Here is a 56,002-nt window from a genome sequence, read left to right on the forward strand (position 1 = left end):
AAGGTGCCCCCGCCTATTCCACTACGAAACACGCAGTCAACGGCATGATCAAATCACTGGCCGCCGATTACGCCAACAAACCCATCACCTTTAATTCGATCTGCCCCGCCTATGTGGAAACCCCAATCATCGACCAAAACATCGAGAGCATCATGGCCCGCACCGGCTGCAGCGAGGAAGAAGCCCGCCACATGATGGTGGGCGTCAATCCCCATGGCCGTCTCATCACCCCAGAGGAGGTCGCCCATTCCGCACTCTACCTCTGCTCTGATATGGCTGACTCGATCCGCGGTCAGATGATTCAGGTCTCCGGCGGAGAGCTGTAGCGCGCCTTTGGCTCGCTGCATAAAACCGCACTGCGGCTGAGTCGCGCCCCTGAAGTCTCTAAATTCGTCACATTTGCGAGCGTAAGCCCGCCGATGTGACCACTCAGCCTGTGGGCGGTGGCGTGTCAAATCCACAAACAGCAAGCCCCCGCTCACAATCAGCTTCAAACTGCCCAAGCCCCTGACGGCCCGCGACCCAGCGCAACCCCGTTAAATCTCTGGCCGGGGCAGTGCCACTGCGCGCCGCTGTGTCAGGTTCGGCAGGGTTTCGCCACTGCGCCCCAGCAAGAGCCCGCCATCGGCAAAATCTCGCAAGCCATTGATATTGATAATATTTCACCTCTGATGAAGTTTTATAGCACACGGCGAGACAGTCCCGCTGTGCTTACATCAAGGAGAACACCCATGCGTCGCTTCGCACTCACCACATCATTTGCCGCCCTGATCGCAGCGCCTTCTTTTGCCCTGACCGTCGCAGAGGTCGATCAAAACGGCGACAGCCTGATCTCATTTGACGAAATGGCAACGGTCTATCCGTCGCTCACCCCAGAGGCTTTCAACGCGGTTGATACCAGCGGCGACAGCGCGGTTGATGAGGACGAGCTCACTGCAGCTTTGGAAAGCGGATTGATCGTCGCCCCGGCCGAATAAGCCGTGCTGATCCCGCCATCCCCCAATGGCGCTCTGTCGGCACCTGCACTGCGGGTGTTGACCTTCCCAAAAACTTCACCAGCTTGGCGCATCACCAATGCCCATATCTTTCAGGAGACGCCTATGTCCACCGGATCCAAATCAAGGCGCGGCACCATCCTCAGCTTCTTTGCCATTGCGGCGGTTGCGGTCGCGATGCTCTTCATCGTTCTGTCGATCAGCGTCTCGTTGCCAGATGTCGAAAACGTTGAGCTTCCCTCCATCGAAGCTGCACCCACCACACCTGTCGAAGAATGAGGCCAGCACTGCGCATCCTGCCTGACTGACGGGTTCGGACCCCGCGTTTCCGTTTAAGACCGTCGCCACCTTAACCAATACGCGGTCGGAAAAACGCACCGTCGCGATACCGCTGCAATACAGACGCAATACCGACGTGCGAAATCAACGTTTTCTGGCGTTAACCTTTAGGCGGATTTCAGAACCGGCCGCGCTTCTTTGTTGGCAGACCAGGCCCGCACCGCCTCGCCAAAGGCTTCAAAAAGCGGGCGGCTCACAGGGTCCACCCCCGCCTGCCATTCCGGATGCCACTGCACCGACATGGTAAAGCCCGGCGCGTCTTTGATGTAGATTGCCTCTGGCGTCCCATCAGGCGCGTAACCATCTATAATCACACGGCTTCCCGGTCGTTTGATGCCCTGCCCGTGCAAAGTGTTGGTCAGAACTTCGCGCGCGCCCATAAGCTTGTGAAAGGGCCCATCCTCGCTAAAGGTCACGATATGGCGCAGCTCAAATTTCTCTTCCAGCGTGCCATCTGGCGGCATGCGGTGGTTGTCCCGCCCCGGCAGATCGCGAATTTCGGGGTAAAGACTGCCGCCCATGGCAACATTAACCTCTTGAAATCCCCGACAAATCCCAAAGAACGGCTGCCCAGATTCCACACAGGCCCGCACAAGCGGGAGCACAATCGAATCCCGCGCCCGATCAAACGCGCCATGCGCCTCCGTGGCCGCTTCCCCATATTCCTCTGGATGGACATTTGGCCGCCCGCCCGTCAGCAGAAAGCCATCACAGGTTGCCAGCAGTTCCTCAACGGACAGATAGCGCGGGTCCGCAGGAACAAGCAGCGGCATACAACCAGAAACCATTGAAACCGCTTCGGAATTCATGGCTCCCCCAGCATGTGCTGGATACTCGTCATTAATAAGGTGGTGGTTTCCGATAATCCCGACGACTGGTCGCGTCATGAAAGCCTCTTTGTCTTGCTGCGCAGCTCAACATAGGCGCTGCGCAGCTTAAGAGAAAGCCCCGATCAGATTTCGCCGGTCAATCCAACCGCATCAATGCCCGCCATTGCGGCAATTGCATCATTATCAGACGTGTCCCCAGTCACGCCCACGGCGCCAATCACAGCGCCTTTCTTGTCGCGCAGCAGCACACCGCCCGGCACGGGCACAACCTGCCCGCCGTAAACCCCGTTTACCGCCGCCATGAAATAGGCCTGCTGCTCGGCTCGCGCCATCTGTGCGCTGCCCGCCATGCCCAGCATCACCGCGCCGTAAGCCTTGCCATGGGCAATGGCAAAACGCCCGGGTGCCGCGCCATCTTCACGCTCAAACGCCTGCACGTGGCCACCTGCGTCCAAAACCACAACCGACAGGGGCTTCAGCTCCATTTCACGGCCTTTTTCCAATGCCTTACGGATGATAGTACGCGCGCGGCGCAACGAAATTGTCATGGTGTTTCCTTCCCATAAAGGAAGGTCAGGGCATGGCCCTGACCTTGAATATTATGCCTGTGCCTTCAGTTCGAGGCGTCGCGCATGCAAGACTGGCTCGGTATAGCCAGACGGTTGCACCCGCCCCTTAAAGACCAGATCACAGGCCGCTTGGAATGCGACCCCGTCAAAATTCGGCGCCATCGGCACATACAGCGGATCGCTGGCATTCTGGCCATCAACCACGACAGCCATCTTCTGCATCGCGGCCATCACCTGCTCTTGCGTAACAACGCCCTGATGCAGCCAATTCGCCAGACCTTGGCTGGAAATCCGGCAGGTCGCACGGTCTTCCATCAAACCAACATTGTTGATGTCTGGCACTTTAGAACAACCAATGCCCTGATCAATCCAGCGCACCACATAGCCCAGAATACCCTGAGCATTGTTTTCAACTTCTGCTGCAATCTCTTCTGGCGAAAGGTTCTGCCCATCCAGCACGGGAATGGTCAGCAGGTCATCCAATGTCCCGCGCAGACCACCTGCTTTGATCTCATCCTGGCGCGCCAGCACATCAACCTCATGATAATGTGTCGCGTGCAATGTCGCCGCAGTGGGGGACGGTACCCAGGCACAGTTTGCGCCGGATTTCGGATGGCCGATCTTCTGCTCCAGCATCGCGCCCATCAGATCCGGCATGGCCCACATGCCCTTACCAATCTGCGCCTTGCCCTGCAGGCCACAGGCCAGTCCAATATCCACATTGCGATCCTCATAGGACGCAATCCATGGGGTTGCCTTCATCTCACCTTTGCGCAGGAAGGCCCCAGCTTCCATAGAGCTGTGAATCTCATCGCCAGTGCGATCAAGGAAGCCGGTGTTGATGAAGGCGACGCGGGACTTCGCTGCGCGGATACATTCCTTGAGGTTGGCCGAGGTGCGGCGTTCCTCATCCATGATCCCCATTTTCACCGTGTTGCGCGGCAGACCAAGCACATCTTCAACCTTAGCAAAGATACGATCAGAGAAGGCCACTTCTTCCGGCCCGTGCATCTTCGGCTTTACAACGTAAACCGATCCATGCACCGAGTTGCCACTTTCTTGCTGCAGGTCATGCATCGCGATCATCACCGTGACCAGCGCATCCATCAGCCCTTCGCCAATCTCATTGCCGTCTCGATCCAGAACCGCAGGATTGGTCATCAGGTGGCCAACGTTGCGCACCAACATCAAGGAGCGGCCTTTCAAAACGGTTTCATCACCGTTCGCTGCCGTAAAGGTTACATCATCGTTCAAAACGCGGGTGAAGGTCTTGCCACCTTTGGAAACCTCTTCTGCGAGGTCGCGCTTCATCAAACCCAGCCAGTTGCTATAGGCAACAACCTTGTCTTCGGCATCCACACAGGCCACGGAATCTTCGCAATCCATGATCGTGGACAGCGCACTTTCCAGGGTGATGTCATTGATATTGGCCGCATCGCTCGCGCCAATATTGCCTGCCGCATCAATCTCAATGACCACATGCAGGCTATTGTTCTTCAAAACGATACGGGACGGATCTTCAGCATCTCCCACATGACCGGCAAAAGCGCTGACGTTCTTAAGCGCGGGCTTCAAAGCGCCATCAACAACGCTCAAAGAAGACACATCGCTCCAGGAGCCTTCCGCCAGAGGGACTGCGCGGTCAAGGAAATCCCGCCCCCAGGCAATCACGCGCGCGCCGCGCGCCGCGTCATACCCACCACCTGCAGGCAAATCGCCCATAGCATCGGTGCCATAGAGCGCATCATAAAGGCTGCCCCAACGGGCATTGGCGGCGTTCAGGGCGAAACGGGCATTGGTGATCGGCACAACCAACTGAGGGCCAGGAATGGCCGCGATCTCAGGGTCTACATTGGCAGTTTCAACCGCAAAATCCTCACCTTCGGGCACCAGATAGCCGATCTCTTTCAAGAAGGCTTGATAGGCCTCGGCATCATGCACATTGCCTTTGTTCCCCAAATGCCAGCCATCCAGCTTCTGCTGAATTTCTTCGCGCTTTTCCAGCAACGCGCGGTTTTCCGGACCAAAATCATGCGCCAATGCGCTCAGCCCCGCCCAGAATGCATCTTCCGCGACGCCCGTTCCCGGCAACGCTTGATCTACAATGAAATCATAGAGTTCCTGAGCAATTTGCAGCCCGTGCTTCTCCACCCGATCGGTCATCGCGGCTCTCCCATTTGGCTTGTGTCGTTTCCCAATTAAGGCATGAGTTTCCGATAGGCAACAAAATTGGTTATCTTTTTTTACCAAAGATATTTTCAAACAAAACCGAATAGTCCCTGCAGCCTTTAGGCTTGCGCAGAGAATGGCGCATCTCCTCTTGCAGGCAGCGATGGATGAATTACACCGATGGCACACACTGTATGGAGAGTTCGATGAAAGACGCAGCGCCACAGACGTTCTACCTCAAAGATTACACGCCATTTGGCTTCATCGTGGACAGCGTCGCGCTCACTTTTCAGCTGCATCCAACGGCCACACGCGTTCTTTCCAGAATTCAGTTTCGGCCAAACCCAGACGCGCCGGACAACCGTTTTTTCCTTCATGGTGAAGACCTTAAATTGATTTCGGCAAAGATTGACGGCGCAGAAATTACGCCGCGCTTTGTGGATGGCGGGCTGGAAGCAGATGTGCCAAACGCCCCCTTCACCTGGGAAGCAGAAGTCGAAATCAACCCACAAGCCAACACAGCCCTAGAGGGGCTTTACATGTCAAACGGCATGTACTGCACCCAATGTGAGGCCGAAGGCTTTCGCAAGATCACCTACTACCCCGACCGCCCTGATGTGATGTCCACGTTTGATGTACGCATTGAGGCCGATGGCGACAACACGCCCATCATGCTGTCAAATGGCAACGGCGGAGAAAGCGGCGCGGGCTTTGCCAATTGGACAGACCCATGGCCCAAACCGGCCTACCTCTTTGCCCTGGTGGCGGGCGACCTGATCGCCCACGAGGACAGCTTCACCACCATGTCGGGCAAGCCCGTCAAACTCGCCATCTGGGTGCGCCCCGGCGATGAGCACAAATGCGCCTTCGGCATGGAAGCCCTCAAAAAGTCCATGAAATGGGACGAAGAGGTCTATGGCCGGGAATATGACCTCGATGAGTTCAACATCGTCGCCGTGGATGACTTCAACATGGGCGCGATGGAGAACAAAGGGCTGAACATCTTCAACAGCTCCTGTGTCTTGGCCTCGCCAGAAACGGCGACTGACGGCAACTTTGAACGCATCGAAGCGATCATTGCCCACGAGTACTTCCACAATTGGACAGGCAACCGCATCACCTGCCGTGATTGGTTTCAGCTGTGCTTGAAAGAAGGCCTCACCGTCTTCCGCGATGCCCAGTTCACCGCCGATATGCGCTCTGAACCGGTGAAACGCATCGATGATGTTATCGCTTTGCGCGCGCGCCAGTTCCCGGAGGATCAGGGCCCGCTGTCCCACCCCGTGCGCCCAGAAAGCTTTCAGGAAATCAACAACTTCTACACAGCGACCGTATATGAAAAAGGCGCTGAAGTTATTGGCATGCTCAAAACCCTTGTTGGGGATGACGCCTACGCCAAAGCGCTGGACCTCTATTTTGACCGCCACGACGGGCAAGCCTGCACCATCGAGGATTGGATCAAAGTGTTTGAGGACAGCACCGGCCGTGATCTAAGCCAATTCAAACTCTGGTATTCCCAATCCGGCACGCCCGAAGTCACCGTGCGTGAGGAATATGAGGGAGACACCTTTACGCTTCACCTCAGCCAGAAAAGCGCACCAACCCCGGGGCAGGACAAAAAGGCGCCACAGGTCATTCCCGTGGCTGTTGGACTTCTAAATGGCAATGGCGATGAAGTGCTGCCGACCCAGATTCTGGAACTGACGGAGGCAGCGCAGAGCTTCAGCTTCACCGGCCAAGCAACGCGCCCGGTGCCCTCCATCCTGCGCGGCTTCTCAGCACCGGTCACCCTGACCCACGACATCGACAACACCCGCCGTGCGTTTTTGCTGGCGCATGACACCGATGCGTTCAATCGCTGGGAAGCGGGCCGTGATCTGGCCCGTGACAGCCTACTCAACTCAATTCGAACCGGCGCAGCGCCCAGCGCGGCCTACCTAGATGGCCTGAAAGCGCTGTTGGCAGATGATACTCTCGACCCAGCGTACCGCGCCCTGATGCTTGGTCAGCCATCACAATCTGAACTTGCCGCCACTTTACACAAAGAGGGTCAGATCCCTGATCCTGCTGCGATTCACAGTGCCAGCGAAGCGCTGCGCGAGGCAAAAGCGCAAGCGTTCTCTGACATTCTGCCCAGGCTTTATGCCGCCAATCAGGTTGACGGCCCCTACCGACCAGATGCTGGCCCGGCTGGCCAACGCAGCCTAGCGAATGCAGCACTCTCTCTGCTGACACGTCTGGACGGCGGCAAAGCCGCAGCCAAACAATATGCGGCGGCGGACAACATGACCCTGCAGCTCGCTGCCCTCGGTGCCCTGCTGGATGCAGATAAAGGCGCTGATGCACTGCAGGCGTTTTATGATCAGTGGCAAAATGATCGCCTTGTGATCGACAAATGGTTCTCCATGCAAATCATGCAAGCCATACCAGAATCCGTCGCCTCAACTGCGCAAGCACTCACCGAGCATGCGGATTTCGATTGGAAAAACCCGAACCGCTTCCGCGCGGTGATGGGCGTTTTGGCGATGCATCATGCAGGGTTCCACCACGAAAGCGGCGCGGGATATACCCTCTTGGCTGATTGGCTGATCAAACTAGACCCGGTGAACCCGCAAACCACTGCGCGCATGTGCAGCGCTTTCCAGACATGGAAACGCTACGATTCCGCGCGTCAGGCAAAAATCAAAACTGAGCTTGAACGCATCGCCAACCAACCAAGCCTGAGCCGAGACACCACCGAAATGGTGACACGTATCCTGAACGCATGACCGAAACCCTCCTCAGCCATACCGCCCAAGGTCGCAACCGGCGCAGCCTCATTGTTTTGGCGCTGACCATTATCGCCTTGGGCGGCCTGCTTTTTGCGGGCACCCACTGGGCAATTGTGGCCTTCCTCTCGCTCTTTGCACTCCCGACGCTGGTGGATGTTCTGTTCAATCCGCAGGCCAGCTTTGCCCTGACGGAGGATGAAGTGCGCTGGAAAAACGCCACACAAGAGGCCGACATCGCGCTTGGGAAAATCCAGTCTATTCAGATCGCAACACGACTGAACGTCGCCTTCCGCATAACTTTGGTGATGTATGACGGCGCCAAAGTCCGGATTCCACAAGACGTTTTGCCGCCCCGCGCCGAACTTGAGGCCGCGTTTAACCACTTGAGCATCCCCGTAAATCGCGACCGGCTGCGGCTGATCTGAAACCCATCTGCCCAACGTCCCGTCGCGAGTTTGACGGCATGATTTCAACTTCATGCCCTTTTTTGGCCTGAAAGCAATTTCATAGTGAGCTCCAGTACCAAACGGAGCCAAAATGAAATTCTTTTCCAAAGAACGGTCAAGCACGCGATCTGGCCCCAATGCCGCGCGCGCTTCCACATTTGCGGCTCCAGTGCTGCGCAGACTGGGCAACCCCTTTGCGACGTCGCGCCCAAATGCGCCGGACACGCGCGCCGGCCAAGCACAGCAAACCTATCGTGATCTGCTGCCAAGACTCCAAATTCCCATCAACGCTGCGACGCCTGATCAAATTGAAAGCGAACGCCTGCGCGCGCAGGGGCAGTTTTTGGCCCGCCAGGAGCGTTGGGACGAACTCGAAGACTACGTGCGCACTCATGATCAAAATCGCGCTGCCACAAATTCAGGCACGCCGCTGTCTGAACTGATGCTTTTTGGCGCACGATCAGACGTGGTGCGCGCGGCCGAACATGCACTTTTACACGGCAAACCTGCTGAGGACGCTGACTTCTTTCATGGTATCGAAGCCATGGAGTATTTGCTGGAGGACATCCCGGACAGCTACCCAATCGCCTTGGTCGTGGCGCTCATGCACATTGATGTCGGCTGGGCCTGGCGCGGTGCCATCGCCAGAGATGATGAGCGCGAAATCAACAGAGAAGCCTTTCAAGCGCATTTTGCGCGTGCCCAGAAAATCCTGGAACGGTATTGCCCGGTGAAACATCACTCGCCGGCTCTTTCTGCTGCACGCTGCGCGCTTCTGCCCGGTGCAGCGGAGCCGACCAAAGCCCTATGCGCCGAATATGAATCCCTCATCGCGCTCGACCCTTTCAACCCACGCCACATGCGCACGCTGGGAAATTATCTGCTGCCGCGTTGGTATGGCAGTTTTGATCAACTCGACCTGCAGGCGCGCCGGATCGCCGCGCAAACCTATGAACTCTGGGGCGCAGGCGCCTATGCTTGGGTCTGGTTTGACGCATTGCTGGTGGATCCAAACGGCCTGGCCGAAGTCGAAATAGACTACTTCCTGGATGGCGTCGCCGACGCTCTGGAAAGGCATGGCAGCCAACACGCAGCGAACCTTATGGCGGCACATCTGCACCGCAGCTGGCAGTTTGCGCGCAGTCAATATGACACTGGAACGCTAGACCACACAATCGCACCGGCTTTGCGGGATGGGTTTGACATGGTTGTACATGATCATTTGCGCGAAATTCACCCCCTGATCTGGGGCCACGCGGAAATCGGATTTGAAAACACATCGCGCGTCATTTCAAAGGAGCGCCTGTCAGAAAAAGGCCGCGATGTGGCCCTGCAAGCCGTCGCCATGCCGTTCATGACCAGCCTAAAAGCCGGCCAAACCGTCAATTTCTCCCCTGAAGGCATCACTCAGATCAGCCCATAGGCCTGCTGCCTCTTGCTCCTTATCTCTCGCTGGCCTAGAACGCAGACCAGCCAGAGATTTAAGGAGCGTGAGCGATGCTCGACCTGACATATGAGACCCCCAAGCCCAAAGTGATCGCGGGTGCCAAACATGACTGGGAACTGGTCATTGGTATGGAGGTGCACGCGCAGGTTTCTTCCAATGCGAAACTGTTCTCCGGTGCCTCCACCACCTTTGGTGCAGAGCCCAACGCCAATGTGGCTTTCGTGGACAGCGCAATGCCGGGCATGCTGCCTGTCATCAACGAATACTGCGTCGAGCAAGCGGTGCGCACAGGGCTCGGTCTGAATGCCGAGATCCACCTGAAGTCCGCCTTTGACCGCAAGAACTACTTCTACCCGGATCTGCCGCAGGGCTACCAGATTTCCCAGCTTTATGAACCCATTGTGGGCGAAGGCGAAATCCTTGTGGACATGGGCCCCGGTGTTGCACGTTTGGTGCGTGTTGAGCGTATCCACCTTGAGCAGGACGCCGGCAAATCCGTGCATGACATGGATCCGAACATGTCCTTCGTGGACCTGAACCGCACCGGTGTCGCCCTGATGGAAATCGTCAGCCGCCCTGACATCCGCGGCCCTGAAGAGGCTGCCGCCTATGTCACCAAGCTGCGCCAGATCCTGCGCTATCTGGGCACCTGTGATGGCAACATGCAGAACGGCAACCTGCGCGCCGATGTGAACGTCTCCATCTGCCGTCCGGGCCAGTATGAGAAGTACATGGAAACACAGGACTTCTCGCATCTCGGCACCCGCTGCGAAATCAAGAACATGAACTCCATGCGCTTCATTCAGGCGGCGATCGAATATGAAGCCCGTCGCCAGATCGCGATTGTCGAGGCCGGTGGCTCCGTCGATCAGGAGACCCGTCTCTATGATCCGGACAAAAACGAAACCCGCTCCATGCGCTCCAAAGAAGAAGCGCATGATTATCGCTACTTCCCCGATCCCGACCTCCTGCCACTGGAGATCGAACAGGACTGGGTGGATGATATCGCCAAGACCCTTCCAGAGCTGCCCGACCAGAAAAAAGCGCGCTTTATCAAAGACTACGGCGTGACCGAGTATGATGCGTCTGTGCTGACAGCCGAAGTGGATCTGGCCGATTACTTTGAAGCCTCCGTGGGCAAAGGCGACGGCAAGAAGACCGCAAACTGGGTGATCAACGAAGTGCTGGGCCGCGCCAACAAGGCTGAGGTTCGCCCACAAGAACTGGTCGCACCAGAAGCCAATGCCGCGATTCTGGCCATGGTCGCTTCTGATGAAATCAGCACCAAGATCGCCAAAGACGTGCTGGAAATCCACATCGAGACCAAAGACGATCCCGCTAAGATTGTTGAAGAAAAAGGCCTCAAGCAGGTGACCGACACTGGCGCAATCGAAGCGGCGCTGGATGAAATCATCGCGGCCAACCCTGCTCAGGTGGAGAAAGCCAAACAGAACCCGAAACTGGCGGGCTGGTTTGTGGGTCAGGTGATGAAAGCCACCGGTGGCAAGGCCAACCCGAAGGCCGTTAACCAATTGGTGGCGCAGAAGCTGAACGGCTAACACGCCACATCGGTATTGCGTCTGTATCGCAACGGCAACGCGTCGGTGTAAAAACCGGCGCGTTTTCACGTTTCAAAGGTTAACAGAGGCCATCAGCCGGTTCATGACTGCTGATTTTAGGCGTCACAGAGCCGCTCAATCCAGAGCAATTTCACCCATCCTTGCGCGCAGTGCCGCCACGGCTTTGCGCACGGACAGCGGCGCCATCGCGTCATAGGCGTGCACCGCATAAATCGGGATAGGCTCCGTCGGATGCGACGGGCAAACTCTCACCAGTTGCCCATCATTCAAGTCTTTTGCCACCGCAACATCAGGCAGCAATGCCACGCCCAAGCCCTCTTTTGCCAAGGCAACTATCGCCTCCATGGTGTTGGCGCGCATGCCAGATCGGAAACGAAGTTTCAGAGGCGCATCTGCCGACCGCGCGTGCCCCTGATAATGCAGGTTGGTGGGTTCGCGCATATGGGCCACATAAGGCAGGGTTTGAACCCACTCAAAAAACGCAGCTTCTGATTGGGGTGGCCCGGATTGCAGCAAACTCGGCGCGGCACATAAAACATCCTGCAATGCCCCAACACGCTGTGCCTTAAAACTGCTGTCCGGCAGAGCGCCAACCGTCAGCGCCAGATCAATGCCTTCTGCCACCAGATCCAACCGTGCATCATCCGCAATCACACGCGGCTCAAGCATTGGGAACCGACGCACCAGCGATGCCAAGGCAGGCGCAACCACCGGCGCAATAAGCGCATGCGGTGCGGTTATAGAGAATGACCCTCTCGGTGTGGCACCATAGGCTTCCATCTCTGTGCGGGCGCTCTGCGACAGAGCCACGATCTCCTTACAGCGGTGATAGTAGCGCTCTCCTGCGGGGGTAAGAGTGATTTTACGCGTGGTTCTGACCGCCAGTTTGACATCAAGCTGCTGCTCCAGACGCTTCAAGTTTTGACTGACGGCCGATTTTGCCAGCCCAAGTGCCTCAGAGGCGGCGGTGATAGATCCGGTTTCGACAATCGCCAGAAAGGTCTTTGGTAGATGGGACAGCATGATTATTGTTCTCTCAATGTGAACTAATACTTCACACTATTCCTGTTTTTCATACAAGCAAAACACCCTAGCTCAAGGTCAAGAACCTGACCAAAGGAGCACCATCATGAAACGTCTTTCCCTCCTCTCACTTGTCGCAACACTGGGGATGAGCCTGACAGCACCCGCATTCGCCCAAGACGCTGAAGACGCCGCGGCAAAAGAGTTTGCCCTCTCCACTGCAGTTGCAACCGCAAGCCGCGCATGGCGCGATGCCTTTAATGCAGGCGATGCCGCCGCCGCGGCCGCTCTTTATGAAGCAGACGCAATCATGGTTGCCAAACCCTTTGGCACCTTTGAAGGCCGCGAAGCGATTGAAGCCTTCTGGCAGAACCTGATTGAGAATGGCTATGATGACATTGTGTACGCAAACACTGTCACCAAGGTTGTCGATACCTCTTTGAGCGCCGCACAGGTTTCCGCTGATTGGAAAATGAACAACGCACAGGGCATCATCACAAATGAGCTTTGGGTGCTTCAGCCTGACGGGACAGCGCTCTTACGCGAAGACCACTTTGAGGTCGCACAGTAAATACACACCTCAGTTCAAACAGATACGCATGCATAGCAAAGAACAACGGCCCGCAGGAGAAACTGCGGGCCGTTTGAGTAAGCTGGGCGTGGGTCAGCGTTTCTTCTTCTTAAACTTAAAACCGCCGAACTCTTCTTCCAACAGGTCGCAGGCGTGTTGAATATCCGCCTCACAGGCCTGATTGAGATAGGCTTCGGCTTGCTCTTTGTCTTTCTCGACACCTTCGCCATTCAGGTATTGATACCCCGCAGCGTAACATCCTCTCATGTTTTCTTTCTCACATGCCAAGATGAACAAATCGAAAGCCTTCGTGTAGTCTTGCGCAACGTCTTCTGCATCGCGGTACACCCAGGCCAAGTTGTAACACGCAAGCCCGTCATCCTTTTCACAGGACTGCTCATAAAGTGCGCGCGCCTTCTGATGATCCTGCTCGACACCTCTCGCCTTGGAATACGCATCGCCAAGGTTGGTGCAGGCATAAACGTGCCCTTTGTCACATGCTGTCTGATAGTATGTGAACGCTCGAGGTAAATCCTCTTCGACACCACGTGCCATCCCGTAAGCCAAACCGGTGTTGTAGCATCCAATCGTGTTGCCCAAATCACAAGCCATCTCAGAAAACTGGGCAGCTTTGGGCAAATCGATCTCTACCCCAATTCCCAAGGCGTATGCACTGCCAAGCTTGCCACAGCCCGTGCCAGAATTGCCCTCACAGCTGCGCTCAAAATACGTGATCGCCCGTTGTGTGTCTTCGGGCACAACGTCGCCGTTTTCATAAAGAATGCCCGCAAAAGCACAGGCATCCGCATCATAGCCGTAGCTTCCCTCGCAGGCCTGTAAATACATGCTCATCCCAAGGCGGCCGTTTTTGATACCGGCCTCCCCGTGTTCATAAATCTGCCCAAGCGCGCGGCAACTTGCCCACTGTTCGCTGTCACATCCATATGAATGCAAGAGTGCAGCAGTCTTGAAATCCTGCGCCATGCCGCGCCCTTCAAGGGCCAAGAACCCCAATTTGGAACAGCCCAGTGACAGACCCGCACCATAGCAGGCCGTTTCATAGTTGGTGATCGCAAGATCATAGTCTTGCGCAACCCCACGCCCCTCCTCTTGCAAGATGCCGAGATAGGCGCAGCCTTCGTGCTCTTTGCCCTCGCAGGCCAGTGTGTAGAACTTCGCAGCTTTTGCCAGATCTTGCGCGACACCAGCGCTGTCATCACTGGTCGCCAATTCATACATGCGTCCAACCGGGGTACAGGCCCAACTCTCCCCAGCTTCGCAGCCAACGGCATAGTAATTCGCCGCCCGCAGCTGATCCGCCTCAACACCACGGGCGCGCGCATACATGTACCCTGCATCCGCACAGCTGCGGTCAAATCCCGCCTCACAGGCCCGCACATACAACGCCGCCGCTTTGGCTTCGTCCCATTCAACGCCTTCGCCGCTGTAGTAAAGATGTCCCAGCTCATAACAGCTGGCCAGCTCACCGGCCTCACAGCTTTCGTGCAACGCAGCGGGATCTGCAGCTTGATCAGCGCTTTGCGCCGCCAACGGCTGCGACAATACGGCCGCCACAACACCAGCCGCACCGATGTACGGTCGCATTCGGAATAGGTCAAACATCAAGGATGTTCCTCTTAAGTTTTTTATCAATGTCTGCCCACGCTTTGCTGCGCGCAAAACGGGCAAATCGCATGGTCAAATTCCCGCCGAAATCGGCGATCCTGTCTTGGTGACGTTGTCAGATGCACCACTGGCCACAGGGACGACCAATCCGTCCACTGCCGTGCTAAGCGCACGCCCCCTCCACATGTGGACGCGTGTATAAAGTCGCAAAAGCCACCGCAAGAGACACGAGATCGCCATGGTCGCACAGCTAAAAGTTGTTGCGCGCATGCACAGTTCCGCGCCAGTCGGCATACGCCAAGGTGCCGGAACACCCAGCAAGTTTTCCTTGATAAGCCATCTCGCGCGGATCATAAAATTTTGAAAAACAACAGGAGCTCCACCATGGCCTTCGGCGCCCCATTTATCTCATCGCCCATGGAAGTTGAGGCGCAATGGCTTGATTTCAATGGTCATCTCAACATGGCCTACTACAATGTGCTGTTTGATCGAGGTGTCGACCAAGTGTTTGACCAATTGGGCCTCGATGCGCCCTATCGGGCGGCCACGGGCAACACCACATTTTCAGCAGAATTCCATCTTTGCTATCTGAAAGAACTGCATTTGGGTGACAAGGTCACGGCACATTTTCAGCTGTTGGATCACGATGAAAAGAGCTTTCATTTCTATCAGGAGCTGTGGCACGAAGATGGCTGGCTTTCCGCAACAGGTGAAGGTCTGGGGCTGCACATCGACCAATCCGGCCCCCGGGTGGCCCCCATGCCAGCACACATCCTGACAGGCTTTGCAGAGATGGCGGACGCCCATCGCGCCCTGCCGCGGCCGTCACGTGTGGGGCGCCAGATGGGCATTCGCCGCAAGCCCGCGCAGGCAGCCACAGGCTGAGGTCTCAGGACACCGGACGATGCAGCCAAGCCACGTTTTGTCGCAAAGACCGCCCCTCTTTGGGATGCATGCTGGACCCTGCGCGCCAATCCGTGAATAGCTGAGCCGCAATGGTAGACGTGATCGACATTCTGCAAGAGCGCAAGGAGCTGCCTCTTTTTCTGGAACGCGACGGCCTTATCGGCATCGAGTTGGGGGTGGCGGGTGGCTGGTATTCCAGACGCCTGATGGAAACCGGCTTGTTCAAAGAGCTGTATGGCGTCGATCTCTATGGCGATCATCACGATACGGCGGAGTACATCAAGGCGCTCAAGAACGTGGGAATGGGCAAACCTTACTGGCTCCTGCGCATGAGCTTTGAGCAGGCTCTGGACGCCTTTCCTGATGAGTTTTTTGATTTTGTCTATATAGATGGGTACGCCCATACGGGCGAAGAGCGTGGCAAAACCATGTTTGACTGGTTTGCCAAGGTGAAGGTTGGCGGCATGATCGCGGGCCATGACTACCACAAGAAATGGCCTCTGGTGGAGATCTGTGTCGACGCCCTTGCCGATGAATTGGGCCAGCCCATTATGCGCACGGCCAATTCCAAACAGCGCGATCCGCAAGACAGCTTTCCAAGCTGGGCCATGCGAAAAGAAACCTCCGCGCTGCCAACCTACCCAGAGCGGCTACGCTTGCTGCCAAAAAAATTGCGCGGATAAAGCCGCACACAACAACTCAACAGATATCTATTTTGGACTTTAAACGATGACATTTGAATACAAAGTGGTGCCTGCCCCAACACGTGGCCAGAAAGGCAAAGGGATCAAAGGCCCGGAGGCACGTTTTGCCAACACGCTGGAATTGCACATGAATACGCTTGCAGCGGACGGCTGGGAATTTTTGCGCGCAGAGACGCTGCCAAGCGAAGAGCGCAGTGGCCTAACCAGCACCACCACAACCTATCGCACTGTGCTGGTGTATCGCCGCTCAAAATCCGTGGACGAAAACGCAGACGGCAATGCGCCAGCGCCCGCCGCGCTCCCGGCACCAAGTGACGAAGCGCAGCAAGCAGAAGCTGAGGCAACAACGCAGGCCAATGACGCGCCTGAAACTGCGCCTGAAACCGAAGATCTGGATCAGGGGGATGATTCAGAAAGCACTGAAAATGCCGAACCGCGTGACCAAGACGACGTCGTGCGCGCCGGCGTGGACTCGCTTAAGCAAGACTGATCGGAACGCGCCCGCCGCTGCAGAGGGCGACCTAGGCCGCGTCGATATCCAACGCCAAAGCGTGAATACGTCCGATCAAATCCGCGCCAAGTGCTGCGTGAATCGCGCGGTGGCGTGCAATGCGTGACTGCCCAGCAAAGGCCGCCGCTCTGATCCGCACGTTGAAATGACTTTCCCCACCACCTGGCGCACCAGCGTGACCGGCGTGGCTGGCGCTGTCATCAACGACTTCCAGCTCAGCAGGCGCAAAAGCGGCAACCAACTTATTGTGAATTTCTTGTGCAACGCTCATTTTTCTACGCCCAGCCTCTTCAATCTGCGTCAGGTTAGGGTAAACTCTCTGCTCCGAGTCGAAAAGGTGAGTTCATGACCAAATCAGATCCCTTTGGTTTCGATATGTCCGTGAAGTCGGCGAAGAAGAAAAACCCGCGCGGACGGCGCAGCATGACAGGCGCATCCGAAACCTCCACACGTGTGTGCGAGCATCCCGGCTGTGAAGAGGCCGGTGTTTACCGCGCCCCACGCGCGCCCGATGTGTTGGACGAGTTCAAGTGGTTCTGCAAAGACCACGTGCGGGAATATAACCTGAAATGGAACTTCTTTGACGGCAAGACCGAAGCCGAAATGAACGCGCAGAACTCCAAGGACAAAGTCTGGGAGCGCGAGACCAAGAAATTTGTAGATCCAGAAACGCGTGCCTGGGCGCGTCTGGGCATCGAAGATCCACATCAGGTGCTGGGCGGCAACGCCACGCAAAACCCTGGCAAAGGTGGCGGTGGCGGCAAACGCCTGCCTCCAACAGAACGTCGTGCCATCGAAATTCTTGAGGCCAAGGATCACTGGACCAAAGCCGAAGTGCGCAAAGCCTACAAAAAGCTCATCAAAGTGTTGCACCCCGATATGAACGGCGGCGACCGGAGCCAGGAAGAGCAGCTGCAGGAAGTTGTCTGGGCCTGGGATCAGATCAAAGACAGCCGCAATTTCAAATAATTGCAGATAAAACTTAATCTAAGGCGCGACCAGTTGGGCGCGCCTTTTTTGTTGCCATTATATTGCCGATTGGGCCGTTTCTTCTGAATAGCGGTTCCCACCCTTGGGTTTGCGCTCTAGCGTCTTCATAAGCGGACTCACTATGACAGCTGGGGGCATATATGCAAAAACTGATCGACCATCTGACAGCACATCCCAAACAGCTATATTTGGTGGCGCTCACCGCGATCGCCCTTTTGCCCGTCGCGCTTTGGCTGGATCTTAACAGCCTGTCCCACCACAATCTGCATCGCCAGGCCAATGGCTTGAACAAGCTCATGTATGAAATTCGCGATCACTACGAGATCAGCGTAGGCAGCGCCGCTGCCAGCACAACGGGCGCCGAACAAGCCACGCTGATGTACCGCGAATCCAACGTCACAGAACCCGCCCCCCTTTCGGCCGATGCCGCGACAATCGCGTTGTCTGAGAGGTTTTCCGAGATTCTGCCCGGCACCACCTTTCGCTTTGTGTTTGAAGATCCGCAAGCTGGTGTCCCCACAACCGAACTGAGTGACTTTGAACGCCACGCTCTGGAGCGGCTGCGCGATCCTGAAAACCAACGCCCGCATATTGTGCAGGAGGCAGGCGGGCTTTTGGGGCACCGCCTCACCGTGGCCGCCCCGCTCAAGGAGGGGGACCACATTCGTGGATTGCAAATCGTACATGTACGCCAGCCGCTCTCCCTCAACCTGAGTTCGTTCAAGTTTCTTTTGGGATACATGCTGATCGCCGGCACACTGGTGGTGATCTTTGCCCGCCATCAATTGCAGCTTGCTGGAAAATTTCGCGACGCCAACGCGGAACTGAGCGAAAACAACGCCTTTCTTGCAGATGTTTCGCTCAAGATTTCCAAGTATCTCGAACCACAGGTCTATCGTTCGATCTTTGAGGGGGAGCGCGATGCCTCCATCAGCACTGAACGCAAAAAATTGACCGTGTTTTTCAGCGACATCAAAGACTTCACGGCCACAACCGAGCGGATGCAACCCGAAGAACTGACCGCCCTGCTCAACGAATATTTCACAGAGATGGGGCTGATCGCCGAAAAACATGGCGCCACCATCGACAAGTTTATCGGCGATGCCATCGTCGCCTTTGTTGGAGATCCCACCAGTCAGGGCGTGGCAGAAGATGCCCGCGCTTGCGTCAAAATGGCCTTGGACATGCAGGCACGACTGGATGAGCTGGAACAAATTTGGCGCGCGCGCGGGATTGAGCACCCGTTTCGCGCCCGGATGGGGCTGAACACGGGGTATTGCAATGTCGGCAACTTTGGCTCTGAAACACGTATGGATTACACGATCATTGGCGCTGAGGCGAATTTGGCGGCGCGCCTTGAAGGGATTGCCGAGCCCGGCGGTATTGTGATGAGCTATGAAACCTACGCCCATGCCAAAGATCTTGTCGCAGCTGAACCGCTCGCCCCCCAACATTTCAAAGGCATTTCCCGAGAAATCACCCCCTATCGTGTCCTGCGTCACGGCACCAATCGTCGTTCGGCCACGGCGACCGATCAGGGCGAAAACTTGGTCGTGCATATGCAAGGCCTGGACAAGGAAACACGCGATAAAATCGCCACGGCGGTGCGCGGCGTTTTAGACGCGATGTAACCGGGGTGTCTCATCAATCTGGCCTGCGCTGCAGATAGGCTTCGATCAACATGGCCGACTGAAACCACGGCACCTGTGCCCCTTGCGTCTGTTGTACCACATCCAAACGAACCTTGCGCATAAGCTCCGCCAAAGGAGGGGACTGCGGCCCCACATGACGCAGAAACGCACGCGCAAAAGGGCTTTGCCCCAGACGCCCGTCATAGGCCTCCGTCCCCGGCGCAGAGGCATATGCCAATGCCAATCCCGCCTGCCAGGACAGTGGCGGCGGGGCCTCCGAAGGCTCGGGCACTGCAAACACGCTGCGACAGGCATCAAAAAAAATGATCTTTTGTCGTGGGCGCTCTGAAACCGCGCGCGCGAAAAGCATCACGGGCAGCGCCGCGCCGACACGGGCTTGGCGAGCCGCTCCTCCAGCATCAACGGGGACATAGTAGGCCCGCCCATCTTGCATAAACCCATGCCCAGCAAGGTAGAAAACCACCTGCTGCGCGTCGCGGGCCATCAGGCGCAAGATCGCCAGTGCACGCAAAATATCCTGCCGCTGCGGGTTTTGCAGATAGATCACCCGATAGCCCAGCTCTCGAAAGCGCGTCGCAATCGCCTGCGTCTCAGACAGAACATTGGGCAAGGCATCTGCCCCCGCATAAGCGCCGCTGCCCACCACCAACGCAACATGGCTTGCGGGTGCTTTTTCCGCATAAGCCGGCCCACAAAACGCATGTGCCAACCACAGTATCAGCGTCAGGAACCAGTGCCTCACTGGCAGGTTGCCCCCTCCATCTTTCGGGCCAAAATTTCCACCCGTCTGTTCAATGGGTGTGCCCCTGGAATGCCTGCAAGCAATGCCCGTTCCCCTCTGGCTTCGGTCAACAATCTGCTGCGCGGCACTTTTGACACCGAGGCCAGATTGTCCGCCACAACCCGCGCCCGCGCCGCCGAAAGCGTTTGATTATAGGCGGCACCCCCCACACTGTCAGCATGCCCCACCAGCTTGATGCAGCTACCGGCAAGTTGCTCTGAGGTCAGCACCCGCCCCAAACGCGCGAGGTGGGCCGTGTACTCCGCAGTGAGCTGATCGGAATTGAAGGGGAAACGGATGAAATACCCCTGGTCTCCATCAGCGCTCTCGAGGCTCGCGGCCCCTGTGTCATATCCCTGAGGCGAGAGCTTTCGCGTGCGCCCCAAAGCCTCAAGCGGAGGGGGAGCACAGCCATGTGCAACCTGTCCCGTCAAAGCAAAGAAAATCGCACATCGATCTGCGGAAACCGCCAGTTCTCTGGGTGCAGACACCGCAGCAAATGGAAGGAAAAACAGGGGCAGACACAGCCCAAATACGCGCAAGCGGAACATACGATCGCCTCAAACCTTGGCACACTGGAAACACTTCTATTGTGCGCGAAAGACGTAAACAGCGCGTTTCCGCCTCAAGTATAATTTTGCGAAAATTCGAAAGAAAAGGTCGTCGTTATTTGCGCTCTGTAAACCCGTCTCCCTGACAATCGAAGGGTGTTTTGTTGTGTTTGGTGATGTTGTGCCTCTAAATCGCCCCGGTTCTCGGCTGTTTTTGTTCCTTATTTGCCTCATGGTGCTGACCGGCTGCGCGTCCAATCGCGCAAGTTTTACGCCAGCGATCGCCCAGCCAAACGCGCGGCCAGCGCGCAATTTCACCTCTTTTTCGCAATCACTGCGGTGCATGGATGGGCTATTGGCGCAACTGCCCGCCCGTCGTTATTTGGTGTCCTCCTCCGACATTCCGGATGAGACACGCGGGATCTATGTTGGCGCAGATGACATGCTGATCAACGCGCTCAATCAGATGAACCGCACCAGTCGGCGCTATGTGTTTCTGGATCAGGCGCGGATCTCTGGATTTGGCCAGCTTGAACTGGTGACAACCCGCAAGAAAGGCGAGGTGAAGCCAAATCTCTATATTCGCGGGTCAATTTCGCAGCATGATTCAGACACCGTCGACAACAGTATCAGTGCCGGACATGACTCAAAAACCGGCAAAGGCATCGTGAACTCGCTGTATCGCAGCAGTCGCACCCTTTCGATTGTTTCCGTCGACCTGCATCTTGTGCAGTACCCCAGCCGACAAATCCTGGCAGGTGGGTCGGTTTCCAATTCCATGGTCGTCACCAAGCGTGGCCTCAATGGGGTTGTCGGGGGCGTTATCGGCGATGCGGATGTGGCTGTGCCAATCGCAATTGAACGTGTCGAAAGTCAGGGACAGGCGGTGCGCAATCTGATCGAACTTGGCTTGATCGAGTTGTTGGGCAAACATGCGGGTGTCCCGTATTGGCAATGCCTTGGCGCTCAGGGCACCGATGCCCGCGCCGCCGAAAAGCGCGAACGCAAATTCGTACTGTCCGGACCGGATATCAAGCGCATGCAACAGCAGCTTGTTGCATTGGGATACATGTCAGGACCCATCGACGGCAAACTGACCCCGACAACACGACAGGCTGTTACAAGATTTCAGGTGGCGCAAAATCTCATTGCCAATGGCGAGCCGGATTTTGATGTGATCGAACGTCTGAACCGTCTCACATCGGCGCCAGTGCCAACGGCGCGCCCCGCTGCCGCTTCTGCCCCCTCAAAGGCCGCCCCGCGACCGCCCCAAGCAAAGCGAAGCGCGACCGCCCCTTCCCCCAAATCGAAATCGGGAGTGACCGCACCCGCTGCGGCAACCTCGCCACAATGTGTCGGAAGGCAAAACTGCGACGGGCTTTATAAAAATCTCTATGACTTCATCAAAGAAGACGTGGAATTTTAAGCCTCTCAGGAAGCGCATCCCGTTTCGCGGCATGCGCGCATTTCATGCACGACTGCGACGCGCGGCAGGGCCTGATCAACAACACCGCGTCTTTTTTGTGGTTTCGCTTGTGATCCTTTTCAATTTGATGCACCAAAGGCCGGTAGATTTCAGCCGCCCTTATTTTGCGGCACATTGAAGGACGACAAACATGGCCGACGGCATCATGGACAGCAATACAAAGCCCACAGAAGACATTGATCTGCGCGAAGTCTTTGGCATCGACAGCGACATGAAAATCAAGGGTTTTGAAGAGCGTACAGACCGTGTGCCTGAAGTGGACCCAACCTATAAGTTTGACCCAGAGACCACGCTGGCGATCCTCGCGGGCTTTGGCCACAACCGTCGCGTGATGATTCAGGGCTATCACGGCACCGGGAAATCGACCCACATCGAACAGGTCGCGGCACGTCTGAACTGGCCCTGTGTGCGTGTAAACCTCGACAGCCACATCAGCCGGATCGACCTGATCGGGAAAGACGCGATCAAACTGCGCGATGGCAAGCAGGTCACGGAATTCCACGAAGGCATCCTGCCTTGGGCGCTGCGCAACCCAACCGCCATCGTCTTTGACGAATATGACGCGGGCCGCGCGGATGTGATGTTTGTGATCCAGCGTGTGCTGGAAGCCGACGGCAAACTGACTCTGCTCGACCAAAACGAAGTGATCAAACCAAACCCCTACTTCCGTCTGTTTGCCACCGCAAACACGGTGGGTCTGGGCGACACCACCGGGCTTTACCACGGCACCCAACAGATCAACCAAGCCCAGATGGACCGCTGGTCGCTGGTCAGCACGCTCAACTATCTGAGCCATGATGCCGAAGCTGCGATCGTTCTGTCCAAAGCGCCGCATTACAACACCGCTGAAGGCCGCAAGATTGTGAACCAGATGGTGACTGTGGCGGATCTGACCCGTACCGCCTTCATGAACGGCGATCTCTCCACCGTGATGAGCCCACGCACCGTGATCAACTGGGCTGCCAACGCCGAGATCTTCCGCAATGTGGGCTATGCCTTCCGCCTGAGCTTCCTGAACAAATGTGACGAGCTGGAGCGTCAGACCGTAGCGGAATTCTACCAGCGCTGCTTTGACGAAGAACTGCCTGAAAGCGCAGCCAGCGTCAGCCTCGGCTAAACAAGGCGACATTTCACACAAAGGCCGCTCCATTGGGGCGGCTTTTTTATTGGGTGTGCTTGCCTTTCTGCCAGCGCCATAAAGACACCACAAAAAGGCACCGCTCTAAATTTTCTGCCATTTTAGATGAGAACGTTTAACAAACACCTCCACAAAATGTGATATCTTTTTAATATCTTTTGTATATACAGTATTGACTGTACTGCGTCCTGCCATACTGTAGAGGCATGACATATTCAGCACGCACGACCCTCCGCAGTTTTCTCTGTGGCGCCGCCCTGCTGACAATGGGCACCGCCGCATCTTCTCTGCCGATTTGGCCACACCAACAGGCACAGGCCTTTGCCACCTGCTCTGGTCGCATATCTGCCCTCACCACCCATCAGCGCGCAGTTCGAAATCCCGAGGCGGAAGGCAATGCCGCACTCGTAGAGACCTTTGATTTGATGCTGGAAGCGGTGCTGCCCGACGCCCTGCCAAATGAAGAGGACGCCAAAGTCTCGGTGCAATGGCGAGCCCAGGGATGGAGCGAAGTGGCTGGCCTGCTCGCGCATTCCTTTTATAGCTTTGATCACGGTGTCGCAGAACGCGCCCAAGCTGCGCTGCTTGCCCGCATAGAGGATTGCCGCAACATGGTGCTCTAGGCCAAACGACCTGACAAAAGCACGCCGCATCTGACGCTCAGGAAATCGCACTTGGGCGGCGCGCAGCCCCTTGCACATTGCGTCTCTCCCGTGATTAATCACAGCCATGACCCAGAAGTCCGACAACCCCGCCGATCCGTTCAAAAAAGCCTTGGCCGAGGCCACCAAAGTCATGGCCGATGATCCGGAACTGTCGGTGACCTATACGGTCGATCCATCTGGTATTTCCGGCGAGAATGTGCGCCTGCCGCAAGTGAGCCGCCGGATGAGCCGCGACGAGGTCCTGCTGGCCCGTGGCACCGCCGATGCGCTGGCGCTTCAGCACAAATACCACGACACCGCGACCCATCAACGCTACGCCCCCGGTCAGGGTATTGCCCGCGATCTTTATGAGGCGATGGAAACCGCACGATGTGAGGCGATGGGCGCGCGCGAAATGCCCGGCACCGCCTCCAACATCGACGTGAAGATCAGCCATGAAGCCGCCGGTCGTGGCTATGGCGAGATGACATCGTCCGACCAGGCCCCTTTGCCTGTGGCTGCGGGCTATCTGATCCGTCATCTGGCAACCGGCCGAGATCTGCCTGCCGCGGCTGCCAATGTCATGAACCTGTGGCGCGGCCATATCGAACAAAGCGCAGGCGAACACCTGGACGACTTGCAGGCGATGCTGTCTGATCAACAGGCGTTTGCCAAATTCGCGCGCCAGATCATCGACGATCTCGGGTATGGCGATCAACTTGGCGACGACCCTGACGATCTCGATGATGAACAGGACGAAGCAGAGCCCGAATCCGAGGAAGAGGATGATCCGGATAGCACCGGACAGGACGAACAGGATCAGGAAGACGCGGAAGCAAACCCTGAGCAGTCTCAGGAAGAGCAACAGGATATGTCTGAGGCTCAGGTCACAATGGATGACATGGCCGAGGACGAAATGTCTGACGAGGCGGAGCTGCCCGATGGCGAAGCCCCCCTCGATCCGCCCCCGCCCCCTCCCATTTCCGAGGCTGACCCGGATTATGTGGTGTTTGACACCACAAACGACGAAGAGATCGCCGCAGAAGATCTGGCCGAGCCGGTGGAGCTGGAGCGGCTGCGCGCGTATCTCGATCAGCAGCTCGAACCGCTGAAAGGTGCCGTCAGCCGTCTGGCCAACCGCCTGCAGCGGCGCCTTCAGGCACAGCAAAACCGCAGCTGGGAATTCGATCTGGAAGAAGGCACATTGGATGCTGGCAGACTGGCCCGCGTTGTGGCCAACCCCACCACGCCGCTGAGCTTCAAAATGGAACGTGACACGGAATTCCGCGACACGGTGGTGACCCTGCTTCTGGACAACTCCGGCTCCATGCGTGGCCGTCCGATATCAATTGCCGCAATCTGTGCTGACGTGCTGGCCCGCACGCTTGAGCGCTGCAACGTAAAGGTCGAAATCCTCGGCTTCACGACGCGCGCCTGGAAAGGCGGCCAAGCGCGGGAGAAATGGCTCAACGATGGCCGCCCGCAACAGCCCGGCCGCCTCAATGATCTGCGCCACATCATCTACAAGCAGGCCGATGCCCCTTGGCGTCGCGTACGCCCGAACCTTGGTCTGATGATGAAAGAGGGCCTGCTGAAGGAAAACATCGACGGTGAGGCGCTGGAGTGGGCGCACCGCCGCATGATGATGCGTCCAGAGCAGCGCAAGATCCTGATGGTGATTTCAGATGGTGCGCCGGTGGATGACAGCACGCTTTCGGTCAACCCTGCCAACTATCTGGAAAAACACCTGCGCGACGTGATCGCCATGGTCGAGAAACGCAAGATGGTTGAGCTTCTCGCGATTGGCATCGGTCACGACGTGACCCGCTATTATGACCGCGCGGTGACCATCACCGATGTGGAACAGCTCGCCGGAGCTATGACAGAACAGCTGGCCGCACTGTTTGACAGCGATCCACGCGCCCGCGCCCGCGTCATGGGGCTGCGCAAAGCCGGGTGATCTGTTGGGGCGCCCGCCCCAACCTACCCTTGCCTGGTTGCCTTCCCCTGCTTTGCAGGTCTACGCTGTGGCTGAGCAGTAAGGGAAGGTCTTCTGATGAAGGTGATCCGAGGCATCATAGCCGCAATCGTTTTGTTGGCTATCGCAGGCGTTGTGCTGATCGTGGCACTGCCGGGTGAGAAAATCGCCAAACTGGCCGCTGATCAGGTGAAGGCACAGACCGGCCGGGATCTGGTGTTTGAAGGCAGCGTCGGCATCAGTTGGTATCCCGTTCTGGGCATCCGCACCGAGGCGGTGCGTTTTGGCAACGCACCTTGGTCCAGCAAAGGACCGATGTTTCAGGCTGAAAGCGCTGTCATCGGCGTGGATGTAATGGCCGCACTTGGCGGCGACATCCGCATCAAAACCCTCGAATTGGTCAGCCCGGATGTGCTGCTTGAAGTCAACGCCGATGGCCAGGCAAATTGGGATCTGACTGCGGACAAGGCCCCAGTTCCCGCGGCCACGTCTGCGCCGGATGTTTCAACCAGTGCGGCAACACCCATCACCTTGGAAAGCCTCTCTCTCAGCAACGCGCGCCTCCGGTATATTGAGGCGGGCACACAGCTACAGGAAATCGCCAACCTGTCTCTCACGCTTGACTGGCCAGAGCGGACCGGGCCCGCCTCCCTTGCCGCCGAGGCCGCCCCTTTTGGCGAGCCCCTCGCGACACAGGCCACCATCGCGGCCCCGCTTACGCTTTTGCAGGGAGGCACCACTCAGGTTTATGCAAAACTCACCGCAGCGCAGGGACAAGCCTCATTTACCGGACAGTTTGGCATCGCGCCCGAAGCGCAGGGACGGCTCGAGGTAAACGCGCCAGATGCGCACGCCTTTTTGGCCACACTTGGCGCCGCAGGCCCCGAGGGACCACTGGCGGCATCTGGAGATGTGACCCTAACCGGCAACCAACAAGTGTCGCTGCGCGGTGGCACGTTGCAAGTTTTGGGCAACACTTTCAGCGTTCAGGCGGATGTCAATCTGTCCGGCACACGCCCCAATGTCATCGCACAAATTGCGACCGAACATCTGCGACTTCAGGGCAGCAAAGCCGCATCAGACAACACAATCCCAAAACAGGAAACCAACATCGGCGGCTGGTCCAAAGAGCCGATTGATGCACAGGCGCTTGGCCTGATCGACGGCACCATCACATTCGCAGCCGAGGCCATGGATCTGGGCCATATCCCGGTCGGAAAAACCCGAACAACCCTCAAAATTGACAACGCCCGCGCCGTGGCAACAATCGAAGAAATGGCCATTTTTGACGGCGCGGTACAAGGCACGTTGGTGGCAAACAACCGAAACGGACTTTCAGTACGGGGCGATCTCACCGCCGCCGCAATCGGGCTCAAACCCTTCCTCGCGGCAGCCGCCGATATCGACCGCTTCACCGGGGCTGCGGATGCCCGCGCCACCTTCCTCAGCTCTGGGGGCAGCGTTGATACGCTGATGAACGGCCTCAGCGGAGAGGGCAATCTCTCTGTGGGGCGCGGCACCATCGAAGGCATTGATCTGGATCGACTTTTGCGTGGTGATGTAACCGGTGGCACCACAGTGTTTGACAACATGGCAGCCAGTTGGACAATCAAAGAAGGCGTGTTGCAAAACGATGATCTTGTGATGGGCCTGCCCCGCCTGGCGGCCACCGGCAAAGGCACGGTTGGTCTTGGCCTAAAAACCATTGACTATATTTTCACGCCCCAGCTGCGTGGCGCCGATGGCCCATCCCTCATGGTGCCCGTCAAAATCCGCGGCAGCTGGCACAATCCAAGCATCGTGCCCGATCTGGAAGCGGCAATCAAAAGCGGATTTGAAGCTGATCTGGACGCGATCGAAGACAGCCTAAAGGATGCGGTGCACAATGAGCTGGGGGTCACCCCGCAGGAGGGGCAATCCACCGAGGATGCGCTCAAAAAGAAGCTGGAGGATGAGGCCAAGAAAGGGCTGCTGAACCTTCTGGGCGGAAACTGACCGCTGTGACCTCCAGCGCAACGCTCAGCCCACCCCATCTGAACACTCTGGTACTGCTCACCGCAATGTCAGTGCTGTCGCTCAACATGTTTCTGCCCTCCATGGCCGCGATCGCCGCGGAATTTGGCGTGCCCTACGCGGTGGCAAATCTGTCTCTCGGCGGGTTTCTGGCCATCACGGTGGTGCTGCAAGTGGTGATCGGGCCCTTGTCGGATCGCTATGGCCGACGGCCAGTGATGTTATCTGGATTGGCAATCTTTGCACTTGGCTCTGCGGGCTGCTTGTCGGCGGACAGCATAACCGGGTTCCTGTTCTGGCGCATGTTACAGGCGGCGGGCGTGGTTGGCATCGCGCTCAGCCGCGCGGTCGTGCGCGACATGCATGGCCCACAAGAAGCGGCCAGCAAGCTCGGCTACATCTCCATGGTCATGGCCATTGCGCCCATGCTTGGCCCCACATTGGGCGGCCTGCTGCATGAAAGCTTCGGCTGGCGGGCCAGCTTTGTGCTCTATTTGCTGATGGGTGTCGGGCTGCTGGCCCTGTGTTGGCGTGACCTAGGCGAAACCAACACCGACCGCGCCGACACCATGCGCGAGCAATTCGCCACCTACCCTGCCCTGCTCAAATCCCGCCGGTTCTGGGGATATTCCCTCTGCATCGGGTTCTCGGTCGGGGCTTTTTATGTGCATATCACCGGCTCTGTCCTGGTCGGTGCAGAGGTATTTGGCCTCAGCCCCGCTGCTGTGGGCATGTCAGTTGGCACCATTGCCATCGGGTTTTCCTTTGGCTCTTTCCTCTCCGGCAAGCTGGCCCCGCGCCTGCCTTTGTGGGTTTTGGTTCTGTCCGGGCGCATCGTTGGACTTGTCGGACTTTGCATCGGGCTTACGATTGTGCTGTTTGGCTTTATCCATCCTGTGACCTTCACCGGGGCGGTGATTTTTGTGGGCATTGGCAATGGCTTAACCCTGCCGTCGGCCAACAGCGGTGCCATGTCCGTGCGCCCAAAACTGGCGGGCAGCGCCTCTGGCCTGTCCGGCGCAATGAGCGTCGGTATCGGCGCTGTGATGACCAGCGTGACAGGCGCCATTCTCACACCCGCCAACGGCGTCTATCTGATGTATGGGTTGATGATCGGCTGTGGTGTGATCTCTCTCATAACCGCAGTTTACGTGCGTTGGCTCGACATCACAGAACCGCTGGACGACACTCCAAAAGCCGCTTGACCGACGTTTCCGCCTGTGGCACGAAACAGGCATGAACACGCAAGGTATCTTTTTTGGCATCTATTATCCCCTGACCACATAGTGGCGGGGTCTTTAGCATCTTCATCCGCCGCGTTTGCCGGGGATGAAGCCAAAAAACCTTCCAACACATGAGTTCCCGGACAGGCGCGGCCTGACACAAAGGAACCCCGTGATGGGACAAACAGTAAAACACCTGAACAACGCCCAAGAAATCGTTGATGGCCAGCCACGCGTGGGGCTTGTGGGATTTGGCGGCTTTGGTCGCCTTGTTGCGCGCGAGCTCGCCCCACAGTGCGCCCTGACAATCTGCGACCCAGCCTACAGCCGGGCCGTGCTGCCTGACGGCAAACGCCTGACGTTGCAAGGATTGGCGGAAGTCGCACAATGCGATGTGATCATTCTGGCCGTTCCGGTTGCGCGCATGGAGCATGTCTGCCGCGCATTGTCACCACACTTGCGCCCCGGCACAGTGGTGGTTGACGTGGGATCCGTCAAAGTGGCCCCCTTGACGGACATGCACGCACATTTGCCGCCACATGTGGAAATCCTCGGCACACATCCCCTGTTTGGGCCCCAAAGTGCCGCCAATGGCGTCGCAGGGCGCAAAATCGCGCTCTGCCCAATACGCGGAACACAGTGGCGGCGCATCGGAGCGTTTCTGCGCAAAGCGGGCCTCGACGTGATCATCACCACCGCAGAACAACACGACCGCGACATGGCCATGGTGCAAGGGCTGACCCACCTGATTGGAAAGGTGATCACAGATCTCGGCCCCCTCCCTGACAAGCTGACAACCGCAAGCTTTGATCTTTTGCGCGAAGCCGTAGACATGGTGCAGGACGATCCACCAACAGTTCTGCATGCCATCGAAGTCTGCAATCCCTTTGCCAGAGAGGTGCGCAGCGCTTTCTTTGAAAAAGCCGAGCAGATGCGCGATCACTTTGAGCGCGAGACGCTGCTTGTGCAGGGTCAGCGCATGTCACCCGCGGCATAAATCACAACCGCCGCAATCATGACGGTGACACCCAAAAGAAAGGCCCGCGTGTTGATGAGTTCGCGCGCGGGCAGCTTCAGGCGGATCGACAAAATGATAACAATCCCTCCGACAATCGCCGTCGCAACAGACTGATAAGGATCATATTTTTCGATCTGCGTCCCAATCAGGCCCCCAGCAGCGACTGCCGCCACAAACGCAAACCGCATCCAGCTCAGAAAGTCATCCGCATAGTGGCTGATCAGAAAGCTGTTCACACCAAACAAATGCAGCACAAAAACCAAACTGGACACCACATAGAATGCAACAGCCGGTTCATTGATATGCACAATCGTGATGCCAACCAGCACGTTGTAGATCAGAAATGACAGCGTGGTGAATGCCATACGAACACGCGCAAACCGCACGGCTTCCGCGCCAAAATCGATCAAATAATACGCCAGAAAGCCGCCAAACAAATAGACATACAATTGGTGTTCGACCAACACATGCGCCTCCGGCTGTCGAAGCGCGATCTGTCCGGTCATGCTGCCAATTTTGGGCAAGAGATAGAGAAAGGCGTATCCCAGCCCCAAACCGCACGAAAAATCCTGCAGCCAGCGCGTGGCCTCTGGCAAGTGCCGCTTGAACCGCAGGGCAAACAGGTGAGCCACCGCAATGGTCATCAAGCTCACGATCTCAAATACTGTCAGCATTCCAGTCACCCGCCACCCCCCGATGCGAAAACCCCGTTTGACAATCCTTGGGTGAAAGCAACCATAACTGGCTCATAAACAAAGAAAAGCCCCAGCGACGCGAGTCGATGGGGCTCATGTAATTCTCTGAAAGATGGTTTAGCGTTTGCGATCGCGGCGCGAACTCATCGGCTGGAACGCCACGCCCACATGGGCCTCACAATAGGGTTTGCCCGCCTGCACAGGCAGGCCACAGAACCAGAACTCCTCAGTGGCGGGGTCCCCCACGGGCCACTTGCAGGTGCGCTCGGTCAATTCCATCAAAGACAGCTTCTTCGCGGTCTTTTCGACTTCATTGACCTTGGCAAGCGCCTCTGGGCTGATCTCATTGGCGGAAGGCTGCGGTGGCAGCGGCTGCCCGGCCGGAATGATTGCCTTGCGCATGGGCTGCGCGGTGCGCACCGGTACGGCGGGTTCGGTTTTTGGTTCAGGCTTGGCCGCAACCTCTTCTGCCTTCGGCTCCGCTTTCGGCTTGGGCGCTGCGGCCTTCGGCTTGGGCGCGGCCTTGGGTTTGGGCTCGGCTTTGGGTTTGGCGTCAGCCTTGGCAGTGCTGCTGGTGGTGCGGTTTGACAGGCCCAGACGATGCACTTTGCCAATAACCGCATTGCGGGTTACACCGCCGAGCTCCTTGGCAATCTGGCTGGCCGACTGGCCTTCGCCCCACATTTTTTTCAAAAGCTCTACGCGCTCGTCGGTCCAGGACATTCGTCACTTCCTCAGCTAAAAAGCGGCCCGCCAAAGGCCGCCTCTGCATTTCTTGGTCAGGGGCCTATTCTAATCACCCCAGCCCGAGTTACAAGGCGAAGAATCACTTCCTGCGCTGACAATCTCCGACAATGGCGCGGTGGGCACAACAAAGCGAGAGATACGGGATGCACAACGACATGTCAGATCGTGAACAAACACTGCAAATGGGTGTACGCCGCTTCGGGCGCGTGAACTGGCTGGGCCTCCAAACACTGGCAATGCGAGAGATTCTGCGGTTCTGGACGGTCTGGACCCAAACCCTGCTTGCGCCGCTGGTCACTGCAGGGCTGTTCCTGTTGATTTTCTCCATCGCCATTGGCCCCAGCCGCAGCGATGTGATGGGCGTGCCGTTTCTGACCTTCCTGATTCCCGGCATCATGATGATGACGGTGATTCAAAACGCCTTCGCCAATACATCCTCCTCGATTGTGATTTCCAAGGTGCAGGGCAATATCGTGGACACCCTCATGCCCCCGCTTGCGCCTTTGGAAATGGTGCTGGGCTACCTCGCAGGGTCTGTTGCGCGGGGCCTTTTTGTCGCCATCGCCATGAGCATTGTCAGCGCCTTGGTGCTGGGACAAGGGATCGCGCATCCGCTTTGGGCGTTGAGCTTTGTGGTGCTCGGTGGCGCGATGATGGGGGCCGTTGGCATTGTCGCGGGGATCTTTGCGCAGAAATTTGATCAGATGGCCGCCATCACAAACTTCATCGTGACCCCGCTCGCCTTCCTGTCCGGCACCTTCTATTCAGTGGATGCACTGCCGCCCGTTCTGCAGAAATTCACCCATATCAACCCGATCTTCTATCTGATCGATGGCACGCGCTATGGCGTGATCGGCGTCTCTGACAGCGCCCCCGCCCTGGGGTTGCTGGTTGTGCTCAGCGTGACCACCCTCCTGTGCGCCGTCGCATGGTGGATGCTGAAAACAGGCTACCGACTGAAAAGCTAACAGCCGGCCCCTCACTCAAAATGGGGGGCTTATCTCCCTTTGCCAAAGCGGCGGCGCTGGCCTATACGGGCGCCCATGTCCAGCAACCCGCCAGAACTCCGCCCCGACCTCGCCCGCGCAACCCTCACAGGGGAGCAGCGCCCTGGCCAGCCGACCATCGGCATGGTCTCTCTTGGCTGCCCCAAAGCGCTGGTGGACAGCGAACGCATCCTCACCCGCCTGCGCGCCGAAGGCTATGGCATTTCGCCCGACTATTCCGGCGCGGATGCGGTGATTGTGAACACCTGCGGTTTTCTGGACAGCGCCAAAGCGGAAAGCCTTGAAGCCATAGGCGAGGCCATTCAGGAAAACGGCAAGGTCATCGTCACCGGCTGTCTGGGCGCAGAGCCGGAATATATCACCGGCACCCACCCCAAAGTGCTCGCCGTGACCGGCCCCCATCAATATGAGCAGGTGCTGGATGCGGTACACGGCGCAGTGCCCCCCAGCCCCGATCCCTTCATTGACCTGCTGCCAGCCAAAAACGTCTCTCTGACACCGCGCCACTACAGCTATCTGAAGATTTCTGAGGGCTGCAATCACAAGTGCAAATTCTGCATCATCCCGGACATGCGTGGCAAACTGGCCTCCCGCCCGGTGCATGCGGTGCTGCGTGAAGCGGAAAAGCTGGTTGAAGGCGGCGTGAACGAGCTATTGGTAATTTCACAGGACACCTCCGCCTATGGGCTGGATCGCAAATATTCCACCCACCCGTGGAAAGACCGCGAAGTCCGCAGCCACATCACCGATCTGGCACGCGAGCTGGGCCAACTCGACGCTTGGGTGCGTCTGCACTACGTCTACCCCTACCCGCATGTGCGCGAGCTGATCCCGCTGATGGCAGACGGTCTGATCCTGCCCTATCTCGACATCCCGTTTCAGCACAGCCACCCGGACACGCTCAAGCGCATGGCTCGGCCCGCGCATACCTCCAAAACGCTGACAGAAATCGCCGCATGGCGCGACATCTGCCCCGACATCACCCTGCGCTCCACCTTTATCGTGGGCTACCCCGGCGAAACCGAAGCAGAGTTTCAGCACCTGCTTGATTGGATGGATGAGGCGCAACTCGATCGCGTCGGCTGTTTCCAGTATGAAAACGTCGATGGCGCGCGTTCCAATGATCTGCCAGACCACGTAGCCCCCGAGCTGAAACAAGAACGCTGGGAGCGCTTTATGGAAAAAGCGCAGGCGATTTCTGAGGCAAAACTTGCCGCAAAAGTGGGCCAAACGCTTGATGTGATCGTAGATGACATCGACGAAGACGGCATCGCCACCTGCCGCACCAAAGCCGACGCGCCTGAAATTGATGGCAACCTGTTCATCGATGACGGCACGGATGGGCTCACTGTGGGCCAGATCGTAACGGTCGAGGTGGACGAAGCCGGCGAATATGACCTTTGGGGTTGTCTGAAACAGAGCTGACCTGCGCAGCCTGCTGGGCGCCCCACAACCGGAGCGCCCATGAGCCAAGAAACCCGCGTTTTGTTCAACGCAGACTGCCCAATCTGCAACACCGAAATCTGCCACTATCGCGCCTACACAGAGGCGCGCGGCCTTGATGTGGCTTATGACGATCTCAACGGAAACGCGCTCTCTGAATGGCAGATCGACGCTGATGAAGCGGCAAAACGCCTGCATGTCACCCAAAATGGCGAGGTCTATGTGGGCGTGGCGGCATTTGCGGCGCTGTGGTCAACCATGCCCCGCTATCGTTGGCTGGCAAAGATTGTCCGCCTGCCGGGGCTCTGGCAATTGGCTAATGTGATCTACGACCGCCTGTTGGCACCTTGGCTGTATCGCAAGCACCTTAAACGCGCTGCGGCAGCAGCCAATTCACAAGGCGCATCAAATCCTTAATGCTTCGCCAAGCGCGTCATCAGGTTTGCATGGCAACAGAACTCTGGCGGTGTCTTTTTCCCGCCTGCAGCACCCAGCCATACCTGACATTCAGCCACATGACTGCATGTGCGACACCGGGTGACCATTCCCGCATAGTCTTGCGGCGTCAGGCTGCCCTCTGCCATGGCTTCGCTAAGGGACACCCCCATTTTCCGGCCCATACTTCTGGTCAGCCAGAAATGTGTTTCCGGATCGCCAAGCGGCACAACACGTCCCATCACATCAGCGCCTGCAATCGATGCAGCAAATCTGCGTTGCGGCAATAGATCGGCGCGCCCGTGCCATCCGTAGCGGCTGATTTCACACGCAGAGAACAGCGCGCTGGCTGCAAACAGCCCGTACAACGCACCACAGCGTTGGAAATCTCATCACAGTCTATCGCCCCGCGAATCGCCGCCTCTTGCAAATCGACACCCACATGCGTGGCCATATCGTCAAACAAAGCCGCGTGACGTTTGATTTTTTCCAGCCGGTCCATACAAGAAACTCCTGCGTCATGTGCAAACAGACTAACAGGCCTCCGCAGGACTCCCCTTGATGTGCATCAAGCAGAGGCTAAAGCGCCTCAAAGTAGGCATTCACACAATCCTGCACCCGGCGAAAACGGTCACCGCCCAGCTTCACGCCGCCATACCAACGCGTCACAACGACGATGTGATCCGTGATCCCCTCGCGTTCCAGCATCCGCAAAATCACCAGCCCCGCGCCGCTTTCCCCGTCATCGCCTTTCAGGGGCGTGCCATCACTCAGCAGCGCCGCCCATGTGTTGTGGGTCGCCTTGGCAAACTTCTTGTTGCGTTTCAGCTCTTTGAGGAAGCGATCCGCTTCCTTGCGGTCCGCTACCGCACCACCGGAAACCGCATACTTGCTGCCCCGATCCGTAACCACATTGGTAAGTTGCAACATGCGCTTATAGACCTGCCGCCGTACGCTTCACGATCTCAATACGCGAGGCATTGGGCGGGTGCGTGCCAAGAAACACGTTGCCCGGATCTGGCGTGCGCTCAAAAAAGCCCACACCAATCAGCGGATCATATCCCGCCTGTTTGGTCAAAACCGTGCCAAGACTGTCCGCCTCAAGCTCATATTCTTTAGAAAACGAGCGCGACCCGACAGAGGCGCCAAGGTTGGCCGCAGCATCTATTGAGCTGGCGCTGCCCCCGGCCAAGCCGATCAAAATCGCGCCCAGCGCCGCACCTGTCAGTGCATCCGCCTGCTGGCGTGTGAGATGCCCGGCAATATGGTGCGCCGCCTCATGCCCCATGACAAAGGCAAGTTCATGCTGGTTGCGGGTCTCCGCAATCAAAGGCGCTGTGAAAATGATCAGAGGGCGGCCGTTCTTGTCGACCGTCTGATAGGCGTTGGGCGGAATGTCTGTGCGTGGATCCACTGAAATTTTGTAGTCGCAATCTGTGCCGCGCGCTGCACGGCGGCGGCATTCGCGCTCTGCCACGGGCTCCATGGTGGCAATGATCGGCGCCAGTCGCGCTTCGGCCTGTTTCACCGTGATCTTGGGCGCTTTGGCTTGCGGTGTCGTACGTGGCGGCGCCGTGGTTGTGGTGGTCTCACAGGCCGCCAGCGCCACCGCAGCAACCGTTGCCATCGCCATCACGCGCCACTTTGCCACCCCTGCTCCTGAAATTTGCGCCAACATCACGCAATCCTCCCAACACCTCAGCCAAAGAGGCGCTTGTAAATCCATCTTCGTTCTGAATTTACGCCCGCCCGGAGGCCGAGGCCAGCGGGAAATGCTTGCACCTTGCGACACTTACGCTACGCTGTGGGTATGTTCAGCATAGAGCACGAATTTGACGCCACCGTTGTCACGCTCGTCGATGAAGGCGCCGCGCCATTGGGCGAAGATGTTGTGATCCACATGTTTGAGGATTGCGTCACCATCGAACAATATGATCCGCGCACTGACAGCATGCAGAAAATCACACTTTCCACGACGCAGGTGCAGGATCTCACCGCCGCGCTGGATCTGCCAGAGGGGGTCTACATGCTCAAGCGTGACCCAGAGCAGACCTAGGCTATTTGCAAGCGTGCCGAGCCGCTGCGATGAAGCGATTTTGGCGCCAGTGCAGCAGGATTAATGGGTCCTGAGCCTAGTCCATGCGAAACACCTTGTCGCGCGCGGATTGCCCCCGCACGAGAGTGAGGCGTGATTTCGCAATGCCCAGCGTCTTGGCCAACAGCTTGGCCACCGCCGCATTGGCTTTGCCGCCCTCTGGCACAACCGTCACATAGACCCGCAGCACGTCGCCATCCTGCACCACTGCATTGCGTGAGGCTTTGGGCGTCACCCGCACCGTGATTTCTGTTCCGGGGGTCGATGGCACCTCAATGGCTCCGGTCATGCGCACGCCCTTTCCAACGAATGGTGCAAGAACAGTGATTTACATTCCACAAATGCCCCGCTTAGGGTAGCCCGCAATTGATACAAGGAAGCTGCGCATGGCAACGGGCAAAACCACAGGGTTCTTTTTTGATGAAAAGTGCTTCTGGCATGCAGGTGGCAACTACGCCCTCACACTGCCTGTTGGCGACCTTGTGCAACCCCTTGCCGCGGGCGGTCTCCCCGAAAGCCCCGAAACCAAGCGACGCCTTAAAAACCTGATGGATGTCAAAGGCTTAACGGCCAAACTTGATGTGTGCAGCGCCACTGCCGCGACCACCGAAATGCTCGCGCGTGTACACCCGGGCGATTTCCTTGGTAAATTCAATGCCGTGTCCGACGCAGGTGGCGGGGAAATCGGATTGCGCACCCCGTTTGGCAAAGGCGGCTATGAAATTGCTGCCCTCTCCGCAGGTCTCGCCAGCGAAGCCGTGCGCGCCGTGGCCGCAGGAGAGCTGCAAAATGCCTACGCTCTGTCACGCCCGCCGGGGCACCACTGCCTGCCAGATTGGCCCAACGGCTTCTGTCTGCTCGCCAATATCGCCGTCGCCATTGAGGCCGCGCAGGCGGAAGGCCTCGCCCAGCGCGTTGCGGTGCTCGACTGGGATGTCCACCACGGCAACGGCACGGAAGCGATCTATTATGAGCGCAGCGACGTGCTCACCATCTCGCTGCATCAAGAAAAGAACTACCCGCTCGACACTGGCGATGTGGCCGATCGCGGCAAAGGCGCCGGGCTTGGCACCAACATCAACGTGCCCCTGCCCCCCGGCGCAGGCCACAACAGCTATCTTTACGCCATGGAGCAGATTGTACTCCCCGCGCTGCACAGCTTTAACCCCGACATCATCATCGTCGCCTGCGGTTTTGACGCCGCCGCCTTTGATCCACTGTCCCGGATGCTGGCCACCGCAGACACCTTCCGCCAAATGACACGACACGTCATGGCCGCTGCCGAGACGCTGTGTGAAGGCAAACTCGTGCTGGTGCACGAAGGCGGCTATTCCGAGGCCTATGTGCCCTTCTGTGGACACGCCGTGATCGAAGAGCTTGCCGGCTCTGACATTCGCGCCGAAGATCCAATGGCGGCCTCCCTCGCCATCCGTCAGCCCAACGCCCGTGTCGAGGCGCTCTTTGCCACGCTCATTGATGAGATGGCCGCCACATTCGCAAGCCCGCCCGGTTGAAATCACACCGGGCCACGCCAACATACCGACTCAACTCCCAAGGGAGAGGACATGCCACAACCAAACCAAGCCGCGCTGGATTTCCTGCTGAGCCGCCGCTCGCGCCCAGCCAAAACGCTGATCGGCCCAACGCCCACACGCGCCGAGCTGGAACCTTTGCTTGAGGCCGCCCTGCGCAGCCCGGATCACGGCAAGCTTGAGCCCTGGCGGCTCATTGTCCTAGAGCGCAAAGCCCTGAGAACGCTGGCAGATCTTATTCCCGAATGCGGTAAATCCTTGGGGATCGAACCGGAAAAGATCCAAAAGGGCCAAGATCAATTCGCCAATGCAGAGCTTGCCGTGGCGGTGATCGAATCGCCCGTGATCAGCGAAAAAATCCCCGCGATTGAGCAAACCTACTCTGCCGCCTGCGTGTGCCTGCAACTGCTCAATGCCGCTCTTGCGGCGGGCTGGGGCGCCAACTGGCTGTCCGGCTGGGCCAGCCACGACCGCACCTTCGTAGAGAAAGGCCTCGGCCTTGCGCCGCATGAGAAAGTCGCAGGTTTCATTCACATCGGCACCGAAAAGGCCGCGCCCCCCGAACGCCCACGCCCCAACATGGAGACAAAGGTCACATGGCTGTTGGACTGATCCTATCCTCTTTTGGCAAAACCCTGAGCCAGCTCGGGGATCCGCGCTTTCGCCGGGTCCTGCTCAAAGGCATCGGCCTCACGTTTGTGCTGCTGATCGCCGTCTATGTCGCATTTCTGTGGTTTTTAAGCTGGCTTGGCGCCGCCGCATGGGTGCAGGAGCTTCTGGGCAATATTTCCTGGGTCGGCGATCTCTTCACCGCCGCGTCGCTGTTTTTGATGATCATTCTATCGGTGTTTTTGATGGTGCCAGTGGCTTCAGCCATCACATCGCTGTTTCTGGATGAGGTCGCTGACGCCGTCGAAGACCGCCACTACCCGCATCTGCCCGACGTGCCTGCGGTGTCTTTCGGCGAGGGGCTAAAAGACTCCGTCAACTTCATGGGTGTCTTGATCGCCGCCAACCTTCTGGCACTGATCGTCTATGTGATCTTCACGCCTTTTGCCCTGTTCATCTTCTGGGCGCTGAACGGCTTTTTGCTGGGTCGAGAGTATTTTCAGCTCACAGCGATGCGCCGTGTGGGCCGTGCAGAGGCAAAGAAGCTGCGGCGCAAACACATGGGCACGCTTTGGCTCGCTGGCATCCTGATGGCGATGCCCCTGTCGGTGCCATTTCTGAACCTACTGATCCCAATCCTGGGCGCCGCCACATTCACCCATCTGTTCCATCAACTGGAGCCGACGCGGGCGCATCCCCCATCCGGTTGAACCAATCCAAATCGCGCACAGTGATCATACCGGAAGTGATGATCCAAAACGCGATCAACCAGATAACCGCAGAGGCCAAGGTCGTGATCTTGGCCTTTGCTTTGAGATGGTGGTGCTCAGGCGCGCCGGCATGGGTGCCGGGCACAACGTCGCCCAGATCACCCTGCGTTTGTAAGCGAATCGGAATCACAATCAGAAAGGTCATAAACCAAATGACCGCATATAAGACGATGGCCGAGGTGATCCCCATATCGCTCTCCTCCTAAAAATTGAGCGGGCATCCCTGCCCGCTATTTCGCCCAAATCGAGCACAGACGTCAGACCTGCTCAAGCTCCACCAGACAGCCGTTGAAGTCTTTGGGATGCAGGAACAAGACCGGCTTGCCATGCGCGCCAATCTTTGGCTCGCCGCTCCCCAGAACCCGCGCACCGGTCTCTTTCAGATGGTCACGCGCGGCCAGAATGTCATCCACTTCATAACATACGTGATGAATGCCACCTGAGGGGTTTTTCTCAAGGAACCCATTGATCGGGCTATCTTTTCCAAGCGGATACAACAGTTCAATCTTGGTGTTTGGCAATTCGATGAACACCACCGTCACCCCGTGATCTGGCTCATCCTGCGGGGCCCCAACCTTGGCGCCCAGCGCATCGCGATACTGCGCGCTTGCAGCCTCCAGATCGGGCACGGCAATCGCCACGTGGTTCAGTCGTCCAATCATATTTGTCCTCCATGGATCGATTTGGTCCCGCTCAGTGCTGTTATGGGATTTGCGCCGCGCCTGCGCAAGCGGCAGGGCGTCGCGGTTGCGATTAACCCTTCGTTAGTCATGTGCCGCCTAGCCTATTGCATGTGAATGTATCAGTTACTCTGCTTCGTTGAGGATTCAGCTATGGATGACCACTCGCCTTTTTCACCACTGACCACGCCCTCTGCTGCGCGCCCGCTTTTGGGCATGACCGTGCTCGTGGTCGAAGACAGCCGTTTCGCCTCCGACGCATTGCGTCTCATGTGTGTGCGCTCGGGCGCCCGCATCCGCCGCGCAGACAGCCTGTGCTCGGCACGCCGCCATCTGCAAATCCACCTGCCAACCGTCATCATTGTCGATATGGGCTTGCCGGATGGCTCTGGTGCCGAACTGATTGAGGAACTGCACAACGCCTCTCCACGCGTCGAGCTTATCCTTGGCACGTCCGGTGATGATTTCGCCGAAGACGCTGCGCGGGCCGCCGGTGCTGATGGCTTCATCACAAAGCCCTATGGCAGTCTCGCGACCTTCCAGCAGGCCATCTTGTCCCGTCTCGCAGTGGGGTTCCGGCCAACTGTGGCGCGCATTGCCGACAATGAAACCATTCAACCCGACCCAGTCGCTCTGCGCGATGATCTCATGCATGCGGCCGATACGCTTCAGGCCACCCCCGAACAGGCGCTCAATGATGGCGTTGTGGATTATGTCGCGCAATTTCTTGGGGGCATTGCCCGCAGCTCTGAAGATGACAGCCTGCTCAACGCAGTGCGCGCCGTTGAACAGGGCCGCAAACAAGGGGCCATGCCAACCGCCGATGTCGCGCATCTGACCGGGCTTGTGCAGGACCGTTTGGCCCAGTCGGCCACAATCTAAGCTTTCCGCCGCGCGCGTGAATTGGACTCTGGCGATCACGCTCCGCGACCCGGCGCGCACGCGCCCCTACGGCGCTTGCAGTGGATCACTGGCAGGCCGCACAAGCCGGGTGAGATCACTCAGCCGCTCTTTCTGCTGTCCATCCGGCGTGAAATTTTGCGGATCCAACCAAACATCATAGGCCGCTTTGAGGGCGGGCCATTCTCGGTCAATTGCCGCAAACCACGCCGTATCCCGATTGCGTCCCTTGTAGACCAGCGCTTGCCGAAATATGCCTTCATAGCTCAAACCAAGACGCTGCGCCGCGCGGCGTGATGGGGCATTGAGCGCATCACATTTCCACTCATAGCGCCGATACCCCGCCTCAAAGGCCCACTGCATCATAAGATACATTGCCTCAGTGGCGGCAGGGGTGCCCTGCATGATCGGAGCAAAATTGATGTTGCCCACCTCAATTGACCCTGCCTCGGGGGCAATCCGCAAGTAGGACGCTACCCCCGTAAATGTGCGCGCGCCCTTGCTATAGATCGCGTAGAAAAAGTGATCAGGGTTCGCAACGGTTTCGCGGACCCATCGATGATACTGCGCCGCCGAATGAAACGGGCCATAGGGCATGTAATCCCAAACCCAGTCATCCGATTGATAAGCCCGATACAGCAGGGCAGCATGCGCTTCCGCATTGAGTGGTTCAAGCCGCACATAGCGCCCCTCAAGCACGGCCCCATCTGGATAAGGGGGCGCTTGCCAATCCGGCACCGCAAATCCAACAGGTCTTGGCTCTCGCATCCTTGGTCCTTTGTTTTTTAGAAAGGTCGCACACCGCTTGGCCGTCGCCAAGCATTCGTTTCACAGCCAGAGTGCCATCGCCACGCTCAACGCAAAAGCGCCAGATCGCCCCCCATCTGGAGCCCGGGGAACACCGCGTTTTCCAACACATCACGCCCCAGCCCAAAACTCTCTCGTATCGCCCAGGCCGCATAGCGGCGCACATCATCTGTCGGCATCAAGTCTCGACGCTCAAACAGATCCGCTTCCTCAATCCCCGGCCATTGCCCCAACACGCGCGCGCCCCGCAACGCCCCACCAGCCAGCACCATTGCGCCCCCCGTTCCGTGGTCCGTCCCGGCCGTACCATTTTCCGCAACCGTGCGGCCAAACTCTGTCATCGCAAGCACCGTCGTATGCCCCCAGATCTGCGCCCCAAGGCCGGAGCGGAGCGTCAGCAGGCTGTCAGCGAGCTGCCCAAGTGGCCGCCTGAGCGCCCGCGCCTGCCGCGCATGTGTGTCCCATCCGCCCAGCGAGAAGCAGGCCACACGCGCGTCATCACGCAGCCGTTCCGCGGCAAATTTCGCAACGCGCGTGTGTGCGTGGCGCGCGTCCCGCCCCTGTGGGGCCGTCTGCGCATCCATCATCTCGTCCAGCGCGTCCATGTCCTCAAGACCCGCGCTCTGCACAACGCCACCGCCACCGTTGCTCCCCGCCAAAGCCAACGCGCGCGCCATCGCATCCCTCATCGCCGGATCACGTTCCATCGTCAGCGCCAGCAAGCGCGCGCCCTGACTGGAGAGCACAAAATCCACATCCGGCGACCAAGTCTCGACCGCTGCCGCTCCCCGACTGAGCAACATCGGATCCGTCCCAATTGCGTAAGCCGTCGACATCTCTGCCCCCGGCATATGCTGCAGCATGCGGTTCAGCCAGCCCTCTTTGGCCCGCCCCTGCCCAAGCTCCGCCGTGCCCGCTTCCAGCATGTCCTGCCCATCAAAGTGACTGCGCTTGTGGCGATAAGGCGTTGAAACCGCTTGTACAAACGCAAGCTCACCCGCCTCCCACAATGGCCAGAGTTCCGCACATCCCGGATGCAACTGAACCCCTCCGGTGATTTCCAGCCCAGACGCCTGCGCCCCCAACGTTGGGCGCAACCGCATCAGCGTGTCAGACGGCGGTGGGCGCAGCAGATCCAGCCCATCCAGCCCCCCGCGCAGGATGATCACAACCAACCGGTTGTCGCCCCCGGTGGCGGCAAAACTCACCGGCGTCACCAAAGGGCTCGCAGCCAGCGAACACCCAACCGCAAGGCTTTGGGCAAGGAACCCCCGTCTGTTCAAATCTGCCATCTCGCCCCCCCTATACCCGCTGAAACGCCGGTGACATCAGCACAAGCGCAATGCCTTCACGCCGATTTTCTGCCGCTTTGGCCGCAAAATGCACAACAGCGGGCGCCTCCGCCCCCAGCGCGGCACCAATAAATTCACGCGGGTCTGGCAAATCCGCCGCCACGGCCGCCGGCGTGGCCAAGGCCCATTGCAACCGTGCACCCATGCCCTGGGGCGACAGCCAATGCGCATCCTCTTCGGCAAACCCATCTGGCCCAAAGGGTCTGCGCCACGGCTGCCCCATATGGCGCAGTGGCGACAAAATCAGCCGATCAAAGGTTTTGGCGTCCATGCGGAGAAATCGCGCCTCCGGCACCGCCAATGCCCGCAACGCGGAGGAAACAAATTGCTCTGGCTGTTTAAAGTTGCCGCCACCTTCGGCGCGCGCGTGCCACGCCGCCTCATGGCGCAGCATCGCCTCCACCACAGCGCCCAGATCTCCATCGGTCTCGCGATAACGGATCTCAAGCTCCATCACCAAACCTGCATCCGGCTGATCCCCCAGAAAGTGCCGCGCGATTTTCTGTGCAAGATGACGTGCGGTCTCTGGATGGCGTGCCAGATCCCGCAAAGCGGCATGTATGTCGCTGATCCGCGCACGCCGGGTGCCATATGTGTGCCCCATCACCGTTTCCGCGCCCGGTTCAATCCGCTTGCTGTCATAGCGCGTGTCTTGCCCCGTCCCTGCGGTCAGCCCAGTCAAAAGTTCGGCAAACTCGCGCACGTCTTTTTGCGTGTAGCTGCCATGCACGCCCAATGTATGCAGCTCAAGAACCTCGCGCGCGAGATTTTCATTCAGCCCTGCCCCGTTTTGACGTTTCTTGGCAAACCGGCTGTTGGGCCCGACCGACCGATTCTGGTCCAGATATTGCAGCATTTGCGGATGGGTTACGGCAGCAATCAGCATATCCTCAAACCGCGCAGCCACATGGGACCGTATCGCCGTTTCAACGTAAGAGGCGGCCGCATAACGATAAAACGTGCTTTGCCCCGGTGCCGTGAAATGATCCGCCCAAAACGCCACAAGCCGCTCGCGCAGCCCGTCCTCGCTCCAGATCCGGCGCAACAACGCCTGCCGCACCCAGCCCGCGCTTTCCACACGCGCGGCTTTCAGTGCCTTACGATAGGTTGCGCGCAAATCATGCCTGTCTTTGCTGCCTCTTTCTGCGCGTTTATAGGCGCGCTGCGCAAGATACAGCGCGCGTACCTTGGGGTTCATGGCCCCTGACGTTGGAATGCCAAAGCGTTGCGTGATTGCATCTGGCCCGCGCAGCTGTGCCACCATCTCATCGGCGCTTGCCGGTCCCGGCACCACGGGGGACAGCCCATAGCCAAACCGCATTTGCGCAATGTCAGGGTCAAAACCCATTCTGCATCTCCATTTCCCGCGCCAACATATCAGAGCGCGCAAAACCGCGACAAAGAAAAAGGCCGCCCTCACCTATGTGAAAGCGGCCTTTCTTTGTCTCAGGTCAACGCCCGGATCACTCCTGCGGGATCACCCGCAGACCCAGCTCCATCAGCTGATCGCTGGACGGATCGTTGGGCGCGTTCATCATCAGATCTTCGGCGCGCTGGTTCATTGGGAACATCATCACTTCACGGATGTTCTGCTGATCTGCCAGCAGCATCACGATGCGGTCCACACCAGCCGCACAGCCACCGTGGGGTGGTGCGCCGTATTGGAAGGCTTTGTAAAGCGCGCCAAAACGCTCTTTCACTTCCTCTTCGCCGTAGCCCGCAATCTCAAATGCTTTCAGCATGATTTCCGGCTGGTGGTTCCGGATCGCGCCAGAGACCAACTCATAACCGTTACACGCCAAATCGTACTGATAGCCTTTGACCGCCAGCGGATCACCGTTCAGCGCCTCCAGACCGCCCTGCGGCATGGAGAATGGGTTGTGTTCAAAGTCGATCTTGCCGGTCTCTTCGTCTGCTTCATAGATCGGGAAGTCCACGATCCAAGCAAAGGCAAAGCGGTTCTCGTCGATCAGACCCAGCTCTTGGCCGATCACGTCACGCGCACGCCCTGCGATCTTTTCAAAGGCTTTTGGTTTGCCGCCCAGGAAGAAGGCCGCGTCACCCACGCCCAGCCCCAGTTGCTGGCGAATGGCTTCGGTGCGCTCAGGGCCGATGTTCTTGGCCAGCGGGCCAGCGGCTTCCATGCCACCTTCCACTTCGCCGGATTTCAGCTTGGCTTGCGCCTCTTTCACCGAAATGCCCAGCTCTTGCGCCACGCTGTCTGCGGTCTTGTCACGCCAGAAGATGTAGCCCATGCCCGGCAGGCCTTCGCCTTGGGCAAATTTGTTCATGCGGTCACAGAATTTGCGGCCACCGCCGGTCGGCGCCGGAATGGCGCGCACTTCGGTGCCTTCCTGCTCCAGCAGTTTGGCAAAGATCGCAAAGCCGGAGCCCGCGAAGTGCTCGCTCACCACCTGCATCTCAATCGGGTTACGCAGGTCAGGCTTGTCAGAGCCATATTTCAGCGCAGCCTCTGCATAGGGGATCTGCGGCCAGCTCTCTGGCGCGTCCACCTTGCGGCCACCGCCGAACTCTTCAAACACACCCGCCAGCACGGGCGCGATGGTGTCAAAGACGTCCTGCTGCTCCACAAAGGACATCTCCATGTCGAGCTGGTAGAAGTCGGTCGGGGAACGATCAGCGCGCGGGTCTTCGTCACGGAAACACGGCGCGATCTGGAAATACTTGTCAAAACCCGCAACCATCATCAGCTGTTTGAACTGTTGAGGCGCCTGTGGCAGCGCGTAGAATTTGCCGGGATGAATGCGCGACGGCACGAGGAAGTCGCGCGCACCTTCTGGGCTCGATGCCGTGATGATCGGCGTCTGATACTCGCGGAAGCCCTTGTCCCACATGCGCTTGCGCATGGAAGACACAACATCAGAGCGCAGCACCATATTCTCCTGCATCTGCTGACGACGCAGATCGAGGAAGCGGTACTTCAGGCGGGTTTCTTCAGGATACTCCTGATCACCAAACACCATCAATGGCAGCTCATCTGCTGCGCCGAGGATCTCCAGATCACGCACGAACACTTCAATTTCGCCGGTCGGGATCTTGTCGTTGATCAGATCCGCGTCACGCGCTTTGACGTTGCCATCAATGCGAATACACCACTCGCTGCGCACCTTCTCCATTTCGGAGAAAACCGGGCTGTCCGGATCACACAGCACCTGCGTGATGCCAAAGTGGTCGCGCAGGTCGACAAACAGAATGCCGCCGTGATCGCGGATGCGGTGCACCCAGCCAGACAGGCGGACGGTGTCGCCCACGTTGGATTTGTTCAGGTCGGCGCAGGTATGGCTGCGATAGGCGTGCATGTGCGGCCCCTCTTTCAGGGTGAAAAACATTGGTCGCGCCGATACACCTTTTTGGGCGGCCAAAGTCAAGGGAACAGCGCTGGTTTGGGTGCAAAAAGCGCCTCATCAGCGCAAGGGCGCCCCCTCCATCGCTGCCAAAATCTCTCCGCGCAGCGCATTTGTCAGATGCACACGCTCCGCATCGGCCAAATCAGCCACCGTCAGCACAGCCTCGCGCACCACACCCGCATTGATCAGGCCCTGCCGATAGATCCCCGGCAAACAGCCTGACGCCACAGGCGGTGTCAGCCGCGCCCCATCCGGCATGGTCAACACCACATTGGTGATCGTGCCCTCACACAACTCCCCGCGCTCATTCAGAAACAACCACTCCTGAACACCTTCAGGCAAGTTGGCACGCGCTTCATCATAGATCGCCCGCCGCGTTGTCTTATGCTGCAAAAACAAATCCTGTGACGACAACCTAATCTCTGAGATCCTGCACACCCAGGGCTTTTGGGCTGCGGCAGGCAATTCCGCAGTGGTAATCTCCACGTCGCCCGCCGCCCCAAGCGTCAAGCGACAGCGCAGCGGGGTTTCACCGTTCAGCGCCTCGATAGCGCGCATCACAACGCTTTCGGAAAACGCAAAGCCCAGCGCCTTGGCTGATTTCCCAAGCCGCGCCAGATGTAACGGCAGGCGTGCCACTGGCGCCCCCGGCACATAGCGAAATGTCTCGATCAGGCGGGTTCCGGCTGGAACCTCTTGGCAAAGCGGGCTTTCCACAGCGCTTCCTCATATTCATCGGGTGCCTTGCTGTCCCAGACAACACCGCCGCCCACATTCAACACCGCCTGCCCGGCCTCAACCAGCATTGTACGGATCGCCACACTGAACTCAGAGCGGCCATCCGGCGCCGCCCAGCCAATTGCGCCACAGTAGATCTCCCGCGGCCAGGGCTCCAGATCGCGCAGAATCTCCATCGAACGCAGCTTCGGCGCGCCGGTGATCGAGCCACACGGGAATAGCGCCTGCAAAATCTCTGGCAGCCCAGCCCCCTCCTGAAGCTCCGCCTGCACGGTCGAGGTCATCTGATGCACCGTGGCATAGCTCTCGACCTCAAACAGCTTCGGCACCTTCACGCTGCCCGGCTTGGCCACACGGCTGATGTCATTGCGCAGAAGATCCACGATCATAAGATTCTCGGCGCGGTTTTTTTCATCCTGCGCCAACCACGCCTTGCGACGCGCATCCTCCGCCGCATCCTCACTGCGCGGCTGGGTGCCCTTCATCGGGCGGGTTTCAATCCGCCCCGCTGCGTCCGTGCGGAAAAAAAGCTCAGGCGAGCGTGATAGAATGTCTGGCAACCCACTCTGCTTAACCAACGCCCCATGCCCCACCGGCTGACGCGCCGCCAGCGCCGCATAGAGCGCTTCCGCATCGCCAGAAATCGCCGCATCCAGCGGAAAGGTCAGATTGGCCTGATAGATATCGCCCGCCCCAATGTAGCCATGCACCCGATCAAAAGCGGCGCGATAGGTGGCCGCGCTCCAACGCGGTGCAAATGTCCCCATATCAAACTTGGCATCACCTTGCAGCGCGTTCGCAGCACGCGGCGCGCGGAACACACCAAACTGCATCAACGGCAGACGCCGCGCCTTGGGCAACATCCGACGCAAACGTGGCTCCAGCACATAGCCAAGTTCATAGCTCACATAGCCAGCAAGCCAAAAGCCCGCAGCTTGCGCCTCGCCCAAAACCTGAAAGGCCGCATCAACCTCACCGGGCTCGGTCACAGAGATCACATGCTCCGCTGTCTCAAACAGCGTTGCACGTCCATCGGGCCCGCGATCAAAACGAATCTGCACCTGTTTCCCCTGTCGGCAATATTCCTTGATACGTCATATATGGCGCATTCGCGCAAATGACATCGGGAATACGGCATATTATGACAAAAACCCGCTCCCTCTGCGATCCCCCTTGCGTGTTGTCGCTTGATGCGTATAACCCACGACAATTTGCGCATTCGGCGTCTCCCAGCGCGCCCACCAAGCCCGAGGTCTATCATGCCAAAAAGAACCGACATCTCCTCGATCATGATCATCGGGGCCGGCCCCATTGTGATTGGTCAGGCCTGCGAATTTGACTATTCAGGAGCGCAAGCCTGTAAAGCGCTGCGCGAAGAGGGCTATCGCGTCATTCTGGTGAACTCCAATCCTGCGACAATCATGACCGATCCGGGTCTGGCCGACGCCACCTATATCGAGCCGATCACGCCAGAGGTTGTGGCTAAGATCATCGAGAAAGAGCGCCCCGACGCGCTCCTGCCCACCATGGGCGGTCAGACCGGCCTCAACACCTCGCTCGCGCTTGAGGAAATGGGCGTGCTCGACAAATTTAACGTGGAGATGATCGGCGCAAAACGCGACGCCATCGAAATGGCCGAAGATCGCAAACTCTTCCGCGAAGCCATGGACCGTCTGGGCATTGAAAATCCCCGCGCCTCCATCGTGACCGCCCCAAAGAAAGACGACGGCTCCGCTGATCTGGACGAAGGCATCCGCCTTGCGCTCGAAGAGCTTGAAAGCATCGGCCTGCCCGCCATCATCCGCCCAGCCTTTACCCTCGGCGGCACCGGCGGCGGTGTAGCGTACAACCGCGAAGACTACATCCACTTCTGCCGCACCGGCATGGACGCCTCCCCGGTGAACCAGATCCTCGTGGATGAAAGCCTGCTCGGCTGGAAAGAATACGAGATGGAAGTGGTGCGCGACAAAGCGGACAACGCCATCATCGTCTGCGCCATCGAAAACGTCGATCCAATGGGCGTGCACACAGGCGACTCCATCACCGTGGCCCCTGCGCTTACGCTGACGGACAAAGAATACCAAATCATGCGCAACCACTCGATCAACGTGCTGCGCGAGATCGGCGTCGAAACCGGCGGCTCCAACGTGCAATGGGCGGTGAACCCAGCCGATGGCCGCATGGTTGTGATCGAAATGAACCCACGTGTGTCCCGCTCTTCGGCCCTGGCCTCCAAGGCCACCGGTTTCCCGATTGCCAAAATCGCGGCGAAACTGGCAGTGGGCTACACACTGGATGAACTCGACAACGACATCACCAAAGTCACCCCGGCCTCCTTTGAGCCAACCATCGACTATGTTGTCACCAAGATCCCGAAATTCGCGTTCGAGAAATTCCCGGGCTCCGAGCCGCAGCTGACCACCGCGATGAAATCCGTGGGCGAGACCATGTCCATTGGCCGCACCATCCACGAATCCATGCAGAAGGCACTGGCCTCGATGGAAAGCGGCCTGACCGGTTTTGATGAGGTCGAGATCGAAGGCGCGGATGACACCGCCGAGGGCAAAGCCGCGGTGATCAAAGCGATCAGCGTCGCCACCCCGGATCGCCTGCGCACCATCGCGCAAGCCATGCGCCACGGCCTGACCAACGATGAAATCCACGGCGTCACCATGTTTGACCCATGGTTCCTCGATCGCATCCGCGAAATCGTGGACGCCGAAGAGGACGTGCGCAAAAACGGCCTGCCGGTCACTGAAAAAGAGCTGCGCGCGCTCAAAATGCTTGGCTTCACCGACGCACGTCTCGCCAAGCTCTCCGGCCGCGATGAAGACAACGTGCGCCGCGCCCGTCAGAACCTCGGCGTGACCGCCGTGTTCAAACGCATCGACACCTGCGCCGCCGAATTTGAGGCGCAGACCCCTTACATGTACTCCACCTACGAAACCCCAATGATGGGCGAAGTGGAATGTGAGGCGCGCCCCTCTGAGCGCAAGAAAGTCGTGATCCTTGGTGGTGGCCCGAACCGCATCGGTCAGGGCATCGAGTTTGACTACTGCTGCTGTCACGCCTGCTACGCGCTGACCGAGCAGGGTTATGAAACCATCATGATCAACTGCAACCCAGAGACCGTGTCCACCGACTATGACACCTCTGACCGTCTGTATTTTGAGCCGCTCACCTTTGAGCACGTGATGGAAATCCTGCGCGTTGAGCAGGAAAACGGTACTCTGCACGGCGTGATCGTACAGTTCGGCGGCCAAACCCCGCTGAAACTGGCCAATGCGCTCGAAGAAGAAGGCATCCCGATCCTTGGCACCACGCCGGACGCCATCGACCTTGCCGAAGACCGTGAGCGGTTCCAGGCGCTGGTCAATGAGCTGAAGCTCAAGCAGCCCAAGAACGGCATCGCCTCCACCGACGCCGAAGCGCTTGCCATTGCAGATGAAATCGGCTTCCCGCTGGTGATCCGCCCTTCCTACGTTCTGGGTGGCCGCGCCATGGAAATCGTGCGCGACATGGGCCAGCTCGAGCGCTACATCGCAGAGGCGGTTGTGGTATCCGGCGACAGCCCCGTCCTGCTCGACAGCTACCTCTCCGGCGCAACCGAGCTGGATGTGGACGCGCTATGTGATGGCACCGACGTGCATATCTCCGGCATCATGCAGCATATTGAGGAGGCCGGCGTGCACTCTGGCGACTCCGCCTGCTCCCTGCCGCCCTACTCGCTCTCCAAAGAGACCATCGCGGAAATCGAGCGTCAGACCCGCGCCCTTGCGCTGGCTCTCAATGTGGTCGGCCTGATGAACGTACAGTTCGCGGTGAAAGACGGCGACATTTACCTCATCGAGGTGAACCCACGCGCCTCCCGTACCGTGCCGTTTGTTGCGAAATCCACCGACAGCGCGATTGCCTCCATCGCCGCGCGCATCATGGCAGGCGAGAAACTCGCGGACTTCCCCAAACGTGCCCCTTACGTGGAACTCGACGCCACCAAGGATCAGCCAATTGCGGATCAAATGACGCTGGCGGACCCGAACATGCCTTGGTTCTCCGTGAAAGAGGCCGTGCTGCCATTTGCTCGCTTCCCGGGCGTCGACACCATCCTCGGCCCGGAAATGCGCTCCACCGGCGAAGTCATGGGCTGGGACCGCAGCTTTGCGCGCGCCTTCCTGAAAGCACAGCTCGGCGCAGGCATGGAGCTGCCCACCTCCGGCAAAGCCTTCATCTCGGTCAAAGACGACGACAAGACCGACGCCATGGTCGAGGCTGCCAACATCCTGATCGAGCTGGGCTTCTCTGTGGTCGCCACCGCAGGCACCGCCACATGGCTGAGCGAACAGGGCGTGGACTGCACCAAGGTCAACAAAGTCTATGAGGGCCGTCCAAACATCGTGGACCACCTCAAAGACGGCGACATCTCTCTGGTGATGAACACCACCGAAGGCGCACAGGCCGTCAACGACAGCCGCGAGATCCGCTCCGTGGCGCTGTTTGACAAGATCCCCTACTTCACCACCGCCGCCGCCTCCAACGCGGCAGCACGGGCCATGAAAGCCCGCGAAGAAGGCGATCTGGAAGTGCGTTCGCTGCAAGGGTAAGCGGCGCCTTCACTTCAACATTTTTCCAAAGGGCAGCCCACCGGCTGCCCTTTTTTCTGTGCCTTGACACCCTCAGACCCGCCGCCTAAAAACCGCGCTTTTCCTTGCGGCACGGAGAGCAGATCATGAGCACCAAACCCCACACTTTGGGCATCGATTTTGGCACCTCAAACTCCGCCGCCGGGCTGATGGTGGATGGCGCGCCGCACCTCATCACCTTTGAGGCCGGTCAGACCACCCTGCCCACCACCTTCTTCTTTGATTACGACAGCCGCGCCACGCTTCTCGGTCAGCCCGCCAACGACGCGCTGCTGCAAGGCGAAGAAGGCCGCTTCATGCGCGCCCTCAAACGGGTGCTCGGCACCACGCTCATGCATGAAAAACGCCAGATCCTGAATGACCGCGTGACGTTTGTCGACATCATCGCCCGCTTCCTGCGCCACATCAAACGCGAGGCCGAAGCCCAGACTGGCCTCACCTTCACCCACGCGATCTCTGGCCGTCCGGTGGTGTTTCACGGCAACGACGACCCGCGCGAACAACAGGCCGAAGACGACCTGCGCGCCTGCTACCTCGCCGCCGGGTTTTCCGAGGTCACCTTCCTGTCTGAACCCGAAGCCGCCGCCATCGCCTGCGGCGCCCATGAGCACACCGGCGAAACCGGTCTGATTGTCGACATCGGCGGTGGCACCTCTGATTTCTCCGTCTTCCGCACCACAGAGGCTGGCGTCGACATCCTCGCCAACCACGGCATCCGCATCGGCGGCACCGATTTTGACCGCGCGCTGAGCTTTCACCATGTCATGCCGCTGCTGGGCAAAGGCTCGCCCCTGCGCGACACCTTTGGCAAAGGCACCCTGCCCGCCCCCAACGCCGTCTTCCACGATCTCGCCACTTGGGAGAAAATCCCCTTCCTCTACAATGCCCGCACCCGCCGCACGGTCGAGGACATGCTGCGCCAAGCCGAAGAGCCGGAAAAGCTCACCCGCCTTGAAACCGTCCTGCGCGACGAGCTGGGCCATGAGCTGGCCTTTGATGTGGAGCGCGGCAAAATCGCCGCCAACAACGGCGACACAGACGCACAGATCAGCCTGTCAGAGATTGAGCGCGGGCTCAGTCAACCAGTGGACGCCGCGACCCTCACCACCATCCTCACCGATCACGCAGCCCAGCTGCACAAAGCCGCCGAAGACACGCTGGCGATGGCCAACTGCACCACAGCAGACATCGACCGCGTGATCTATGTGGGCGGCTCCAGCCTGCTGACGGTGGTGTCTGGCACCATGAAAACCGTTCTACCGAACGCAGAGCACACCTTCGCCGAGGTCTTCACCGCCGTCGCCGACGGGCTGGCCCGGGCCACGGAGCTGCGCGGCTAAACAGCGCCCCCAGCAACCTCTCAGAAGTGCACACCCGTTCACATAAGCGCTTGACCAAAGCGTCTTGAGATCCAATCTGCTGTCATGTGCAGCACGCCGCCACCACCACACCCACCTATCGCAACCCTGTCCGCGCTCTCTATTGGAGCGCGTCTCTGGATGCGCGATCCACGCCGCACACCCGTTCGTGTCACCGCTCTGCGTGAAGACATAGCCAGTTTCTGCGTCAAAGTTCTCTGCTATGAGGACACGGGCGCGCAGTGGACTTTCCCGCTTTGGCAAATCGACAATTTCCTCTGCGCCCCCGCAACACCCAAGCTCCACGACAACCACGTCGCGGCACTGCAAACCGCCAGCGCGCGCCTCAATAAGCCCCTGAGCATTCTGCTGGACCCATCCAAAAGACGTACCACTGAACGCCACCTTCAAGCGCTCACCAAAGAGGCGCGCAGTCAGCTCGTTCAGAAAAGCCAAATTCCAAAGATGCCGCTCTCTTTCAAAGAGTATTCTGCCTTCAAGACCCCCGCCGTCCTCACAGACTGGCTTTCCCAACACGATGCCATATCGCTTGAGGAGGATTTCGCCACCCGCTACGTCAGCAACCCACATGCTGGCGAAACCATCAAAGCTCACCGCCTCGCGCTCGCAGAGCTTGGCCTATGCCCCTATGAGGGTCGTGTCCTGCGTGACACCTCTGAGCTGGGCGGCGACAAGGCTTTGCCGCACCGGATGCGCCATATATTGGTCCGCCTTGCTTTCCTGCGCGCGGCTTTTGCTTTGCTAGGCCACTCCCATGTCACGCTCCACAGAGCGATCTACTCAGACAGCCCCCTCACCGCACCACGCAACGCAGGCTTTGTCTCCGCCACGTTCAGTCATTCTGTCGCCCAGCGCTTTCTGAACGACGGCGCAACCAAAGCGCACCGCGCCCTCCTGACACAGCAGGTCCCCGTCCACCGGCTGTTCATGACCCATCTGGAAACCTCGCAAATGCGCGCGCCTTATGATGAGGCAGAGGCACTGTTGCTCTGCGATCCAGCCGCGCATATTTTCTGACACGTCATGTGATTTGTAGCACCGAAAAACACATCAACATCCCAAAAGCATCCTCGAAATGGCGCCTATCCCGGTCAGACAACTGGACGCCTCCCCAACATTTCCTCTTGCCCAAAATATCCCGGGGGTATGGGGGCTGGCCCCCATCCATTCCAGCCCTGCGCAAAAATAAAAACCACGCAAACCCACCGTGCGCACCACGCATGCAACAAAAACAGCGCGACTCACCACCGTGCGCTGCCTCACATGCCCGAAAATTGCACCTCCGCAATACCGTCGCGATACAGACGCAATACAGACGTTGTGTTTTCAGACCTTTTCCTGCGTGTACTGACGCAACTCCTTGCGCGCCACCTGACGGCGATGCACCGCGTCCGGCCCGTCTGCTAGACGCAACGTACGCACATGTGTCCAGGCCTGCGCCAGCGGCGTGTCCTGCGAAATCCCGGTGCCGCCAAACATCTGCACCGCTTCGTCGATCACCTTCAGCGCCACATTTGGCGCCACCACTTTGATCTGGCTGATCCAGGGCGCGGCGGCCCGCGCATCGCCCTGATCCATCATCCAGGCGGTCTTCAGACACAGGAGCCGCGCCTGCTCGATCTCCATGCGGCATTCGGCGATGATGTCATAATTGGCCCCCAGATGCGCCAGCGGCTTGCCAAAGGCTTCCCGAGCCAGCGCCCGCTTGCACATGCGCTCCAGCGCCGCCTCAGCCTGCCCAATCGCGCGCATGCAATGGTGGATGCGCCCCGGCCCAAGCCGCCCCTGGGCAATCTCAAATCCGCGCCCTTCTCCGAGCAGCAGGTTCTCTGCAGGCACACGCACATTGGTGAACTTGATGTGCATATGGCCATGTGGTGCATCGTCCTGCCCATAAACCATCATGGGGCGCAGAATCTCGATGCCTTCTGTGCCTGCCGGCACCACAATCATGGATTGGCGTTTGTGAACCGGCAGCTCCTCTCCACCGGTTTTGACCATCACGATATAAACTTTGCAGCGCGGATCCCCAGCCCCAGAAGCCCAATATTTCTCGCCATTTAGCACATAGTCATCCCCATCTCTCACACAGGACATGGACACGTTGGTCGCGTCCGAGCTCGCCACATCCGGCTCTGTCATCAGGTAGGCAGACCGGATCTCACCATTGAGCAGCGGCTTCAGCCAGCGCGCCTTCATCGCCTCTGTGCCGTAGCGCTCAAACACTTCCATGTTGCCGGTATCCGGGGCTGAGCAATTGAACACCTCCGCGCCCAAGGGCGTCTTGCCCATCTCTTCGGCAAAGAAGGCATATTCCACGGTGGACAGGCCAAAACCTTTGTCTGAATCCGTCAGCCAGAAATTCCAGAGCCCTCGATCTTTGGCTTTGGCTTTCAGCCCCTCCAGAATCTCTGCCTGCCGCGCGGTGTAGGTCCAACGATCCTCTTTGGCGATCTCTGCGTGATAGGCATCTTCCAGAGGCATGATTTCGTCCTGAATCATCTCCTTCACCTGCGCCAGCAAGGCCTCATTTTCCGGCCGCATTCCCAAAAACATCGCCGTCCCTCCTCTTTTCCACGTTGCCCCACCATGTCGCCCCGGCCCGCCCTTTGTCCACGACGGGCTGTGCGAAATGACGCGAGGTCTTCAAAAACCCTGTGTTTAAAGGGGGTAAATATTTCGGAGAAAATTTTTTGTTCTGAGAGGCATTTTTTTCGCCAAAAAACGCATTTCAGGTCTTGCACCTCTCAGCCGCTCTGAGTAAATACCGCCTCACAGTTGGGGTGTAGCCAAGTGGTAAGGCACCGGTTTTTGGTACCGCGCACCGTAGGTTCGAATCCTACC

55 protein-coding genes and 1 tRNA gene (2 of these 56 running past the window's edge) are annotated in these 56,002 nt (G+C 58.4%); 32 read left to right on the forward strand and 24 right to left on the reverse strand.

All coding sequences use genetic code 11. From position 1 onward, the window contains the following. The 3 genes from J7413_RS04045 to J7413_RS04055 all read left to right on the forward strand — a co-directional run. On the forward strand, nucleotides 1-326 hold the final stretch of the coding sequence (locus tag J7413_RS04045) for an SDR family oxidoreductase (RefSeq protein WP_209096639.1). Its footprint begins 427 nt before the window's first position; the window shows 326 of its 753 coding nt (coding positions 428-753); its start codon lies beyond the left edge, outside the window; the stop codon is at nucleotides 324-326. 405 nt (nucleotides 327-731) lie between these two features. Continuing rightward, entirely contained in the window at nucleotides 732-977 is a 246-nt protein-coding gene (locus tag J7413_RS04050; protein WP_209096640.1) for a hypothetical protein, read from the forward strand. A 123-nt stretch (nucleotides 978-1,100) separates the two neighbouring features. Next, complete coding sequence (locus J7413_RS04055) at nucleotides 1,101-1,274, forward strand: hypothetical protein (protein WP_209096641.1); 174 nt, start codon at nucleotides 1,101-1,103, stop codon at nucleotides 1,272-1,274. A gap of 167 nt (nucleotides 1,275-1,441) precedes the next feature. Here J7413_RS04055 and J7413_RS04060 read toward each other — a convergent pair whose 3' ends face one another. The 3 genes from J7413_RS04060 to J7413_RS04070 all read right to left on the reverse strand — a co-directional run bounded on the left by J7413_RS04060 (nucleotide 1,442) and on the right by J7413_RS04070 (nucleotide 4,896). Beyond that, a complete protein-coding gene (locus tag J7413_RS04060) occupies nucleotides 1,442-2,221 on the reverse strand; it encodes a gamma-glutamyl-gamma-aminobutyrate hydrolase family protein (protein WP_209096642.1) in 780 nt (259 codons plus the stop codon). Between the two features lie 65 nt (nucleotides 2,222-2,286). Beyond that, nucleotides 2,287-2,712 carry a heme-binding protein gene (locus tag J7413_RS04065; RefSeq protein ID WP_209096643.1) on the reverse strand — a complete coding sequence of 142 codons (426 nt, stop codon included), beginning with the start codon at nucleotides 2,710-2,712 and terminating at the stop codon, nucleotides 2,287-2,289. 51 nt (nucleotides 2,713-2,763) lie between these two features. Further along, the gene (locus J7413_RS04070; protein WP_209096644.1) at nucleotides 2,764-4,896 is read right to left on the reverse strand and encodes a malate synthase G; all 2,133 of its coding nucleotides are present in this window, start codon (nucleotides 4,894-4,896) and stop codon (nucleotides 2,764-2,766) included. 212 nt (nucleotides 4,897-5,108) lie between these two features. On the opposite strand from J7413_RS04070, the gene pepN reads away from it, so the two are divergent. From pepN to gatB, 4 genes are all read left to right on the forward strand, one after another. Then, entirely contained in the window at nucleotides 5,109-7,670 is a 2,562-nt protein-coding gene (gene pepN, locus J7413_RS04075; protein ID WP_209096645.1) for an aminopeptidase N, read from the forward strand. Next, the gene (locus tag J7413_RS04080) at nucleotides 7,667-8,098 is read left to right on the forward strand and encodes a hypothetical protein (RefSeq protein WP_209096646.1); all 432 of its coding nucleotides are present in this window, start codon (nucleotides 7,667-7,669) and stop codon (nucleotides 8,096-8,098) included. Before pepN ends, J7413_RS04080 begins: the two co-directional genes overlap by 4 nt. A gap of 112 nt (nucleotides 8,099-8,210) precedes the next feature. Then, nucleotides 8,211-9,542, forward strand: coding sequence for a hypothetical protein (locus J7413_RS04085; protein WP_209096647.1), 1,332 nt, complete (start codon nucleotides 8,211-8,213; stop codon nucleotides 9,540-9,542). A gap of 74 nt (nucleotides 9,543-9,616) precedes the next feature. Then, complete coding sequence (gene gatB / locus J7413_RS04090; protein ID WP_209096648.1) at nucleotides 9,617-11,125, forward strand: Asp-tRNA(Asn)/Glu-tRNA(Gln) amidotransferase subunit GatB; 1,509 nt, start codon at nucleotides 9,617-9,619, stop codon at nucleotides 11,123-11,125. 135 nt (nucleotides 11,126-11,260) lie between these two features. Here gatB and J7413_RS04095 read toward each other — a convergent pair whose 3' ends face one another. Continuing rightward, a complete protein-coding gene (locus tag J7413_RS04095) occupies nucleotides 11,261-12,169 on the reverse strand; it encodes a LysR family transcriptional regulator (RefSeq protein ID WP_209096649.1) in 909 nt (302 codons plus the stop codon). 106 nt (nucleotides 12,170-12,275) lie between these two features. On the opposite strand from J7413_RS04095, the gene J7413_RS04100 reads away from it, so the two are divergent. Continuing rightward, nucleotides 12,276-12,740 carry a nuclear transport factor 2 family protein gene (locus J7413_RS04100; protein ID WP_209096650.1) on the forward strand — a complete coding sequence of 155 codons (465 nt, stop codon included), beginning with the start codon at nucleotides 12,276-12,278 and terminating at the stop codon, nucleotides 12,738-12,740. Nucleotides 12,741-12,833: 93 nt separating this feature from the next. Here J7413_RS04100 and J7413_RS04105 read toward each other — a convergent pair whose 3' ends face one another. After that, nucleotides 12,834-14,363 (reverse strand): tetratricopeptide repeat protein, encoded by a 1,530-nt coding sequence (locus J7413_RS04105; protein WP_209096651.1) that lies wholly within the window; start codon nucleotides 14,361-14,363, stop codon nucleotides 12,834-12,836. A gap of 387 nt (nucleotides 14,364-14,750) precedes the next feature. On the opposite strand from J7413_RS04105, the gene J7413_RS04110 reads away from it, so the two are divergent. The 3 genes from J7413_RS04110 to J7413_RS04120 all read left to right on the forward strand — a co-directional run bounded on the left by J7413_RS04110 (nucleotide 14,751) and on the right by J7413_RS04120 (nucleotide 16,466). Continuing rightward, nucleotides 14,751-15,251, forward strand: a complete 501-nt coding sequence (locus J7413_RS04110; RefSeq protein ID WP_209096652.1) for a thioesterase family protein — start codon at nucleotides 14,751-14,753, stop codon at nucleotides 15,249-15,251. 110 nt (nucleotides 15,252-15,361) lie between these two features. Continuing rightward, entirely contained in the window at nucleotides 15,362-15,955 is a 594-nt protein-coding gene (locus tag J7413_RS04115) for a class I SAM-dependent methyltransferase (RefSeq protein ID WP_209096653.1), read from the forward strand. 46 nt (nucleotides 15,956-16,001) lie between these two features. Continuing rightward, nucleotides 16,002-16,466, forward strand: a complete 465-nt coding sequence (locus J7413_RS04120; RefSeq protein ID WP_209096654.1) for a DUF4177 domain-containing protein — start codon at nucleotides 16,002-16,004, stop codon at nucleotides 16,464-16,466. A 31-nt stretch (nucleotides 16,467-16,497) separates the two neighbouring features. Here J7413_RS04120 and J7413_RS04125 read toward each other — a convergent pair whose 3' ends face one another. Continuing rightward, nucleotides 16,498-16,758: a BolA family protein gene (locus tag J7413_RS04125; protein WP_209096655.1), complete on the reverse strand. Its 261-nt coding sequence runs from the start codon at nucleotides 16,756-16,758 to the stop codon at nucleotides 16,498-16,500. A gap of 74 nt (nucleotides 16,759-16,832) precedes the next feature. Here J7413_RS04125 and J7413_RS04130 point away from each other — a divergent pair, with 74 nt between their 5' ends. Beyond that, nucleotides 16,833-17,456 (forward strand): J domain-containing protein, encoded by a 624-nt coding sequence (locus J7413_RS04130; RefSeq protein ID WP_209096656.1) that lies wholly within the window; start codon nucleotides 16,833-16,835, stop codon nucleotides 17,454-17,456. A 161-nt stretch (nucleotides 17,457-17,617) separates the two neighbouring features. Then, nucleotides 17,618-19,108: an adenylate/guanylate cyclase domain-containing protein gene (locus J7413_RS04135; RefSeq protein ID WP_209096657.1), complete on the forward strand. Its 1,491-nt coding sequence runs from the start codon at nucleotides 17,618-17,620 to the stop codon at nucleotides 19,106-19,108. 13 nt (nucleotides 19,109-19,121) lie between these two features. Here J7413_RS04135 and J7413_RS04140 read toward each other — a convergent pair whose 3' ends face one another. Beyond that, entirely contained in the window at nucleotides 19,122-19,871 is a 750-nt protein-coding gene (locus J7413_RS04140; RefSeq protein WP_209096658.1) for a caspase family protein, read from the reverse strand. Next, nucleotides 19,868-20,461, reverse strand: a complete 594-nt coding sequence (locus J7413_RS04145) for an OmpA family protein (RefSeq protein ID WP_209096659.1) — start codon at nucleotides 20,459-20,461, stop codon at nucleotides 19,868-19,870. Before J7413_RS04145 ends, J7413_RS04140 begins: the two co-directional genes overlap by 4 nt. A gap of 355 nt (nucleotides 20,462-20,816) precedes the next feature. On the opposite strand from J7413_RS04145, the gene J7413_RS04150 reads away from it, so the two are divergent. The 7 genes from J7413_RS04150 to J7413_RS04180 all read left to right on the forward strand — a co-directional run bounded on the left by J7413_RS04150 (nucleotide 20,817) and on the right by J7413_RS04180 (nucleotide 29,940). Continuing rightward, a complete protein-coding gene (locus J7413_RS04150) occupies nucleotides 20,817-21,887 on the forward strand; it encodes a peptidoglycan-binding domain-containing protein (RefSeq protein ID WP_209096660.1) in 1,071 nt (356 codons plus the stop codon). Between the two features lie 190 nt (nucleotides 21,888-22,077). Beyond that, nucleotides 22,078-23,064 (forward strand): cobaltochelatase subunit CobS, encoded by a 987-nt coding sequence (cobS, locus tag J7413_RS04155; protein ID WP_209096661.1) that lies wholly within the window; start codon nucleotides 22,078-22,080, stop codon nucleotides 23,062-23,064. Between the two features lie 227 nt (nucleotides 23,065-23,291). Then, on the forward strand, nucleotides 23,292-23,708 hold the full coding sequence (locus J7413_RS04160) for a hypothetical protein (protein WP_209096662.1): 417 nt from the start codon (nucleotides 23,292-23,294) through the stop codon (nucleotides 23,706-23,708). A gap of 106 nt (nucleotides 23,709-23,814) precedes the next feature. Further along, on the forward strand, nucleotides 23,815-25,689 hold the full coding sequence (cobT, locus tag J7413_RS04165) for a cobaltochelatase subunit CobT (protein WP_209096663.1): 1,875 nt from the start codon (nucleotides 23,815-23,817) through the stop codon (nucleotides 25,687-25,689). A 96-nt stretch (nucleotides 25,690-25,785) separates the two neighbouring features. Continuing rightward, complete coding sequence (locus J7413_RS04170) at nucleotides 25,786-27,702, forward strand: AsmA family protein (RefSeq protein WP_209096664.1); 1,917 nt, start codon at nucleotides 25,786-25,788, stop codon at nucleotides 27,700-27,702. Between the two features lie 5 nt (nucleotides 27,703-27,707). Then, on the forward strand, nucleotides 27,708-28,925 hold the full coding sequence (locus J7413_RS04175; RefSeq protein ID WP_348538718.1) for a multidrug effflux MFS transporter: 1,218 nt from the start codon (nucleotides 27,708-27,710) through the stop codon (nucleotides 28,923-28,925). A gap of 193 nt (nucleotides 28,926-29,118) precedes the next feature. Beyond that, nucleotides 29,119-29,940 (forward strand): prephenate dehydrogenase/arogenate dehydrogenase family protein, encoded by an 822-nt coding sequence (locus J7413_RS04180; protein WP_209096665.1) that lies wholly within the window; start codon nucleotides 29,119-29,121, stop codon nucleotides 29,938-29,940. Here J7413_RS04180 and J7413_RS04185 read toward each other — a convergent pair. Continuing rightward, nucleotides 29,916-30,635, reverse strand: a complete 720-nt coding sequence (locus J7413_RS04185; RefSeq protein ID WP_209096666.1) for a hypothetical protein — start codon at nucleotides 30,633-30,635, stop codon at nucleotides 29,916-29,918. The genes J7413_RS04180 and J7413_RS04185 overlap by 25 nt on opposite strands. A 138-nt stretch (nucleotides 30,636-30,773) precedes the next feature. Continuing rightward, complete coding sequence (locus tag J7413_RS04190; protein WP_209096667.1) at nucleotides 30,774-31,379, reverse strand: GcrA family cell cycle regulator; 606 nt, start codon at nucleotides 31,377-31,379, stop codon at nucleotides 30,774-30,776. A gap of 167 nt (nucleotides 31,380-31,546) precedes the next feature. On the opposite strand from J7413_RS04190, the gene J7413_RS04195 reads away from it, so the two are divergent. The 3 genes from J7413_RS04195 to J7413_RS04205 all read left to right on the forward strand — a co-directional run bounded on the left by J7413_RS04195 (nucleotide 31,547) and on the right by J7413_RS04205 (nucleotide 34,270). After that, nucleotides 31,547-32,371 carry an ABC transporter permease gene (locus tag J7413_RS04195; RefSeq protein WP_247743302.1) on the forward strand — a complete coding sequence of 275 codons (825 nt, stop codon included), beginning with the start codon at nucleotides 31,547-31,549 and terminating at the stop codon, nucleotides 32,369-32,371. 75 nt (nucleotides 32,372-32,446) lie between these two features. Further along, nucleotides 32,447-33,835: a 30S ribosomal protein S12 methylthiotransferase RimO gene (gene rimO, locus J7413_RS04200; RefSeq protein ID WP_209096668.1), complete on the forward strand. Its 1,389-nt coding sequence runs from the start codon at nucleotides 32,447-32,449 to the stop codon at nucleotides 33,833-33,835. 39 nt (nucleotides 33,836-33,874) lie between these two features. Beyond that, entirely contained in the window at nucleotides 33,875-34,270 is a 396-nt protein-coding gene (locus J7413_RS04205) for a DUF393 domain-containing protein (RefSeq protein WP_209096669.1), read from the forward strand. Here J7413_RS04205 and J7413_RS04210 read toward each other — a convergent pair. The 4 genes from J7413_RS04210 to J7413_RS04225 all read right to left on the reverse strand — a co-directional run bounded on the left by J7413_RS04210 (nucleotide 34,267) and on the right by J7413_RS04225 (nucleotide 35,966). After that, nucleotides 34,267-34,530, reverse strand: coding sequence for a DUF6455 family protein (locus J7413_RS04210; RefSeq protein ID WP_209096670.1), 264 nt, complete (start codon nucleotides 34,528-34,530; stop codon nucleotides 34,267-34,269). The two genes, J7413_RS04205 and J7413_RS04210, sit on opposite strands and share 4 nt — an antisense overlap. Further along, on the reverse strand, nucleotides 34,530-34,790 hold the full coding sequence (locus J7413_RS04215) for a DUF6455 family protein (protein WP_209096671.1): 261 nt from the start codon (nucleotides 34,788-34,790) through the stop codon (nucleotides 34,530-34,532). Before J7413_RS04215 ends, J7413_RS04210 begins: the two co-directional genes overlap by 1 nt. Nucleotides 34,791-34,867: 77 nt before the next feature. Further along, a complete protein-coding gene (locus J7413_RS04220) occupies nucleotides 34,868-35,218 on the reverse strand; it encodes a YigZ family protein (protein ID WP_209096672.1) in 351 nt (116 codons plus the stop codon). Nucleotides 35,219-35,222: 4 nt separating this feature from the next. Then, nucleotides 35,223-35,966 (reverse strand): M48 family metalloprotease, encoded by a 744-nt coding sequence (locus J7413_RS04225; protein ID WP_247743303.1) that lies wholly within the window; start codon nucleotides 35,964-35,966, stop codon nucleotides 35,223-35,225. Nucleotides 35,967-36,098: 132 nt separating this feature from the next. Here J7413_RS04225 and J7413_RS04230 point away from each other — a divergent pair, with 132 nt between their 5' ends. Continuing rightward, nucleotides 36,099-36,344, forward strand: a complete 246-nt coding sequence (locus J7413_RS04230; protein WP_209096757.1) for a hypothetical protein — start codon at nucleotides 36,099-36,101, stop codon at nucleotides 36,342-36,344. 76 nt (nucleotides 36,345-36,420) lie between these two features. Here the strand turns inward: J7413_RS04230 and J7413_RS04235 are convergent, their stop codons facing one another. After that, a complete protein-coding gene (locus tag J7413_RS04235; RefSeq protein WP_209096673.1) occupies nucleotides 36,421-36,672 on the reverse strand; it encodes a DUF167 domain-containing protein in 252 nt (83 codons plus the stop codon). A gap of 97 nt (nucleotides 36,673-36,769) precedes the next feature. On the opposite strand from J7413_RS04235, the gene J7413_RS04240 reads away from it, so the two are divergent. Genes J7413_RS04240 through J7413_RS04250 form a run of 3 tightly spaced genes read left to right on the forward strand, consistent with a single transcriptional unit; the run spans nucleotide 36,770 to nucleotide 39,234 of the window. Beyond that, nucleotides 36,770-37,897, forward strand: a complete 1,128-nt coding sequence (locus J7413_RS04240; protein WP_209096674.1) for a class II histone deacetylase — start codon at nucleotides 36,770-36,772, stop codon at nucleotides 37,895-37,897. 51 nt (nucleotides 37,898-37,948) lie between these two features. Continuing rightward, nucleotides 37,949-38,527, forward strand: a complete 579-nt coding sequence (locus J7413_RS04245; RefSeq protein ID WP_209096675.1) for a nitroreductase family protein — start codon at nucleotides 37,949-37,951, stop codon at nucleotides 38,525-38,527. Beyond that, nucleotides 38,524-39,234 (forward strand): EI24 domain-containing protein, encoded by a 711-nt coding sequence (locus J7413_RS04250; protein WP_209096758.1) that lies wholly within the window; start codon nucleotides 38,524-38,526, stop codon nucleotides 39,232-39,234. The genes J7413_RS04245 and J7413_RS04250 overlap by 4 nt, the downstream gene beginning before the upstream one ends. Here the strand turns inward: J7413_RS04250 and J7413_RS04255 are convergent. After that, on the reverse strand, nucleotides 39,179-39,484 hold the full coding sequence (locus J7413_RS04255; RefSeq protein ID WP_209096676.1) for a DUF1467 family protein: 306 nt from the start codon (nucleotides 39,482-39,484) through the stop codon (nucleotides 39,179-39,181). The two genes, J7413_RS04250 and J7413_RS04255, sit on opposite strands and share 56 nt — an antisense overlap. A gap of 67 nt (nucleotides 39,485-39,551) precedes the next feature. Then, entirely contained in the window at nucleotides 39,552-39,956 is a 405-nt protein-coding gene (gene mce, locus J7413_RS04260; protein WP_209096677.1) for a methylmalonyl-CoA epimerase, read from the reverse strand. 171 nt (nucleotides 39,957-40,127) lie between these two features. Here mce and J7413_RS04265 point away from each other — a divergent pair, with 171 nt between their 5' ends. Further along, a complete protein-coding gene (locus J7413_RS04265) occupies nucleotides 40,128-40,856 on the forward strand; it encodes a response regulator (RefSeq protein ID WP_209096678.1) in 729 nt (242 codons plus the stop codon). 66 nt (nucleotides 40,857-40,922) lie between these two features. Here the strand turns inward: J7413_RS04265 and J7413_RS04270 are convergent, their stop codons facing one another. The 6 genes from J7413_RS04270 to J7413_RS04295 form a co-directional block, all read right to left on the reverse strand. Further along, the gene (locus J7413_RS04270) at nucleotides 40,923-41,642 is read right to left on the reverse strand and encodes a GNAT family protein (protein ID WP_209096679.1); all 720 of its coding nucleotides are present in this window, start codon (nucleotides 41,640-41,642) and stop codon (nucleotides 40,923-40,925) included. Between the two features lie 86 nt (nucleotides 41,643-41,728). Then, nucleotides 41,729-42,973 carry a DUF1501 domain-containing protein gene (locus J7413_RS04275; protein WP_209096680.1) on the reverse strand — a complete coding sequence of 415 codons (1,245 nt, stop codon included), beginning with the start codon at nucleotides 42,971-42,973 and terminating at the stop codon, nucleotides 41,729-41,731. Between the two features lie 10 nt (nucleotides 42,974-42,983). Continuing rightward, a complete protein-coding gene (locus J7413_RS04280; RefSeq protein WP_209096681.1) occupies nucleotides 42,984-44,381 on the reverse strand; it encodes a DUF1800 domain-containing protein in 1,398 nt (465 codons plus the stop codon). A gap of 115 nt (nucleotides 44,382-44,496) precedes the next feature. After that, nucleotides 44,497-46,353 (reverse strand): aspartate--tRNA ligase, encoded by a 1,857-nt coding sequence (gene aspS, locus J7413_RS04285; RefSeq protein ID WP_209096759.1) that lies wholly within the window; start codon nucleotides 46,351-46,353, stop codon nucleotides 44,497-44,499. A 105-nt stretch (nucleotides 46,354-46,458) separates the two neighbouring features. Beyond that, nucleotides 46,459-47,118, reverse strand: a complete 660-nt coding sequence (locus J7413_RS04290) for an aminotransferase class IV family protein (RefSeq protein ID WP_209096682.1) — start codon at nucleotides 47,116-47,118, stop codon at nucleotides 46,459-46,461. Then, complete coding sequence (locus tag J7413_RS04295) at nucleotides 47,073-48,200, reverse strand: aminodeoxychorismate synthase component I (protein WP_209096683.1); 1,128 nt, start codon at nucleotides 48,198-48,200, stop codon at nucleotides 47,073-47,075. Before J7413_RS04295 ends, J7413_RS04290 begins: the two co-directional genes overlap by 46 nt. Nucleotides 48,201-48,398: 198 nt before the next feature. Between J7413_RS04295 and carB the strand changes: the two genes are divergently transcribed. The 3 genes from carB (at nucleotide 48,399) to J7413_RS04310 (ending at nucleotide 54,175) form a co-directional block, all read left to right on the forward strand. After that, complete coding sequence (gene carB / locus J7413_RS04300) at nucleotides 48,399-51,740, forward strand: carbamoyl-phosphate synthase large subunit (protein WP_209096684.1); 3,342 nt, start codon at nucleotides 48,399-48,401, stop codon at nucleotides 51,738-51,740. 125 nt (nucleotides 51,741-51,865) lie between these two features. Then, the gene (locus J7413_RS04305; RefSeq protein WP_209096685.1) at nucleotides 51,866-53,119 is read left to right on the forward strand and encodes an Hsp70 family protein; all 1,254 of its coding nucleotides are present in this window, start codon (nucleotides 51,866-51,868) and stop codon (nucleotides 53,117-53,119) included. A 159-nt stretch (nucleotides 53,120-53,278) separates the two neighbouring features. After that, nucleotides 53,279-54,175 carry a hypothetical protein gene (locus J7413_RS04310; RefSeq protein ID WP_209096686.1) on the forward strand — a complete coding sequence of 299 codons (897 nt, stop codon included), beginning with the start codon at nucleotides 53,279-53,281 and terminating at the stop codon, nucleotides 54,173-54,175. A gap of 309 nt (nucleotides 54,176-54,484) precedes the next feature. On the opposite strand, the gene J7413_RS04315 is transcribed toward J7413_RS04310, so the two are convergent. Next, nucleotides 54,485-55,714: an acyl-CoA dehydrogenase family protein gene (locus J7413_RS04315; RefSeq protein ID WP_209096687.1), complete on the reverse strand. Its 1,230-nt coding sequence runs from the start codon at nucleotides 55,712-55,714 to the stop codon at nucleotides 54,485-54,487. Between the two features lie 223 nt (nucleotides 55,715-55,937). On the opposite strand from J7413_RS04315, the gene J7413_RS04320 reads away from it, so the two are divergent. Then, a tRNA-Gln gene (locus J7413_RS04320) sits at nucleotides 55,938-56,002 on the forward strand (it continues 10 nt past the right edge of the window).

Origin of the sequence: Shimia sp. R10_1, assembly GCF_017744095.1 — a bacterium.
Taxonomy (GTDB): Bacteria; Pseudomonadota; Alphaproteobacteria; order Rhodobacterales; family Rhodobacteraceae; genus Shimia.

What these genes read in the sequence shown, in the direction of transcription:
- J7413_RS04050 (WP_209096640.1), top strand. Translation starts at nt 732, where the DNA reads ATGCGTCGCTTCGCACTCACCACATCATTTGCCGCCCTGATCGCAGCG.
- J7413_RS04055 (WP_209096641.1), top strand. Translation starts at nt 1,101, where the DNA reads ATGTCCACCGGATCCAAATCAAGGCGCGGCACCATCCTCAGCTTCTTT.
- J7413_RS04060 (WP_209096642.1), bottom strand. Translation starts at nt 2,221, where the DNA reads ATGACGCGACCAGTCGTCGGGATTATCGGAAACCACCACCTTATTAAT.
- J7413_RS04065 (WP_209096643.1), bottom strand. Translation starts at nt 2,712, where the DNA reads ATGACAATTTCGTTGCGCCGCGCGCGTACTATCATCCGTAAGGCATTG.
- J7413_RS04070 (WP_209096644.1), bottom strand. Translation starts at nt 4,896, where the DNA reads ATGACCGATCGGGTGGAGAAGCACGGGCTGCAAATTGCTCAGGAACTC.
- pepN (WP_209096645.1), top strand. Translation starts at nt 5,109, where the DNA reads ATGAAAGACGCAGCGCCACAGACGTTCTACCTCAAAGATTACACGCCA.
- J7413_RS04080 (WP_209096646.1), top strand. Translation starts at nt 7,667, where the DNA reads ATGACCGAAACCCTCCTCAGCCATACCGCCCAAGGTCGCAACCGGCGC.
- J7413_RS04085 (WP_209096647.1), top strand. Translation starts at nt 8,211, where the DNA reads ATGAAATTCTTTTCCAAAGAACGGTCAAGCACGCGATCTGGCCCCAAT.
- gatB (WP_209096648.1), top strand. Translation starts at nt 9,617, where the DNA reads ATGCTCGACCTGACATATGAGACCCCCAAGCCCAAAGTGATCGCGGGT.
- J7413_RS04095 (WP_209096649.1), bottom strand. Translation starts at nt 12,169, where the DNA reads ATGCTGTCCCATCTACCAAAGACCTTTCTGGCGATTGTCGAAACCGGA.
- J7413_RS04100 (WP_209096650.1), top strand. Translation starts at nt 12,276, where the DNA reads ATGAAACGTCTTTCCCTCCTCTCACTTGTCGCAACACTGGGGATGAGC.
- J7413_RS04105 (WP_209096651.1), bottom strand. Translation starts at nt 14,363, where the DNA reads ATGTTTGACCTATTCCGAATGCGACCGTACATCGGTGCGGCTGGTGTT.
- J7413_RS04110 (WP_209096652.1), top strand. Translation starts at nt 14,751, where the DNA reads ATGGCCTTCGGCGCCCCATTTATCTCATCGCCCATGGAAGTTGAGGCG.
- J7413_RS04115 (WP_209096653.1), top strand. Translation starts at nt 15,362, where the DNA reads ATGGTAGACGTGATCGACATTCTGCAAGAGCGCAAGGAGCTGCCTCTT.
- J7413_RS04120 (WP_209096654.1), top strand. Translation starts at nt 16,002, where the DNA reads ATGACATTTGAATACAAAGTGGTGCCTGCCCCAACACGTGGCCAGAAA.
- J7413_RS04125 (WP_209096655.1), bottom strand. Translation starts at nt 16,758, where the DNA reads ATGAGCGTTGCACAAGAAATTCACAATAAGTTGGTTGCCGCTTTTGCG.
- J7413_RS04130 (WP_209096656.1), top strand. Translation starts at nt 16,833, where the DNA reads ATGACCAAATCAGATCCCTTTGGTTTCGATATGTCCGTGAAGTCGGCG.
- J7413_RS04135 (WP_209096657.1), top strand. Translation starts at nt 17,618, where the DNA reads ATGCAAAAACTGATCGACCATCTGACAGCACATCCCAAACAGCTATAT.
- J7413_RS04145 (WP_209096659.1), bottom strand. Translation starts at nt 20,461, where the DNA reads ATGTTCCGCTTGCGCGTATTTGGGCTGTGTCTGCCCCTGTTTTTCCTT.
- cobS (WP_209096661.1), top strand. Translation starts at nt 22,078, where the DNA reads ATGGCCGACGGCATCATGGACAGCAATACAAAGCCCACAGAAGACATT.
- J7413_RS04160 (WP_209096662.1), top strand. Translation starts at nt 23,292, where the DNA reads ATGACATATTCAGCACGCACGACCCTCCGCAGTTTTCTCTGTGGCGCC.
- cobT (WP_209096663.1), top strand. Translation starts at nt 23,815, where the DNA reads ATGACCCAGAAGTCCGACAACCCCGCCGATCCGTTCAAAAAAGCCTTG.
- J7413_RS04170 (WP_209096664.1), top strand. Translation starts at nt 25,786, where the DNA reads ATGAAGGTGATCCGAGGCATCATAGCCGCAATCGTTTTGTTGGCTATC.
- J7413_RS04180 (WP_209096665.1), top strand. Translation starts at nt 29,119, where the DNA reads ATGGGACAAACAGTAAAACACCTGAACAACGCCCAAGAAATCGTTGAT.
- J7413_RS04185 (WP_209096666.1), bottom strand. Translation starts at nt 30,635, where the DNA reads ATGCTGACAGTATTTGAGATCGTGAGCTTGATGACCATTGCGGTGGCT.
- J7413_RS04190 (WP_209096667.1), bottom strand. Translation starts at nt 31,379, where the DNA reads ATGTCCTGGACCGACGAGCGCGTAGAGCTTTTGAAAAAAATGTGGGGC.
- J7413_RS04195 (WP_247743302.1), top strand. Translation starts at nt 31,547, where the DNA reads ATGCACAACGACATGTCAGATCGTGAACAAACACTGCAAATGGGTGTA.
- rimO (WP_209096668.1), top strand. Translation starts at nt 32,447, where the DNA reads ATGTCCAGCAACCCGCCAGAACTCCGCCCCGACCTCGCCCGCGCAACC.
- J7413_RS04205 (WP_209096669.1), top strand. Translation starts at nt 33,875, where the DNA reads ATGAGCCAAGAAACCCGCGTTTTGTTCAACGCAGACTGCCCAATCTGC.
- J7413_RS04210 (WP_209096670.1), bottom strand. Translation starts at nt 34,530, where the DNA reads ATGGGACGTGTTGTGCCGCTTGGCGATCCGGAAACACATTTCTGGCTG.
- J7413_RS04215 (WP_209096671.1), bottom strand. Translation starts at nt 34,790, where the DNA reads ATGGACCGGCTGGAAAAAATCAAACGTCACGCGGCTTTGTTTGACGAT.
- J7413_RS04220 (WP_209096672.1), bottom strand. Translation starts at nt 35,218, where the DNA reads ATGTTGCAACTTACCAATGTGGTTACGGATCGGGGCAGCAAGTATGCG.
- J7413_RS04225 (WP_247743303.1), bottom strand. Translation starts at nt 35,966, where the DNA reads ATGTTGGCGCAAATTTCAGGAGCAGGGGTGGCAAAGTGGCGCGTGATG.
- J7413_RS04230 (WP_209096757.1), top strand. Translation starts at nt 36,099, where the DNA reads ATGTTCAGCATAGAGCACGAATTTGACGCCACCGTTGTCACGCTCGTC.
- J7413_RS04235 (WP_209096673.1), bottom strand. Translation starts at nt 36,672, where the DNA reads ATGACCGGAGCCATTGAGGTGCCATCGACCCCCGGAACAGAAATCACG.
- J7413_RS04240 (WP_209096674.1), top strand. Translation starts at nt 36,770, where the DNA reads ATGGCAACGGGCAAAACCACAGGGTTCTTTTTTGATGAAAAGTGCTTC.
- J7413_RS04245 (WP_209096675.1), top strand. Translation starts at nt 37,949, where the DNA reads ATGCCACAACCAAACCAAGCCGCGCTGGATTTCCTGCTGAGCCGCCGC.
- J7413_RS04255 (WP_209096676.1), bottom strand. Translation starts at nt 39,484, where the DNA reads ATGGGGATCACCTCGGCCATCGTCTTATATGCGGTCATTTGGTTTATG.
- mce (WP_209096677.1), bottom strand. Translation starts at nt 39,956, where the DNA reads ATGATTGGACGACTGAACCACGTGGCGATTGCCGTGCCCGATCTGGAG.
- J7413_RS04265 (WP_209096678.1), top strand. Translation starts at nt 40,128, where the DNA reads ATGGATGACCACTCGCCTTTTTCACCACTGACCACGCCCTCTGCTGCG.
- J7413_RS04270 (WP_209096679.1), bottom strand. Translation starts at nt 41,642, where the DNA reads ATGCGAGAGCCAAGACCTGTTGGATTTGCGGTGCCGGATTGGCAAGCG.
- J7413_RS04275 (WP_209096680.1), bottom strand. Translation starts at nt 42,973, where the DNA reads ATGGCAGATTTGAACAGACGGGGGTTCCTTGCCCAAAGCCTTGCGGTT.
- J7413_RS04280 (WP_209096681.1), bottom strand. Translation starts at nt 44,381, where the DNA reads ATGGGTTTTGACCCTGACATTGCGCAAATGCGGTTTGGCTATGGGCTG.
- aspS (WP_209096759.1), bottom strand. Translation starts at nt 46,353, where the DNA reads ATGCACGCCTATCGCAGCCATACCTGCGCCGACCTGAACAAATCCAAC.
- carB (WP_209096684.1), top strand. Translation starts at nt 48,399, where the DNA reads ATGCCAAAAAGAACCGACATCTCCTCGATCATGATCATCGGGGCCGGC.
- J7413_RS04305 (WP_209096685.1), top strand. Translation starts at nt 51,866, where the DNA reads ATGAGCACCAAACCCCACACTTTGGGCATCGATTTTGGCACCTCAAAC.
- J7413_RS04310 (WP_209096686.1), top strand. Translation starts at nt 53,279, where the DNA reads ATGCGCGATCCACGCCGCACACCCGTTCGTGTCACCGCTCTGCGTGAA.
- J7413_RS04315 (WP_209096687.1), bottom strand. Translation starts at nt 55,714, where the DNA reads ATGTTTTTGGGAATGCGGCCGGAAAATGAGGCCTTGCTGGCGCAGGTG.